Source organism: Exiguobacterium sp. s133, from assembly GCF_018618595.1.
Taxonomy (GTDB): domain Bacteria; phylum Bacillota; class Bacilli; order Exiguobacteriales; family Exiguobacteriaceae; genus Exiguobacterium_A; species Exiguobacterium_A oxidotolerans.
Genome location: NZ_JACSMK010000009.1, coordinates 1 through 57,671 on the forward strand (window position 1 = coordinate 1; position 57,671 = coordinate 57,671).

Here is a 57,671-nt window from a genome sequence, read left to right on the forward strand (position 1 = left end):
GGGTTAAAAAAAGTGACGATGCAGGCCATGCTCACTTTTGCTGCCCTGAACCTCAAAAAATTGGCCAATTGGTCATGGGATTCCAGTCGAAATCCTAATGGAGTGTCATATTTTTTACGCATACATAAGACAAACCCTCATTTCCAAGTGGAAATGAGGGTTTGTCTACAGTCTGGTAATCATTCGTCCTTAAAGTAATAAAATTTCATTATCCTACTCTTTTGATCGTTTATATGATAGTAATTGTTAGACGATCTGAAAGAACAAATTACCGAAGTATTTTTTAAAAGCTATACTGATGAGCTTCATTTAGTTTAATATCCAAGCATATATACCAAATAATAATGATAAACAGAATACAAATTGATCATTTGCAAAATAGCCGTCTTTACGAAAAAAAGAACATACGTTCTTATAAAGATGATTGAATCGTACTACGTTTTTAATATAGTGCACCTAAAAATTTGTTTAACTACAAATTAAAGACTGATCAAAAATGTCGAATCATGTCGTAAAACGACCAATTTTGATTTTTAGTTAGCCATTTTCGTACTGAAACAGCAGTTTTTAACATTTTAACTCCTTTTGGTCGTTTTAGACCGTACTGAAGTGACACACTGATTGTTTTGGTCGCTAAGTCCCGTACCGAAACAACAGTTTAATTGAAATGGTCGTTAAATCCCGTATTGAAACAACATTTATCAAAAAAAGTAGTTTTTTAATAAAAATTTTTGAGGCTCTTTTTGTATGCGTTGGTCGCCAGATCCCGTACTGAAACAGCACTTTTCACTATACTGGTCGTTAAATCCCGTACTGAAACAACACTTTTCACCAGTTGGTCGTCAAATCCCGTACTGAAATGACATTTCTGCTTCATTGCCTTTAAAAATTATAGAGCTAAAAAGTGCTTCTACGGCGCCACTATGCGATTCTTTAAACTTTGGTCGTTTTTGACCGTACTGAAATGACATGTTTTTTCGCTCTGAAAACGGCTTCACACCAACGTTTTTAACGTTTTGGTCGTTCTTTACCGTACCGTAGTTACATTTTGACAGTTGTTCTTTTGAACAGGATACTAGGTGTAATAGTTCAGAGTAGAGGAGGTGTAGGTATGTCATTCAACCATGAAAATCGTCACGTGTTAATTGCTAATAAAGTACTCATTGCGATGAGCGGTCTCACGCGATGGACAAAACGACAAGAGGGTTTTATGTATGAAAAGCATCATTATAATATCCCAGGACCGTTTTTAGCTTTGAAATGGACAAAATCGCGGATCCGTCATCTCATCACACTTTTGACTCACTGTGACGACAAAGGGATGCTCTCACTTATTGAGAGCGAAGTATTAGCGGAATATGCTCATACTTCTGTTCGTTCACTCCATGATAACCTACGCCTCTTTGAAGAAGTAGGTCTGCTGCGGTATTCTGTCCACTTCTCTGGCGTCATCTCGATCGAGCTCATTGACTACCTTGCAAACTATCGTGACCTCTTTGAGGAAGCTGGAACATACCAGTCAAAAACCGGCTATACGTCTGTCTGGTGTGAAATGGTTCGGCACCTGATGGAAATCGAACACGTCAATATTTTACGTGTTGCGCTACGTGCATTGGTTCAGGTAGAACGGGATATCCATGTCCAATCTCAGAAACAAGCCACACTTACCTATGATGAAGTGAAAGGGTTCCTGCCACGCTATTGTGGCCATCGTCTTGCCGTCAAAGGCATGCTCGATCAACTTTCACGTATCTTCCGTGTGCAACTGGTTGAAAATACGAAGGATTTCCTCAGTGCTGTGAAAGAAAATCTCTCTTTACAGAAACGCATACATACTGTTTCTCACCCTCTTATGTTTCACGTGAAACTTGAGGATAAAGTGAATAGCAAGCGTATCAAAGAGGCTGAACGTGCTGATACATTGATCGGATGGTTTGATCTTCGAGAGATTGCCCGTGACTTTGTTGATTTTGATGCACTTGAAGTACCTGTGTCTTCTCTACAGTCTCTTAGCGATACCTATGGCTTCTCGGCCTGTGGTGAAGTCTTACGAACGATTCGAAATGACTTCCATCGCTATGGAGAAGGTCTTCAAGATACAGACGTGTACCGTCTTTTCTTTGAATCTCCGATTTTATATCTCAATGAACGTCTTCAGCAGCGTTCCAAAAAATCGGCCATCGCATGATGGTCTATTTGTCGTGCTCTTTTTTGAAATATCGTGTGAAAACAAGCAGTTTATCGATACAACCTACTAGTTTGCCATGTGAAAAAGATAAAAATGTCTTTTTAAAGAGCTTAAAAGTTCAATCTTAAATGTGCTATACCTTTTTTGAAAAAAAACAAATTGTAGTTAATATAAATCAAATAAATTTTACTTATAAACAAAAAGTGCTGAATTTAATCATTTTTTTAATACTTGAAAAGCGAACATTTAAGAACTTCTCCTAATTCTTTTGTCTCTTTTCAAATACATATTTTGTTTTGAAATCGTTGGTATCAAAGGGATCTCATGCCCTTTGCTTTTCCCAATTCTTTTTAATTCTTTTTTAACTCCTTTAATCTCTCAAAATGTATTAAATACTAATAATCTGTTCAGTATCACTATTATTTTTATTCGACCTGCAAGGTCCCAACGAATCGTTGATTCTATATAAGACAGATCATGAGAAAAATAGATTTTACAATTCAAAATCTGTATACATTTCGACGTCGAAATGTATACTCTAAAAATTCAATGTATACATGATTTTTATTTAAATATTGCTAGATTACCGATAAAATAATTGTTTTTCATAATCTCTTATGTGATGATGAAAAAGGAAAGGGGAGAAATTATGAATATATTAACGTTTTACATATCAAAAGGCGGTTCAGGCAAAACCACATGCTCCTTAAATATGGGACATGCCTTAGGAGAGCGCGGTTACCGGACGTTACTAGTGGACCTTGATCCACAAGGTTCTCTCAGCAAATTGATGCTCAAGGAATCAGATACCATCCAATACATGACACTGTATGATGTCCATACTAAAGGTCTTGCTATCGAAGAGATCCTATTTGATGATGAAAAACATAATATTAGTCTTCTCCCTTCAAATGAACGGAATGCACGACTCATCAATTTGATATCGGAACAAGACAAGATCTTCTTGTTGAAAGATATGCTTGCTCCACTTGCAGAGGAGTTTGATTGGATTATCTTGGATTCAGTTCCTTCTATCAATGAACTGTCAAAAGTAGTCCTGTCGTGTGCGGATCATGTAGTCGTACCCTTTATGCCAAAGAAACTGGTATTCGATCAATTAGGTAGTACCATTCGTACCATTCGTCAGGTGAAGAAGTTTTATAATGCTGCTCTCGATTTAACAGGTATTATGCCAGTTGCCATCGATTTAGGTTTAAAAGGAGATCGGGAATATGCAGAGGCGATGAAGCAGTTAGCACATGCAGAGAGTCTTGCCGTTCTTCCGGCCGTTCGTCGAGCTGCCTTTATTGAGAAAGCAGCAGACAATGGAAAAAGTGTTCTTCAATACAAGTCAAAGGAAGGACTAGAACTGGCGCTACCTTTTCGAGAACTTGCACGTCACATGACCGGAGGCAATCAAAATGAAGGCACGGAATAAACAGATTCATAAAGTGAAGCCGCAAGAGCAGCATCCGTACCGGAGTGGTTTAACCGATATCGGATCTGTTGTGCAAAAGTTACCGGTCTCACGTGATCTTGAAAATCTTGCGGTTGAGATTAAAGAGCTAGCCAAGGTCCAAACCATCTCTGTCTTTGAAATTGGAAAGCGTCTTTCAATCGCCCGATCGGAAATGCACGATAAGCAGGAATGGAGGAACTTTTTAGATGTCGTCAGCTTCTCCAATTCGCTTGCCTCACGCTATGTTAAGGCCTATGACACATTACAACCATTTGAAGAGTCGCTTGGTACATTACCGGCTTCAAAAATCTTTGAATTGATGTATGTCGAGGATCCGGAAGATGTTGTGCTACATGGTCTTCCTGTAGAAGAGGGACGTAAGCCCATTGAGCAAGCAACTGTTCGAGAGATTCGTGCCAATCGATCTAGTACGTCTGGTGTAAAAGTCCGTGCTTTTCGCCAGAAAGAGGTGGCATCGACGGTTGTCTCAGCGCGAGTACCAACAGAAACATCTGAACGTATTCAGATGTTGGCGAGTGCGAAAGGACTCAGCATTAGTGAGTATCTCTCAAACATAATAGAAGACACGATCAGCCGTGATATTGTGGAGAATGATCAGAATACCGATCGGCTAGAAGGGGAGGAACAACAGTGAAGAAAATCGCATTATACAATCGTAAGGGGGGCGTCGGGAAATCGACGACGACGATTAACCTTGCCCATGTGTACGCACGACAAGGACTACGTGTCCTCGTCATCGATGCCGATGATCAGGCTTCAACCACAAACGGTCTTGGATTGACAGATGATTACGACGGGAAAGTACTTCTCGATTGTTTAATGGAAGAACATGATCCTTTTTATGTACCGATTGAACAAGTCATTGTCACGTGTGAATATGAGAATGGCACGATTCATTTAGTACCTACACGTCGTTCAGCATCCCCAACAGGACTGACGAGTCAACTAGGATATGAGTATCGCTTAAGCGAAGAGCTCGCTCGTTTAGAAGAGTTCTTTGATATTTGTTTGATCGATTGTCCAGGATCCACCTCTGCGTTAAATCCATATGCGCGTTGCGCACTTGTCGCACAAGATCGAATCATCATGCCGGTTCAAATGCAAAAGTTTTCGATGGATGCTGTTTATACCGCTCCTGAGGAATTAGAGGAAATGAAACGTTACAAAGCAGATATCCATATCGCCGCCTTTATTCCAACAATGGTAAGCGCCCGTTCGAAAGGGGACGTGACGACGGTAGAAGAACTGAATGAATTAGGACAAGAGGTGGGCATTCCGGTCTTAACTACGATCCCATACATTTTAAAGATTCAGTCTCTCCAACGTGAATCCCGTCCAGTCATTGATCATAAAAGTCCAGCAACCGATGCCTATTTACAGTTAGCAGAGGAGGTACGTGCCTTATGAGTCGAAGCCGTAAAAAGGGGCAGCCCACGTTCAAGAGCTTTCAAGGAACGGTAACAGAACCATCAGTTAGTGATAGTGCAACGGAATCCTTACGCGATGAACAAATAGAGGCTGTCAAAAAGTTTGCAGCACCTGCGATCTCGAATCCCTATCAGTCTCTTCCAGCAACTGGCCTATCGCGCATTTTAACGAAACGGCTTCCACATGATGTCGACGGACTGGTTCAGTATTATAATCATATTGATACCATCCAAGCGACTAGCTTTGTTGAAAAATGTCGAATCTTAGCTCATGCAAATGCTTTATTCCATAGTGAAGAAACAAGAGCTCAGTTTAAAGCAGAACAAGGAAGTTGGACAGATTTCTTAACTAAAATTGGACAAACACGTTCTCAAGTCAGTCGATACGTATCCTTTTGGAATGTTTTTGGAGAGAAGATTCTTCAGAAAGTGATCGATGTTGATTTTAGTGCTTCTAAATTAGCAGAATTGTTGACATGGCCAGAAGATCCAAAGTTGGCTTTACTAGAAGAACGGAAATATCCGACACAAAATGGAGAATTGACGGTATATGAGATGACACGTGAACAATTACGTGAAGTGAAGCGGATGTTGATTGAACGTCAAGAACAACGTACCCTTGAGGCCGAAGTGAAACCGGTAAAGCCCATGAAAGTACAGATCCGCTTTCCAGACTTAACAGATCCGTTATTTATTGGTTTGACACAAGCTGCGCGAAAAGAGCAAGTATCGGAAGATGAAATTATCCGACGTGCCCTTCAGGCCTATTTAAATACAAAGTGAACGAATCGACTCGGAAAGCTGCACTAGTATATATGACGATGATTGTTAAATCGTCCATTTCGTATGAAACCGTTTGAGCAGGAGGAACAACTATGTCTTACTCTAATCAGTACAAAGATGTTGAAGGTATCATTGATACATTATTAGTACTCGATACATTCTGTGCCTCTAAAAACATTGAAATCGAAATTGTTATTGTAGGCGCTTCAGGAATACTCCTGTTCATTGAAATGATGAAGAAGGAAACGATGTATCGTCCGACACGAGACATTGATATTCGAATAACGGAAGGTACAGTGACACAAGAACTTAAGGCTGCACTTCAAGAGTATGAAATTGAAATTGTCGAGGGTGTCATTCAATTTCCACCACGAGAAGATTTTCAGGAAAATGATTTCCGACATAAGATTGAAGGTCTATTTGAAGCGATTGAAGTCTATGTACCAGATATCGAACTCTTGGCGTGTACTAAAATATTTTCTTCTAGACAGAAAGATTTAGAAGACCTTGAAAGTACGAATTTGTTAGAGTTGTGCGATAAAAGTAAGCTGCTTGAACTTGTCGAAGAGTACAAATCAAACATGACCTGGAACGACCCATTTTGTAATGTGCATGACTTGAGTCGAATTTTTCAGGAAAAGGGTATATAATTAATAAAACTACTTGAGAGGAGGATGACACATGACCGATGAAAAAAATGCACGATTCCGAGAAGAATTGACAAACGAATTGAATCGTTTGCAAGTAGGCAGTTCGAATTATCGTCAACAGACCGCTCAAAAGGCGCTAGATTTAAGTCGGCATGTGATAGCACCTGAATCTTTACGTGATCGTGAAACTGCCCGCCACTATGTTAAAACTGCTCAGTTACAGGTGCATGAAGATCAAGTAGAAGACATGGCTAAAATGATGAGTATGGCAGCACGGCGTGCTTATAATACGCCGGAGAGCGCATTATCAGTAGACATGAAAGTAAAGCTAGAAGAAAAGCGTAATCGATTTAAAGCTTTTGGATTGCGTGTTAAGTCCTAATGTATATTCTGTTAAATCCTAAGCAATGATTAAACGAATTAAAATTACACAAAAAAGGGATCTTACATTCCATTGAGAATGTAAGATCCCTTTTTTGTGTGCTGTAAAACAGAGAAGGCAGGTAAACCGGTCCATTGATGAATTGAGAGTAGTATAAACATTAGTCATTTTCGTTTTTAGACTGTTGTTGCGTCCGCTCTCTTAAAACAGCTAATTCTACTTGTTCTTGAAGTCGCCGTTCAAAGGACTCTTGGTCACGTTGAGCAATTGCTAGATCTAACAGTAATTTACGATTTTCTCCTTCTAGTTTCTCCGCTCGGTGACTTCGTGTTTTTAACTCATCTACCAAATCGGCCAACGTTTTGTTTTGTCGATACAATTGGTCACGTTCTTCTTCTAATTTCGTAATTGTACTTTCCATATGAAAGACTTCCCGCTTCAGAGATGTTATCTCTTCTTTTTTCGTCACTTCAAGGCGTTCTCTTTGCTCCTTTGATTGTGCCAAAGCAACTTCGACTTTTTCAAGTTCATCTTGTAATTCATCGATTTCTTGCTGATGGGAAGACGTTTTTTCCATGTACTCTGTTTCCAAAGCTTCTTTTGTCTGTGCGACGTCTGCTTCTAAATGTGTTACTGCTTCTAAATGACGCGATTGGATCCGCTGATTTTCATGTTGAAACTTCTCAAGGCGTGCAGCTCGTTCTTGAAAGAGAAGAGTAATTTGCTTAATGGAAGATTCTAACACAGCATCTTCTTCACTCAGTTTTGGGTCAATTACTTTTTGCTCTGCCAATACAATAAATTCTTCGAATAATTGATTTGTTGTAATTTGACGTCCCTTTAAGAATTCCCCAATTTTTTCGGTGACTTCTTCAGATAGACGAAATGATTTATTTTTCATTTCATTGGATGACATATATATATACCCCTTTTAACTTAAATTGTATATTGTCATTATAGCATGGGCGGTTTGGAGGTACTTTGAATAAATCGTCTTAAAATCTAAGAAGAACCTTTGAATAATTCAAGTGTAAGTATAGAGTGTCATTCACTGAATGGCTTATATTCTTTACATTGTTGATTAGAAAAATATAAGTTCATATTATTAAAAAAAGATTGTATACATTTCGAAGTCGAAATGTATACAATCTTTTTTTAATATACCTAATAGAGTAATTCACGTACTTAACTTGTTTGAAATTTATATCTATAGTTTGAATCTTCTACTATCAGATACCAATTGCCAGCGCCTCGTACAGTAATCGAGAGTGGAGATCTATCGTAATATCCACCGTGATAGGTGTAGTTTCTTCGATTCAAATAGTTTCGGTAATTTATTGAGTCAACTAAAAATACATTAGATGCATTAGTCAGTTCAACATCAACCCTCAAAGTATTATTTGTATACATGTACGGAATATTAGCAATGATATATTCACCTCCTTTCGTTCTTTTTTAGTTGTTTTATACCAAAGTTAATTCTGGATTGGCGGTCATAAGGTGAGTTCTGGTTTTAGTCTCATCGACAAAACTGAAAGGTACGATTTCTCGAGACTTTAGTTGGTGTAAGTGGTGTGCTTCACGAAGAGGCGTAAACGACGTTAAATTCCAAATGTCTGATTCGTTAAAACCAATCGATCGAATATTATGCATGAGTCGATCAATCGTATAGGATCCCGCAGCCACATATCCTTTTCCTTGATACCATAGATTGTTTTCCCCGTTTTTCTTCAGTTCTTGTCCACACATGACATCTGTATCGATTCGATCAGTCATCGCGATGATATTGCTAGTACCGATCAATTCGACTACTTTGCGGACGATTTCTAAATCAACATGTTCACTGTCGAAATTCATACAAATAGTGATGTCACCTGCAGCTGCAGCTTTGATTAGTGTTCCCGGAACCTGCCCCACCTTCTCACAAATATTATCTAGCGACCAACCTTGGATTTCTGATTCGTATAACTCTTGCAATCTGAATTTTCTCTCTTCCGATGTTCTCCACGTATGCTTAAAGTTTAAAGGCATGTCATTGAACAGATGATCTGTAATGACTGGTGTAGAATCCGTAAATCTATTTGTATCTTTAGCAATTTTAATGACCTGCTTGATTAATTCAGAAGTATGGATAGGATCATTCTTTTGAAAATGCCCTAAAGCAGGTTTAATGCCATTTTCGACGAGAGTCTTAACAATCCATTCGATGGAAGGATGGTCATCAGTAATTTGCTCCTTAAGATAAGAATCTTTGGTCATTGCATCTGGAGAGAGGACTGTATAAATTAATCCTAAGCTTCCACATGAAGCAATCATTGACCATTCTTCTTTAGTTGGGGCCCAGTTTCCTTTAGCTGGAGTTCCAGCAAAGCTAGCCAGAAGCGGACCTTCTAATGAGATACCTAAAATATTTGAAAGTTTTCCGTTTGACTTCTTCAATGCGAAATTATTCATCATCAAAATAAATAAATCAAGTTGATGGTGCGGTAGAAAGATAGAGGGTACGCAGTAAATCCCTTCTTCTTCAGCGAGTATGTTAACTCTATCTAAATCTAACTCCTCAATATTACTAAAATCGTAATCGCCGATGCCGTGACAATGAAATTCTACAGGTAATGAGGGGACGAGATATGAGCCTGATTTATTATATTGTCCTTCTCCAAGAATTTCATAACGTTTCCATTTGTCGTTTTCGAACTGTATTTTAGCCAGGTGCATGGTAGCATCGACTTCAAGAAGCGATGGACTATTAAATTTTATCTTTGACATAGTGACTCCTCCTAGTAAACCTATTCTCTTTTTGTACAAATCAAATTTCTTTAATGAATACTATCGAAGAATAAAATATGAAACGCGTCCCAGGTCAACAGAAAAAAGAAAAAATTCCAAAAAATAATTATTTTTTGGAATTTAAAATCTTTTCATAGTTCATAATTCTTTTATCAAACTTTATTAGCAATTGATTAAGTTCAAAGGCCTTCAGGACTTCCATCCGGATCTTAAGAGGAGCATTTTTTTCGTTTAACCATCTAAAAACCTCTAATTCCTCAGTGCTTAACAAAGAAATTCACCTCCCTTAGGAAACCACTGGTAATGACGCCGTCTCCGTTACGCTTACCAGTGTTAGACTTACCATAATTTATGAAATGCATTTCAGGTCAATAGTTTTTTTTTAGTTGTTGTTCTGAAACGCGTTTCAGAGATTAAGATAAATTCAGATAGAAAATTAATCTAGGTGGAGGAAAAATATGAAGTTATTTGCAATTGATTTAGATGGTACGCTCTTAAAATCTGATCATACGATTTCATCAGAAAATGTTTTAGCAATCAAGAAAAGGCAAAAAGATGGTGATATTATTCTCATTGCTACAGGAAGAGCTTCTTTTGATGCACAAAATATTTTACGAAAGCATCACGTACATGGTTGTCCTATAATCGCTTCTAATGGAGCTGAGCTTCAATATAAGATAAACAAAAATTCGATTAAAAGTAGTATATCAATTGATTCACAGACAAGTGAGAAAATATTCCGCTATTTAAGTGAGGAAGAATTGTACATACAAGTTTATTTGGAAGACAAAATTCTTCTAGAGTCAGATGCAACTGATGCGTTACTTGCGAGGGCAACAAATGAGAAAGTGCTAAACGGATCTTTTAGCTATGATACATTTATACATTCGATTCAAGCACAATTAGGACAATATGGTGTGCATCCTATCGAATCAATTACCAAAAATGATTTATCAAAAGTTATAAAATTTATGATTGTATCCCCAAATCAAATTCTTTTAAAAAAAGTAGAGCGAAAACTATCTATGATTAATTCTTGTTCGATCTCTAGCTCGGGTGCATATAATTTAGAAGTTATGTCAGCAGGTATAAGTAAAGGAGAAGCACTAAAGAAAGTGACATCTGACTACGAAATTGAACTAAGAGATACGATTGCAATTGGTGACAATCAAAATGATTTATCTATGTTCCAAGTAGCGGGAAGTAGCATAGCAATGAAGAATGCTGATGAATCCATAAAAAATATAGCTACTTATGAAACACTAGATCATAATCACAATGGTGTGGCGAATGCTCTAAATGACTATCCTTCGAATTTAATTGAGCGTCTAAAGCGAGTAAATATATGAATCGAAAGAGAAAATGGATTATGTACCTGGGTGGTCTACTAACAATTTCATTCGGTGTTGTTCTAATGATTCAAGCCAAAATTGGTATAGCGCCTTGGGATGCTCTTAACGTCGCGTTAGAGAAACATTTGGGTATGAGTATTGGATTTTGGGTGTTTGCAGTAGGCAGTATCCTCATTATAATAAATGGACTCATTAAACAAGGAATGCCGAATCTTCTAGGCTTCATACCCATTATCATAATAGGTTTATTAATCGATGGGTTAAATTTCTTGTTCGCAGATGGGATGGATTTAAATAATAAGATGACAGAGTGGTTTTTATTTATCACCGGACTATTGGTGTTGAGTTGCGGGATTGCATTTTATATTCGCTCTTCTTTACCTGCCGTGCCAAATGATGAATTTATGATTGAATTGAGTAAACGAACTGGTTGGAGCCTTGCGCTGACTAAGACTTGCGGAGAAGCCCTAGCATTTTTAATTGCCTTTTTATTAAATGGACCGATTGGTGTCGGAACCTTAGTTGTTGTATGTCTTTTAGGTGTTTTGATCAATATGGCATCACGCTTCTTTGATATGATAAAAATACCAAAATACTGATACTGAAAGGAAAGCGAATGGCAAACATAACAGAAATTGCGCGACTGGCTAAAGTATCACGGTCTACGGTATCACGCGTTTTAAATGATCATCCATACGTAACTTCACAAAAAAAAGAAGCCGTTTTAGAAGCAATTCGTTCACTAGATTATGTTCCGAATCGAAATGCGATTAACCTATCAAAAGGGAAGACGAACATTATTGGTGTAATGGTCCCACAGATAAATCATCCGTTTTTTAATAACTTAATCAGCGGAATGGGGGAAGCTTGTTCTCGATTAAATTTATCGTTACTCGTCAATCCAACAAATAATGATTTTGAAAAAGAAAAAGTATCATTTGATCAATTGCGTTATAAACAAATAGACGGCCTGGTCATTGCTTCTACTGTGAGCTCGGCAGAGTTTTTGGCAGAAGTGAATAGACATGGTCCTCGTATCTTGTGAATGGTCTGAAGGTAGTCATACTCAGGTTTATATCGATCATTCAAACGGCATTGAATTAATAATGGACCATTTAATTGAAAGGAGTTATAAGAAGATAGCCCTCTGTTTAGGAAATCCAGATAGTGGTGTCGGAAAAATTCGAAAAAATGCATTTTATGAATTTGTTGATAAAAGCAAGATCATTCATCTCAAGGAATGGTACTTCGAGAAAAAGTATAGTTTTGAAGATGGTAGAGCTGTCATGAATGACTTGTATGGTCTCTCCGCTCTTCCAAGAGCTATCGTTGTAGGAAATGACTATGTCGCAGCAGGAATCATTCATCAAGCTAAACTACTAAATGTAAAAGTTCCTGAAGACCTTGCCGTTACTGGATTTGATAATCAATCGATTTCAGAAGCAATGGGTATCACAACAATTGACCAACCGATTCATCAACTGGGGATTGAAGTGATTAAAACGATAGATAGTTTGATCAATAGTCAACACAAAATTGTTGGAAATACATTACCCCTTCAGTTGATATCCCGGCAATCTACCTGAATACTTATTTTTAAAATTTGATTTTTAAGGAGATATAAATAGTGCGGAAATTGATTATATTCCATAAGAATACCTATAAACCAAAACCAATAAAAGAAAGATTTAAAACGAAAGAATTTGCTATTAGTGTCTCTTGGATAGTAGCCTTTCTTTTAAGTGTTATCTTTGTACCGCTATTGAATAAACAATTCTCATTAGCCATTCTCTGGCTCATTCCCGCATTGGTTGCTATAGGTATGTATCGCCACTTTAACTATTTAGAGAGGGAAACAGAATTCTTTGTAAATGATGATGACGGATATAAAAAATCATTAAAAGCATTTCTGCACAACATAAATATCATCAATATCGCTCAACTTGATGTACTTATTAAATCACTAGTAGAAGAAAGGGACAGTAATCGAAAGCAAATGGGTGTCGCTCTTCCATTTGTAGTTATCGGTGTGACATTGATTTCTATTATTTCGAACAAAGTTCAAATAACGAATAAAGAATTAATTCTTTATTTTGTTATCTATTTTTATGCAGTATTTGTACTTCATGCGATATTGAAAATGTGTGAACCCTTCTTTAATCTGTATGCAGACAATGTTTCAACGCTTATTAATTTTTTAAAGCAAATTCAGATAGAATGGCTAGATGATCGTCCAACAGATATCGCTATTAATGTAGTTCCAAACGAGGGGTATGAAAAAAAACCAAATGGAGAAAAATTACTAGTCAAGATTGAGAATGAAACTATGTTAAATCTTAATGAGACGAATCAATTAAGTTAACCTACCAATAAACGTATGTATGAGTAAGCGATAATCGTTGTTACCTTCATAAAAGTAGTATGTTTATCTCTAAAGATAAACATATCAGAGCGTAGACAAACCCTCATTTCAACGTTGAAATGAGGGTTTGTCTACGCTCTGATACCTGGACACTTTCAAATGAAAGTATCCAGGTCTTTTCACATTATCCATTTTTCATTTGATGCCTTTTGGAGCGTCCTACTGAATTCATGAAAAACATTAAGAATTTGCGACTTACTTGATCTATACGAGATGAGAGTCATGCTCTGAATGATGAAATCAGTTCCTCCATCGTCTTCTCGAAACTTCGGATGGGACGATAGCCGAGCTCATACATCTTCTCGTTCGAGTAGGTCGGGCGTTCGATAGACCTATTTGGAATGTGATAAGGCCTTCCGCTTGCCTCGATCAGTCGCATACGGAAAGATGTTTCGGGGACGTTCAAGTCAATCGCATTGAAGATGTCCCCATCCCGTCCCTTACTTAGTGTGAGGATGATCTGGATTGTCAACACTAAACTAGACAATCTTCTTAAGGAGTGATTGCTTGTAGCGAACAGGGCTACCATGTATGCGAAGGTGGTTGAACCAATTCACATAATCCTGGAACTCGCGTTCCAGCTCCGTCAAACTCGAGAATACTCGTTTTTTGACAAACTCTGTCTTGATGATTTTAAACGTAGCTTCCGCGACTGCGTTATCGTACGGACAATCCTTTTCGCTCAACGAGCGACGGATTCCGAACGTATGAAGGGCATCCTCAATCAGACGGTTGTTGAACTCTCGTCCTCGATCCGTGTGAAACATCCGGATACGACGCAAATCATGAGGAATGGAAGCGAAAGCACGATGGACCAGTTGCGCATCCTTTCGCTCGCCCACACTATGCCCGATGATTTCTCGGTTAAAGAGATAAACAAATACACATACATAATGCCATTTTTGACGGACCTTGATGTATGTCAGGTCACTGACGACAACGGATAGCTCTTCTCCTTGCTTGAACGCGCGATTCAATTCATTGGCTTCCATCGACTCGTTGCACGCTTCTTTTTTTAGGCTTGAATTGTACGAGCGTGTACGTAGAGACGAGCCCTTGTTCTTTCATGATGCGTCCGATTCGGCGACGAGAGACGTATTTCCTTTGTTTTTGGAGTTCGATCTTGATTTTACGCGTGCCGTAGTTCTCTCGGCTGCGTCGGAAAATTTCACGGATGGCTTCCGTCACATCGTCGACCGATGGTCGCTGTCTCGCTTCATAATAAAACGTACTTCTGGGTAATTGGAGGACGTTGCACATTGCTGATACCGAGTTTTTATGTCGATTATTCTTGATCACACTTACTTTCGTCCCATGATCAGCGTGGCTTGCTTTAAAATATCATTCTCCATCTCCAGTTGTTGGACATGCTTTTGAAGCACACGTAGCTCGCGCGCTTCATCTGACAAATTATCTTCTTCCTTAAAGGATCCGGTCGTCTTACTTTGGTTGATCCAGCGATTAAATGACGAAGGCGTCAAGTCATATTCCCGAATGATATCGGCGCGTGATTTCCCATTCAAATGGAGTTGAACCATCTGTTGTTTGAATGAATCGCTAAAAATTCTTCGTTCCCGTTTATTGATGAAGGTGATTCTCCTCTGCTGTTCATAATTTTCCTAAGTCTAATTGACCTTAAGGTTTATGTCCAACTAACTGTAGACCATCCATTTAGTCGATGCGAAGTGAAGAATAATAGATACACGATTCATTTTTAGTCTATATCCGCTTTACTTTTTTATCCTTTATATTAGCTTAGTAGTAAGATGATTGTTTCGCCAAGGCATAATAACTAAAGGAGAAATACTTTGAAACGTATAGATGTAGCTTCAGCCCTGATTCATGATGAGAATGGGAACATATTATTGGTAAAGAACGTCAAAGGCGACTCTTTTTACTGGAGTCCGCCAGGTGGAGCTGTGGAAAAAGACGAAACGCTCGAAGAGGCGGTCATTCGTGAAGTAAAAGAAGAGACGGGGTTTGAAAGTAAGGTCATCGGTATGCATTCCGTTAGAGAAGTCATTTTCTCGGAGAAAGGACATCATGCATTAATCATTACCTTCTTCGTTCAGATCATTGGTGGAAGCATCGATATCATGGATCCAGATCAAGAAATCACAGATGTAAGATGGGTGGATCACCAAACCGCGAAAGAACTTATGCCTTCATTGGTTGAAATGCTAAGACTGGATGCTGACATGAACAAGGCGCCTGCATTCTATGAATTCGAGGGAGTACGTTGAGTATTGTTAAACATTGATACGATTCTGAACAGATGACCAGTGAAGAAGTGACGTTATCATTTCGAATTACAGTCATTTTTTAAAGGATGCGTTGAAAACCAATTTGAATGCTTGATTAATTCCTTTGTTGATTTAGATAAGTTTACGCTTATTTGAATCAACGCAGTTCGTCGGACCGGTCAAGGACTATGCGAACAGTGATCTGTACAACTGGAGTGCTGTCTTACATATCGCCTATAAAAAAACACCGTCCTCTTCGCAGGAAACGCAATGGTAAAGCAAATAAAGTTTAAGAATATAGGAAGAAATAGAGATTTAATAAGTATAGAGACGTAATAATAAAGAACTCAATAGGACCAGTTTTGTCCGTAAAGCTAATCAAATTATAAATAAAGAATAAAATAGATGAAGAATATGACTTTTTTTAATTCGTATGGATCCTTTTTTGAGTCTAATATGTATACATTTCGACGTCGAAAATAAGATTATGCTAGTCTGAAAGTACAAGGATTATTTTGAATTCATCATTCAGCGTTAGAACACGCCCATTCTGTCTGTGCACAAGGCATAGGAGAAAAATGAAGTGATTTTTCTGGAGTGAAGCGAAAGCAAGAGCAAGAGGTAAACATTATGCACAAGATTTAAAAAAATCTAATTATAGGACGATCCATAAAGACGAAATCTTGTATATAGATAAAGAAATGAATTTTTATTATTTGTCTTTATAAAAAAGAAATGTAAACATTTCGATGTCGAAGTATGATCTGTTTCTCGTCAATTAGACAGGTCAAATAATTAAAACTAATTTAAGCGGCTTGTATCCTGAATTATATAGGACTCAAGCCGTTTATTCGCTTTTGTAAACGTTTATTGTAATAGAAGTGTATATAGGTTGCGATGTGTGATGTCAGCTCCTCGCAGGCATTAAACTCATGCAAGAAATACATCTCTGATTTCAAATTACCCCCTCAATAAGAAAAAAGATTGTTTGTTATATTTGTTTACCTATAGGGGGAGCACATCAGTGTATACAATCCTATTTATATTTAATATACCTTTTTTCAATCTATTAATTTATTGGATAATAAATATAAATGGATATAGAAGTGATGAAATAGTAGTACATAATTTCATTGAATCAATCGACGTTTATTTGTGTCATGACTTATTAAAGTAATTAAAAATATAAAAAAATTAAAAAGTGAGTCAATTTACCTAACATTATTGTAAGGTAACTACTTTTGATGGGTGTTTAGTTGTATAAATAAAATTCAGTATATTTTATAAAGATAATAAATTAATAAGGAGAAAAAGAACTTGAGAAAAATTTCATTTCAAAAATGGTCAAGGTCATTAATAGCAAGCTCATTACTCGTGAGCTCAATTCCTGTGCATTTGAAAAATGTACATGCAGAAGAGGATAAGCAGCAACTACCTAAGCAAGAGGCATTAGAAAGCTCTAAGAATTACAATCTCGATCTTGAAGAAAAGATTGGGGAGACAATGACGACTCCATTCATGGAAACGAAAAAAAAGGAAGAAGGAAATTACCAATTAACAGTTTACAATGACGAGAATTTCTTAGAGCGTAAAGGAACATGGGATGACGTCGATATGCATCTGATTGAAAAAGAAAAGTCGACGATTGAACCAAAGAACACGAAAATTGATGTGAAGTTCGATCGCATTATTTCTTCCAAGGACTCTTTCATGGAAATTAATGATCCGGGAAGCAAAAACGCTATTTCGTTTCAGTTCGAGGGAATTCAAACGAAAGATGGGTTGCAGAAGATAGAGAAGCGAGCGGCTGAAACGATAAATAACCGCATTATTTATAAGAATGTCTATCCTAACCTAGATGTTCGTCACATTGTTATGAATGAAGAGGTAAAGGAAGATATTATTCTAAATGAGCCAAATGAAGAAATAGAAAGATTTATTTATCAAATTGATACAGATCTTGATGCACGATTGGACGATGAAGGGAACATCATTTTTAAAGATTCAGCTGAAAATGGCATAGAGTTCACAATGCCGGCACCGGTGATGAGTGACAGCTCTTTCGATAGCCATTCTGGTCTATCCAAAGAAAGTCGAGATATCCGTTATGAGTTAACTAAAGAAAGTGATGGATATAGACTCGCTCTAATTCCTAATAAGACATGGTTAGAGGATAAGGGTCTTCAATATCCTGTGTATATCGATCCGACCATTACTAATGGGACTGCACAAGATGCTTTTGTGACGAGTGCCGATCCGAAAGGGAATTACCAAAAGTTTTGGAGCTCGGCTCAAGGTGAGTATGTCCTTCGTGTAGGAAAATATGATAGTCAAACCGGGACAAACTATGCCTTCATGAAAATGAAGGGATTGACCGACTTAAAAGGAGCAACTATTGCATCCGCGAATCTTAAGACATACGTGAAGTGGAGTTATCACCCTAGCACTAAAACAGGTCTATGGCTAGATAAAGTGAACTCCAGTTGGTCAGATTCTACGATAAACTGGGATAACAAGCCAACTTCAACCAATATTACCTCAACAACAGCTGCAAGGGAGCAGTGGGCTACATTTAACGTTAAGAAAACGATCCAGCAAATCGCAGATGGTTCTATAAATGACTACGGCTTTAAATTGCATGCGAATGGGAATGACCAAAATTACTGGAAACAGATCACAGCAAGTGAGTCTGCAAAAAAATCAAATATTGTTATTTCGTATAGTTACCCGCAGATGAAGGGACTCAAGGCAGAGCCTTATCCTACAGCAGCTGGTTCCTCCACAGGATACATCAATTTATCATGGGCAAAAGCGAACGAAGCAATAGGATATCGTTTACAGCTATTTAATGGAAAAGGATGGCGAACCATCTATAAAGGAACCTCTACCAGTTTCAGTACAAAGAACAAGAAGATTTGGCCTACAACTGTTCAGTTTAAAGAAAAGGACTCGTTGACCGGAGGAATCGCTTTCCGTGAAGGGGATGGTATGGAATTACCACTAGATCCTTCGCCAATGTACCGTACTAGTAGTGATTCTAATACGACTTCAAAAGCCTATCAGTTCCGAGTGGTAGCTGACTATGAATTAGGTTCTGGCGAAGTCTCTACTGTAGCGAAACCAGTACTCGACGGTATCATTCCTGAGAATCCTGAATCTCCTCAATTAGAAGATGTACAGTCTAACGACAATGATCCTAAAGGCTGGTTCGAACTGGAATGGGATGAGACTGAAGGGGCTACATCATACGATCTTATGATTTACAATGGAACTAAGTATGAACGTATTCCAGTAGGAAATGTGACGAATTGGTCGAGTAAGGGGAAGAGGTTATTTCCAACAGAGGAACAATTAAATTCTTCTAGCTCTGAAGGTACCTTCAGGCAAAAAGGTGATGGTCGAGATTTCCTAAGTGATCCACGCTCAATGTATAGTTCAACAGGAATTAAGCATGAAGAGACGACTAATTATTTTGTTAAATTGATTGCAAAATCTGATAAGGGTGAAAGCCTTCCTTCACCATCTCTAAAGATATGGTTCCCTACCAAGTCTCCTAGTATCAGCGGTCGTGGTTTTGCTTACAAAGACGAAATGAGCGAACGTGGATACTTGACAGCAGCTTGGAATAAGATAGAGGATGCGGCAGGCTATTTAATTTTAATTGATAATGGAGTTACAAAGCAGATTGTTCAACAAATTGCTTCGGATACTACTTATTGGAGCAGTCTTGACAGCGGACTATTTCCAAGTAGTCCGACAGAAAATAATTTCCAAGTGGAATACGATGGATTAGAATTTTTGCGTGATGCTGGAAAGCTGTACTCGCGTGTAGCAGCCAGTAGAAATGACGAATCTTCTTATCGTGTTTATGTACAGGCATATAGAAGCGAGGATTACACTCAAGAAGAACTTACACTATCAAGATACCTAGGTAAGAGTGATATCGAATCAGAAGAAAGTAGTACTTCACTTGATATGAACGATTACGAAAATGAACCAATAGAAATCGAAAGTAGCATCAAAAAGATGAACGCTCCGATTGTTGAGATCATTGATCGTGGTATTGATGAAGAACATGACTATCTCTCTAGCGACTTATCTGTATCATGGGCAGAAGTACCACGCGCTCTTAAATATCAGGTCATGCTTTATAATGGGCATGATTACACATACTTTGATGTTCCAGGTGATATAACTAGTTGGACAACGATGGGGAAAAAGATTTATCCTACGACAGAACAGATGGCTAATGGAGAATTCTCATTTAGAACAAGAGAAGATGGTGTAGAACTACCCTCATCTCCCGAGACACTCTATAATAAAGTTCAGAAACACTTCAATGAAGCATTGGTAAATAAAGACACAGGCTATCAAATCAAAATAACTGCTATATTACAAGATGGTTCTAGTGTTCCTTCAGACGAAACTAAGCTATCCATTCCTTTAGAAGAACCTCAAGTATGGATAGAGAATGACTTAATTGATGAGAATGGTAATAGAGAAATTGAGCTCGGCTGGCATAAAGCTCAAAATACGACTTCTGAACTGTTAATTTTTAACGGCCGAAGCTATGAAACATACAACATGTCAGAGGAGACGACATGGAATTCAAATCAAGCACAAATTTACTCTGAAGTAGGTGGGAAATCCAGTCTTGTAGATGTCTCTGCAGGCTCTGCACTCCCAGAAAGTCTAGATAAAATTTATCTAGCTAATGGAGTGTTGAAAACGGAAATCGATGCACTTCCAGCTTATCGCTTTATTGTGAGAACGAAAGATTCGATTGGTAGAGCTAGTGAGACAGAAGTCGAAATTAATCGACCTTGGGTTGAAGATGTGTCTGAAGCGGTAGATGATTTTGGTTCAGGTACAATTGAGGATGATTTTAGTGTAAATACAGTCGATGGTGAACTAATACTTGGGAATAAGCTCGAGCTCGAGCAATTCAGTGGACAAAGAGCTGGTGCTGCAAAAGCGCTTGTAAGAGCGATAACTACGTTGCTCAAGAAAGAAAAGAAAGTCAAATTATCTAAAAAAAGAACAGGTAAAAGAAGTTTGACAGCGAGTATCAAGTTTGATAAGAAAAATGCTGGTGGTAAGGTTGCTAAATCAGAAGCTATAAGATATATGTCAAACAAAAATCTCCAATTAGGTAAGAAATCACTTGATCAACCAGTTGTACTTACGCCAGAAAGATTTGAACATATTATTAGACGTCACCATACAGGAGTATGGGATGGTAGCTTCGGAAAATACAGTCAAACCTTCTTTCCAAACGGAACTTCGTATAGTCAGATAACGGATCTTATTTCTAAATCCGTTAAACATCCTAACGTTAAAAGTAAACTTATGAGTCAAAGAAAAAAATTAAGAGTTGGAGGACGCATAGTTGGAGATGTAGAAATCAATGGAGCATACTACAGAATTGGGTTTACAAAACATTTTGATGGAAAAATGCATATCGATCAATTTTATCCGAAGCACCAATTATGGAGGTTTTAATACGTGAGAAATAAAATAATGAAGATTGATCAAATTGAATTGAAATTCAAAGATACAAAAGGACATATAAAATCAATTGATGAGTTTTCGGAAATGTTCGCACATGGATTTTATTTTGTAGAGCATCCAAAAGAAATGGATGGAACGAGAGTTATTATGTACGTTACATCTAATTTTGAGAATCGAACATTTAGTTTTAATTTTAATAGAAAAGATATAGAATGGGGACATTATTGGATTGATAAGCTAGTTCAAAAATGGACTATCATATGGGAATGGTACAATCAAGCAGATATCGATTCATGCAAAAAATTTGATACGGTTTCTTCCACTATAGAAATAATCAAAAAAAGATTTGGTGAACAAAGTGAAGAGTATCGTGAGCAGCTAGCATTACCCTTCGAAGTGATTAAAAAAAGTTCAAATGTTGAAGAAACAAGTGAGTCGAAAATGAACTACAACAACATGGAATGGATATTGGAATATGACGAAAAAAATTCGTTTGAACGGATTAGAAGTGAAAAAATCTACTTTGATAACGATTTGAAGGTATGGATTGATTTGGAATATTCTTTATCCGCTATTCGAGAAATAATTCGTAAAGTAGACGTGTATACAAGAACTTATGTAGAAGATTAAACTGGTGTTTATTTTGAATTTGAATTAAAAAAGTAACCATATTGTATTGTTTAAACCCCTAAGAAATGATTCAGGTATCACTGAAAACCTCCGCGCTCTTCAAGCATGATCAAGAGAAAAGACGATTGATGTACGACTTAGTCGGGTCAATCGTCTTTTTGCTTGCATTTAGTCTGTTTTTTCTTAGGTAAGACTGATAACTCGTTTCGAGTTGACCTCGATGATTGCCATCACGCTCTGTAACGTCATGCCTTTCAGGTCTGGATTTGTGTTTCTAGCAGCCAGACCATACGTGTTCTTCAGTTGACGATTCGATGGCATATCGTTTACTGTAATACGCCTTGTACTCATCAGTCTGTTCATACTCTATACTCAAGTTGTTCGCTCTCTTCAATGATACGCCATACTTTTTCGATTTTACGCCGTCCTTATAACAGCCCTTACGCAATGAGCGAAGTCTCCACAGTGCGATATCGAAATAGTACGTTTCTTGCTGACTTGCACCTACGCTCTTTTTCTCTGTCCGAGACTTTATGATAGAGATGTGCCCGGCAGGAAATACATAGGGTTCGGCATTGAAGCTCTCCGACCGATTCGGGGTAGCGGAGACTCTTGCTTATGCGTTATTAAAAGCAGTGGGGAAAAAGAAAGAGGAGTGGACGATAGCGATCGCTAATTATGTCGTATCAATTCCTATTTTTGTTGATTCAGCATTTGTCATCTTAAATCCATTAGTTAAAGCCTTATCAAAACGTACAGGTAAATCGGTCGTATCACTAGGTGTTGCGTTAGCAGTAGGTCTTGTCATCACACATTCGCTTGTTCCTCCGACGCCTGGTCCATTAGGTGTAGCGGGAATCTTTGGTGTAGATATCGGATTAATGATTGCACTAGGTCTTGGATTTGCTGTTCCAATTATGATTGCAGGCGTTTTATATGCCAAATGGATCGGAAAGAAAACTTATCAAGTACCGAACGAAGAAGATGACGGATTTATTCGTCCCACGCAACAAGCGGCTTATCAAGAATTTGTAGAGCTAGCAACTACAAGAGAAAAAGAGCTTCCTTCTTTGGGTCGTTCGCTCTTACCGATCGTTTTACCGATTATTTTGATCTTTTTAAATACGACGTTAACCGCTCTTGAGTTAGATAATGGCATGTATGGTATTTTGATTTTCTTGGGTAAACCGATTATCGCGGTGAGTATCGGCTTGCTGGCCGCGATTTACGCGTTAGCAGGAAGTTTAAGTCGTGCTGAGTCCTTAGATCGTATGGAAGAGGGGATTCAAACAGCAGGTATTATCTTATTAGTAACTGGAGCGGGTGGAGCGCTTGGGAATGTACTACGCGAAAGTGGTGCTGGAAACTACATCGCAGAACAAATTGCGGATCTACCACTTCCAGCGATCTTAATTCCATTTTTTGTGGCGACAATTGTTCGTTTAGTTCAAGGCAGCGGAACAGTCGCCATGATTACGGCCGCCTCAATTTCTGCACCGATTCTTTCGCAGATGGATGTGAATATGGCTTTAGCTGCACAAGCAGCAGCTATGGGGTCAATGATTTTTTCTTACTTCAATGACAGTTTGTTCTGGGTAGTAAATCGGATGCTCGGAATCAAAGATGTCAAAGAACAAATTATGGTGTGGTCTGTCCCTACAACCATTTGTTGGGGTGTCGGCTTAGTATCCTTACTCGTGGCTAATTTATTTTTATAAAAATTGTGATTTAAAAGGTAAAGATTCAATCTTATTTCAATTGAATCTCTCCCTTTTATTTTATCGAAAAATAAAGTTGAAAAGAGAATCATAACTTATTAGAAAACAGGTCAATTTATTGTACTCGCAATTGAATTCATTCAATCCGTCAACATTTTTAAGATATAGTATATATAGCATCTGATGTTCTGAAATACAGGATTAGCCACATCTTTTAAAAAGAGATATTAAATGAGATAGTTAGTCTTTTTTACAGGTCAGGGATGCATATATTAAAAAATAGTTTGGAGTAAAGTAAACATGAAAAAAGTATTCTTTCTATGTACCTTGTTTTTAGCTACACTGTTTTATCATCAAGAAATCAAAGCTAATGAGGCTTTTAATGGAACACAAGTAAGTGGCGTTATAAATTCCGATGTAACATGGAATGAAGCAGGTTCACCTTATATTCTAGAAGAAAATGTTCAGGTTGTTGGAAATCTCGTTGTAGAACCTGGAACTGTGATTTTAGGGAATTCACATTCTCTAACTGTTTTTGGAAAGATGAGTGCGGACGGAGAACATAATAAAAAGATAAACATTATGAATTTAATAATAAATACAGGAAGTAATAGATCTCAATCTGGGATAATTAAAATTTCAAATAGTAACTTAATCAATTGCGAATTGGCTAGCTATTCAAATGGTTATCTTCAGCTCAGCGATTCATGGATCGACAACAACACGTCCAATTATTATAATCGAAAGCATTACATTGGATATTCCAGTCTGGAGAAAAATACATTTACTAATTCTCTAGCCCTTGTGATTGGAGCCGATAATGCATTTGTAAATAACTTATTCTATAACATTAATGGTATTGAAATTAACGGATATTCGCATAATCATTTTTTAAATAATAGCTTCTATATGAAATCGTTGAAGAACTCAATTTCATTAAGTTACCCTTATTCAAGTATTGAAAGTATGACAAATAATTATTGGGGAACAACTGAAGAAAATGTAATTAATGATATGTTATTTGATAAAAATGATAATTTACAATTCGATAGCGTGATTGATTATATTCCATATTTGAGTGAGGATCATGAAGATACTCCTAAAATTCCGCATTCGGTAATAGAACCAACTATAGTTACATATGATCAAAAAAACATACATATTAAAGGTAAATCAGAACCAGATGCTGTTATCAATTACGAGTATAGTCATAAATTAGATTCGGAAATAGTGGCGAGTGGTGGTGGAAGTGTTTTCTCTAATTCTGAAGGGGAATTTAATATCAACTTGAATGAAAGTGGAGATTATGAATTTAAGATTTTTGCATATAAAAACGGTGTCCGTAGCCAAATTGTTACTATTATGCCTAAAGACACTACTCCACCTAGATCTCCTATTATTGATAAGGTCGATAGCAAGTCAGAAAAGGTCACTGGTACAGCAGAAAGTGATTCTATCATTTCTATTAAATCAGGTGCACAAATTATAGGTGAAGGAAAAACAGATTTACATGGGGCTTTTTCGATAAAAATTGCTAAACAAAAAGATGGCACAAGGTTATCGACGACGTCAATGGATGCATCTCAAAATATCAGTGAAGCTGTAGAAACCGTAGTAGAAGATGCGACACCTCCAATACTATTTAAAATTGATGAAATAACAGATCATACTACAGTGGTAGGCGGATTGACAGAGCCAGATGCAACGGTAAGAATTTATTCGCGGTATATGAATTCTATGGGAAGTAAAGCAGATAAAGAAGGTCGTTTTAAAGTCAAAATAACAAAACAACGATCAGGTGAAGAAGTATCTGTATATGCGTTTGATGAAACAGGTAACATGAGTCTACCTTATAAAACAAAAGTATTAGATCGAACAGCACCAGGCACTCCAAGTTCAAATCATGTATCTGACAAATCTTTGAGCATTTACGGTAATGCAGAAGTGAATTCAAAAATTTATGTTAAATATCGTACTAAATTCATTGGATCATCGATTGCTAAAAAGGGAAATTACAGTATCAAAATTCCTAAACAAAAAGCGGGAGTAAAGCTATCACTGTATGCTGTTGATACTTCAGGAAATCAAAGCCGTATTAAGCAAATTAGTGTTTTGGATCGTACGGCACCTTTATCGCCTTCTGTAAATAAAGTATCGACTAAAAGTACGACAGTAAGCGGTCGTGCTGAAAACGACTCTAGCATTTTGATTTATGTTAAATCAAAACTTGTGGCCAAAGGAGCTGTAAGTTCAAAGGGGAATTTCAAAGTGAAAATAAAGAAACAAAAAAAGGGGACTGTGCTCACCGTTTACGTTCAAGATAATTCGTTGAATAAAAGTAAAGCGAAAACAGTAAAGGTTAGTTGAATTTAGGCAAAAGTAGATGAAACATGTAGAAGTAAAATTTAAAAAGAGGGTAAAGTTCTGTTATTTAATAGAGCTTTACCTTCTTTTTTGGCATCATTTATATAATTTTGTATATTTAATTAAAAATTGTGTATAATTTTAACTGTAATTTACTTTTAATTAAAGGAGCTTATATGATGATTAAATTAGATGCTACAAAACTAGACTCGTTTTCAACGGATGACTGGTACTTAAATGAAGATTCGCTTTTTTTAAAAGATGTAACGAGTAGTGCTTCGAATCTTGCTATTGGTGTGTTAGATATTGCAGTAAGTGCTCCAACAGAAGCGCAAGAAAAAGCGAATATTGTGGCATTAGTTAAGGTTAGAACAGTTGTAGGTAGTTTCTCATCTACCGTCTTCCGTAAACCCAAAAATGACAATTATTTATATCTTCAGCAGTTACAGCATCAATATGAAGATCCTCAAACAAAAGAAAAGAAATATAAGAACTTGTTTTCTTTAGATTCTAAAGTAGTGGCACAAATTTTGCGTTATGTTACATCACTTTGTACTATTTCGTCTAATGAATCAGCAGCAGCTACGTCGTTAACTGAAGATTACTTGGATTTAACTTAAGAATCCATTCTTTTAGTTAAGGTCTTACTGTTTTTGAAGGAGATTTGTTGAGATGAAAGCATTAAATAGTATTGGTGAAGTAAAGTCTAAAAGTAAGGATATAAAATTTTTAATTGAAGCCTACAACAAAATTGGTAAGGCTAACTCAGCTATGACTGTTAAACAGTGTAGTAATGTAATTTTGTCGAAACAATGTCAAAGTCATGCTGATCATCAGTCTGTACAAATTCAATACTGTAAAAATCGCTTTTGTCCAATTTGCACAGTGCATCGCTCGTATATGCTAGGAGCACAATTAAAAGGTGTTATTGAAGATATTGCTGAGAATTCTAAGGGCCATTGGCTATTTTTAACGCTTACTGTTAAGAATGTATTTGCTGAAGAACTGAGTGCTACGATAGGGCATATGATGAAAAGTTGGCAACGTTTATCTCAGCGGAAACAGGTTCGATCAGTTTTACAAGGCTGGTTTCGCGGACTTGAAGTAACCTTTAACGAAAAAGATCAAACATTTCATCCGCATTTCCACGTTTTAGTATATGTGAAGCAGTCCTACTTTACTGGTAAGTATTATTTGAAGCAAAAAGTATGGATGGAGTTATGGCGTGAAAGTTTACAAGTAGATTATGATCCTGTTGTCGATGTACGTCGGGTTAAATCACGTACGCAGGATGAGAAAGATTTAGTTGGTGCAGTTGTAGAAGTTACTAAATATCCGATGAAATTCGAGTCTGTTGAAGCAGTGATTCAAAATGATTACTTTGAATCGTTTGAACAAGCCATGTTTAAACGACGTACGATTGCTTTTGGTGGAATATTGAAATCTACGTTGAAGTTATTGAAAGTCGAGCAAGAAGAAGAACTTCATGTTCATGATGCTGAATGCAAAACGTGTGGCGGTGAGATGACTCAAAACTTTATTTTGTGGTCAGATATTCAGCAAATGTATCAGAGCTATTCATAACGTATCAAGGAAAGTTTAAACCTGTCTCGTTTTACGCGGCCGGTTTTTTTGTTTCATTTTTTATTTTTTTAACAGATAAAGAGCGGGGGGCTCCGCCCTCCTTTTAATGATTTATTTCAAAGAGCGCAGGGAAGTGGCGACTCCGTCGCCAGAAAGGGTAGCTCCGCTACCGATTCAAAAGGAGGATTTATTATGGATGTGCTAGAAGGGAAGTTTAAACCGGTCTCGTTTCACGCGGCCGGTTTTTTTTGTTTCATTTTTGACTTTTCAACAGATAAAGGGCGGGGGCCTCCGGCCAGTTTTTGTGAATTTTTATTGTTTGTTTAAACGTGTTTCCGTTTTAGAGGTGGCTCCGCCACAAAGTCTTTTAAATTAATACACTTTCAAGCAGTCGTTCCTTCGCCGCTGCTTTTTTTTGTGTTTAAAGAAAAAGAACAAAGGCGGGGGGCTCCGCCCTCCCTTTAATGATTTATTTCAAAAGAACGCGACCCTCTCCGAGTGTCGCCGATCCACAAGATGAGAGAAAACGTGCGACTCCGTCGCACTAGTGGGCCTTCAGCCCCCTTTCATTGAAAACCACTTTAGAAAAGCAGCCGCGACTTCGTCGCCGCTTTTTAAAAGATTTAATTCAAGAGCGCAGGGAAGGGGCGACAAAGTCGCCCGAGAGGGAGCTCCGCTCCCCATTCAAAAGGAGGAATTCATTGTGAATTTATTAAACTGTAATCATTTATCGAATCAAATTGCTTATTTTAAAGAACACTCTTCATCGTTTGTTTTCATCACGCGTCGCAACTATTCTCTTGCTCCAGAACTTTCTATTCATCATCGCACTTATCACTCATTCATTGATAAGTCTTGGCCAGGTCTTCGCAAATCTTATTCAGAGAATAGTGATATCATGCCTGACATCATTAAAACACTTAAGCCATCGTTTCTCGATATGACTGACGAGTCGTTTTACTATTTATATCGTCAAACTTTAAACGGAGACTTATCACTTTTTAACTATATTTCAGCTGATGTGTTTCAAGAAATTAGTGCTCGTTACTCTCGTATCATGCAGGGCAACGATTTCGAAGACTCATTCATTTCTGCTGAATCATTTCTTCGTTCTTCTCACTCATCATACTCATTCATCGATCAGTATGCGTATATTGTCATTTCTGATTATCACTTACTTCTCGAAAATCCAGCCGCTAATGCTAACGCTATTCATTTCATTCAAGGCTTACTTCATTACGCGTCATCTCGTCGTGTTCAAGTACTAACGCTTGTTAATCAACGTTTTGTTCCTATCCAATCATTTTAAAGGAGTGTTTATTCATGAAACTTAAATTAACTCGTCATGCTGTGATCCGCTTTAAGGAGCGGATCCTTTTTGATGCTGATTATGATTTTATTTATCGTTTTGTTTCTTCTGAGTTATCTGTTGCTACTCACCTTTACTCTTGTAACGGTAAGGACTACTTTCACTCTTCAGGTATCACATTTGTATTAGCTAAAGGATGTTTAGTGACTTTGTATTTAGCGTCTCTGTAATTTTGTACTATTGATTGTTCTGTAAACCTTTATATATCAACGTTTAATCGCTATATCTGGAATCAGAATAAGGCCTTATTTATAAATAATGGTTATAGAAAAATAGATAAAGCTACAAAAAGGTATTAAATGTATAATTAATACATTAAGGTGTGGAAAACTAATTAATTGATAACTGAACAGTTTTCAATTCTACAGAAGAAGTATAAGGAATAATGCGATATATTTCGACATCGAATGTATACAAAAGATTTTCTTCATAAAAATAGTTGGGGTGAGAGACAACATAAGTTTAAATTGAAAAAGTGAAGGTATAGTCAAAAAAAGAAATGGGTGGAATAATTATCCATACAAAGTGAGGAATACTAGTTATACTAAATGTATGTCGAAAATCAACCTAAATAAACTCATTATTACATTGGAGTGAAATAGATGGCATCTGTAACGAACCGCATTCAAGCTATTAAAAAGCTTGATTATGCTAAACAACCACGAGGCGGATACATTAATCCAAAATTACTTCGTGAAGAGAACTTTGAAGACGGAGTTGTATTGTCATCAGAGAATATTCACGCTTCTCTTATGGGAATTGTCGTGGATTATTTGACTCGGTTTTGCCAAGGATCGTCTCGGGCTTTTAGTTCTCCGATGAGTGGAGCCATCATGATGAAAGAGCTTGAGTATGGATCAGAATTATTATCAGAAGTAAAAGGTTTAGATGATAATTCAATTTTTAACGCTTGCAGATTATGTGGATATGAAAGTGTTACACGTGCCGGAAAGAAGGCATACGTACCAGTCATAACGATTAATCCAACAGATGAAACGATCTATAATATCAAAACAATGGTGACAAGAAGCCTACATTTTTTTGAAAAGTATGGTCCTGTCTTAAAGGAAGATATTATCTTTGAAGGTCGTTATACAAAAATTATTACAACGGGGGATGCGGATTTTTTAACACAAAACGCATTATGGGATATGAAAGTTTCCAAGAACAAGCCTACAGCAGATCATACTTTACAATTGCTTATCTATTATTTAATGGGAAAGCGATCAAAACTTCAAACTAGTTTTGATCAAATATCGAAGATTGGTGTGTTCAATCCTCGATTAAATACTGCTTATTCATTAGACGTAGATTCAATCGATCCTATTATTATTGAATCCGTATCTAAAAATGTAATTGGTTACTAAATAAAAAGGGGTGAGGCTTCATGTGGTCAATCAAGTTTGTACCGGGTGAATATTATAAGCGGTCTGAAGTTCATGATCAATTTGGAGGAAATCGACAGCGTGGGATTAGTGCTTCTGCGAAAGAACCTGTCATATTTATTTTTTCCGGAGCAAGTGGTGCTCAATATGGTTATTCTGACGATTGGAATGAAGAGAAAACCTTATTTATGTACACAGGTGAAGGACAAATTGGCGATCAAGTCTTTTCGATGGGGAATAAAGCACTGCGAGATCACGTGAATAATTCAAAGGATGTTCTATTGTTTCATCATTCAAAGGATGGTTTGTATAGGTTCGATGATCAGTTAACTTTGATTGGATACGAAACAAAACAATCTTTGGATCGAGAAGGAAGTATGCGTGAAGTTATACAATTTGTATTTGAATCTTCATCATACCTCACGCGCTCTGTTGAAGAAGAACTTGAGGGTGACGAGTTAACTTATGATCGATCGTTAGATGAACTTAAGGAATTAGCTCTTCAAGATACGTCCAATAGTCATGATTCCGTTCAAATGAAACGAGTGAAGGTACGAAAACGATCAGAGGCGATCAAGCTATATGCTCGAGCCCGTGCAAATGGAACGTGCGAAGCCTGTGAACAACCAGAACCTTTTGAGGCAAAATCAGGTTCGTCTTTAGAAGTGCATCATATGTATCGATTATCGGATGGTGGACCTGATCATCCAGAGCATGTTGCTGCAGTCTGTCCGAATTGTCATGCTCGAATTCATCGAGGTGTTGATGGGGTAGAGTACAATGAAGCGTTAATTGAAAAAGTTTTAGATAAAGAAGATCCGTTCCGAATGAAATATATATATTAATCATTTTAGAGACGCATCGATTTTGAATTGAACAAATAGACTAGGCGAATAAACATGAAAAATAGTAACTGCACTAAATGACAAAAGTAAGGTTTTGATGTGTTGTATTAAAACCAAAAATAGGACGGAGAAAACACATGAGTATACCGATTTGGTTAGTTCGCGCGGGACGTACGGGACATCAAGAAGAGGTAGCAATTGATAACAATCTTGTTGCTATTGGTTGGGAAGAGTTAGGCGATATCTCTTCGGTTGCTGATAAGGAAAGTTTACTAAGCTTATACAATCAAATATATCCTGGAGAGAAACCTCGTGCAGTTAGCAATAAAGCTAATCAAATATGGCGATTTGCTAAAGAAATTAAAATAGGTGACTATGTAGTATTGCCGTTAAAAACAGAGCCGGTGATTGCAATAGGACAAGTGACAGGCGAATATGAGTTCAATTCTACTATCTCTGATGAAGTAAGACATATTAGGAGAGTGAAGTGGTTAACAACAGATATGCCTCGTACTCGATTAAAACAAGATCTCTTGTATTCCCTCGGTGCATTTATGACGGTTTGTCGAATTCAACGCAATGATGCAGAAACGAGAATTCCAGCGGCACTGGATAAATATTTGAATGGTTCAAGTTCGGTCTCGAAAGACTCTCTACCAAACGCTTCCGAAGAAATAGGTGATGAAGTTCTCAACGAAGAGACTGTTGATGTAGAAGGCATCGGTCGTGACCAAATACGAATATTAATTGAACGTGAATTCGCAGGTCATCGTTTACAAGATTTAGTCGCATCAATTTTAAGAGTAGAAGGGTTCCAACCAGTTATATCTCCACCAGGTAAAGATGGCGGTGTGGATATACTAGCAGGTAAAGGGCTTTTAGGGCTTGAAGAACCGAGAGTTTGTGTTCAGGTAAAGGCAACTTCCTCACCTGTTGGGATCGATGTCTTAAATAGTTTACTAGGTGTTGTGGCAAGTTACGATGCAACGTATGGTTTAGTAGTTTCGATTGGTGGTTTTACAAAAGACGCTCGCCGAAAAGCTAAAGAGCAATTCTTCAAAGTACGCTTATGGGATTCGGATGACTTAATAGACATGCTGTTAAAAGTATACGACAAACTTGATGAAGAAATACAAGCTTCATTACCTTTAAAACGTGTGTGGATCACGGTTCCATCAGAATAAACTGTAACAGGCCATTTATTGAAGTGGCCTGTTTTTTTATTTGTGCAAAAAATTAAACGAGAAGTAGAATATGAGAAAAAATAATGGATTTGAAAATATTTAAAGCGAACCTTATTAAATTTATTTTTAGGTAAAAGAGTAAAAATATTGTATAATTTACCTAATAGAAATGATTTGTTTTATTTTATGCCATTGTTATATTAATTCTTAATATATTATTTATTAACTTTATAAATATAATTAATTGAAAAAATTAAGCTTGATCATTTGGTATACAAAGAATAATTAAGAATCAGATTGGGGTGTAAATTTGAAAAATAAATTTAAGAATACAAATATTTTCCAAACAGATATTTTTCAATTAGATCAAAAAATATTAAGAAATATAGTGGCTCCTGTATTATGGAAAACTGAGAAAGTTTCAATCCATAGACGTTCTTCCGTCTTTAACGCCTCTTATGACTTTACTCAAGAACCTGCTGTTGGATCATTAATTTATTGTCAATTAGCTACAGCAGAACATTCCGGTATTTATATAGGAAATCGTAATGTTATTGAACTCAATGGTAAGGGAAAAATAAAACAGGTTAATCTTAAACAATTTACTGGAAATATTTTTAATACTGACAAAGATATATTTATTCCAGTTCTCAAGTGTGCGATGTTCCCTATAGGAAACGAGGATGCAGCTGAAGCTGCTATTAAGAATCTATCTGGTAGAAGAAAATATCATCTTCTTGATGATAATTGTCATCAATTTGCAGCAGGTTGTATTATGGGAAACCTTGAAAATGACTGCAATTTTTTGTTTATGGTTAAAGAAGAGTTTATAAAATCAATATATTTAGAGGAATCCGATATTACCTGGGTCCGCTGGAAGTGGTACTTAGACTAATCGATTAATTTTCGCAATAAAAAACTGAATATTTTTAAAACGTATATATAAAATTTATGTTGGCCCAAAATAAAAAATAATGATAAATGTATTCAGACGAATTTTTATATTGCTAACACTAACTAAAAGTCGTGAGGTGAGCTTATGTGGATTAGACAGTTACCCGAACCTATAAAAATAGAAATAACAGGGTTTTTGGGTAAACTTTTGATTACCTCAACATTAAAAACAGAACTTGGACCTGTGCTAAGGCTCTTATTAAAAGGAGCAGCGCAAGGGGCAGAAATTATAGAAATCATGAAAGTGACGGATTTGAGCGAGAGTGTTGTTCGAGAACAAGCAGATTGGTTAATAAGAAGAGGAATGTTAGAAGAGCAGGGTGGAAAATTTATCCTTACTCTGAATGGAAATGATTTGTATGAACGATTAATTGTTTCAGAAAGGTTGGATTCTGGGGGATGGAATGTATTTTTTGATGTTGATCACGAGCGAATCATGTTTGAAAATCATTTTGAATCAGTAGCGAAAACTGCGAAAAAGGTAACTCCTTCTTTATATCAAAAAGAAAATCCATATAACACTTTAGAATTAGTTGAAGCAACGATGCCACCGGAAGAAGTAATGGATCAATTTAAAGCCGATCAACTTGCCTTAAAACTTCAATTTCAAAAAGGGATTTCTCCTCATGTCAGACCTTTTATTTTAAGAGCAATGCCTACATATTTTGAAGAGGTGGGAGACACATCCGTACTCGTAGAAACGTCTTCAAATATTTCAATTGGACCATATTTTGATTTTCCTTATTTAATTGAATGTATTCATCTAAAACAACCATCAATTCTTCAACAAATATCCGACTACGATTGGGAGCAGCTTAAATATTTTCGAGAAATGCATCCTAGTTGGCTAAGTACTGATGCCTCTCTTCTCTTACAAAAAAAAGATATGTATGAAAATTTTAAAGAAATATCGATGTATATGGATAACCTAACTGGATCTTTTTCTACAAAAGCTCCATTAAAATGCTTACAAGATGGCGAAGATTTTTTAGAAATGGATCGCTCTTTAGAGTTGTTAAGACAATTTGAAAAAGTAATTTTTGATAAAGGTTATGATATGGAAATGTTTGAAGTACAGTATAACTCCTTTTATGCCATCAAAAAAATTCCCGTATCTTGGCTCGAAGACTATGTAGAATTGGAGGTCAAGCATGAAAGCTGGTCTTAAATTTGGCGGAAGGTTTGCAGGGGTAGGAAAGGTATCTCCGAATCTCGCTCAGCAAGCCATTGAATTTGCTATTCAGGCAGTTCGCTTTGGTTTCGCATTATATGAGTACGATCAACTAAAAAAAATCACAGGTAGTTTAGAGGATATATTGTACGATGTTAAACAACAAGGTGAGAAGCAAAGTAGTCAGAATATAAAAGAATTATCAGATAAGAAAAAACTGTTTCAAGAGAGTCTTGATAGAGAACAAGCTTCACGAATCAGAGCTCTTAAAACATTGGAAACACAACTAGAGGAGCAACGAAAGAAGTCGATTCGTCTTGAACAAATAAAATTAGAGACTAAAACGCAAGAATTTAGTCAACAATTGCACGTAGCGCAGGAACAAATCGCTTTACTCGCATCTTCTATTGTTTTATTACAGGATGAAGCAGCTTGGTGGAAAAAAATTTTAGATCGTCAGCTTGGAGATGCAGCTATTCAAACGATGAAAGAAGTAAACCAATTGGATGAAGATATTAGACAACTTCAAGTGATGCATAAGAATGCAGCTGTAAATATGATTTAAATAAATAGTAGGAGGAGAACAAAATGACAAAAAGGAATGGGACAAATAGCTCTTCAAATTTACCAGCAAAAACAGTTGGAACTTCTATTGGGAATCCGATAGATAAAGTGAATGTGATTAGCCAAGGGGTGGGTGCTATTGCAGATATATCTAAAAATCTATCAAATGCCTATACAGCTAAACAAGCTTATGAATCAGTTAAAAGTCAATCTAAAGCCAAAATCGTAGAAAGCGAAGAATTAAATAGAACGGCAAGAGTAGAATCAGACAACAATTTAAAAAAACATCAAGCAGATATTGAGGAAAAAATTTCAAAAATAAAGCAAGAAGAAAAACAAAATGAGTATGAACATAAACACAAAAAAAGAGAGCTTATGAACGAAGAAATTAAGATTAACAACGATCATGAAGTGAAAATGTTAGAAATTAAAAATAAAAATCGGACGCATTCTAGTATTAAGATGTTGGAAGATGATTATCAATTATTGCGAATTCAACTAGCTTCTAATACATTGACCGAAGAACAGAGATTAGAAGTTCGAAAAGAAATGAAGGAGATCCGCGAGACGCTTCTCGCGCTTCACAAATGATTCCAATTCCAGTGATTATCGGGGCTTTATTTGTTGGATCGATTGTACTATCGGCAGCCTCTGATTTTTTAAACGGAGAGGCATCTGAACAAGAACGCGAAAAGCATAGAGATTTGACACGTGATATTAAAAAGGAACAAGAGCGTCAAGCGCGAGAAGCAGAACGTTTTCGTAAAAAAGTTGAAGCGTTGGCTAAATCATATGAAAAAGAGGGGATTTCTCAGGACGTAGCTATGCGAAAAGCTCGAGCTGAACTTAGACAACGAGTGGAATGGAGAACGTCAAGAGATATTCGCAGAGCACACTTTAAACACTTGATCTTATCAGCGCAAGAACGCAAAGAAACTTTTATAAAACAAATTGAAAAATTTCAAGAAGAAAAGTCGAATTTATATGCTATTCGTCGTGATACTCGAGGAGAAATTACTCAACTACGTTCGCACGCAATCACAAAGATGTTATATGAATTTAACGAAGCGCTGGCTAAGATGAATGCCTATGTCAATTATCTTAGTCGTTACGAACGAAAAATGGAGCAAGCTGAAGCAATGATGGCTGCTCCTTTCAATTTTGAGTTAACCCTACCTAAGGATTATCCTTATGTAGGAAAGCTCCTTTATATGAGTAGAGAAGATATCCTTGATAATACAAAGTTAAATTCAGATTTATTATCTTATACGCTCGATATAAGTGAAGATGATTATGAACGAGTATTAGATTATGAAAAAAATCAGATTGTCCCATTATGTTTAACGGGAGTAAAACAACGAGGAAAAACTTGGACTGCCTCAGTAGGTTATGGATATTTTAAAGAACATTTAGAGAATGCTCAGTTCTCAGGATTAAATGTACATGTCTTGAAGAACACGCGATATGAGTCTATTGTGTCCTATCATGGGATAGAACTGACCCTTCCAAACTACGAATTAATACAACCTTTAGGTGGTAGACCTCAACCGAAGATGGAACTGATTGTATACCCGCTCGAGGTAGACTATAACTTTTTTAAAAACAACAAAGTTACCCGTGTGACTGAACAGTTTGTTCGCAGCTTAAATCTGCTGCAGTTAGATGAGATAGCATTAGCTATTCCTGATACTGAGTCATCTGTCGCTTTTATAAAAGAACTATCAAAGCGGGATGGTACGTTTAGTTCGAGAGAATGGAAAATTGCTCCTGATACAGATACGCCGTACTATCGTATGCAGCTCTCTACCGATGTGGGCTTACTTGTTGAACTGGTAATTGACGATGATCAGATGCCACGTTATTTTCGTTTCCTTAGAGAACTATCTGAAGAAGAGATTATTCGTGCGGAAGAAGTCTTTGTTGTAAGTGAATTTACTTTCCACATTCGAGATGAATCGGAATGGGAACATTTGATTGAGACAAATCCTCTTTTAACGGAATCAACCGTTCATTTGAAGCTCTATTTAGAATCGGAGTTTCGGAAACAGAGAGTCATCCAAAAGGCAGTTGCTACCCGGTTATATTACAACAAGTGGACTGACTTAATGGAACGATTAAGCTTTTCAATCGGCCGAAAGGGTCCTTTTATTGAACAGGTCGAGTTGATTGAACAAACTTTCGATTCTTTCATTCGACGTGAAAAAGTAAATCTGCGCTTTTCTCACTCGCCTAGCCTCAGAGAATTTCTTGATAGTCCTGATGCACTATTTCGACAAAGACAGTATATGATGATGGATCATCCTAGATACGGAGAACGAGTGGTCACCATTCGTGAAGAGGACATGTTCGTATTGCTTGAACCTGGAGAAATCATGTTAGAGAGTGATCTTGATAATTTTCCGTTGTATTATGTTGGTCGTAGTTATGCTGAACAGCAACAATTTCAAGCTATTCGAGGGTTTAGACAAGGAAATGTGGCATCATCTGTTCTTCACGAACTAATGCTAGATCCTTCACAAGTTCCACCAATAGAACCCGTACGGCTTGAGAGTTCCGACTACTATAATCCATATATCGCGTCAAATCCTAGACAGCGGGAAATCGTAGAGACAGCACTTGGTGCCGAATCTTTCTATATGATTCAAGGGCCGCCGGGAAGCGGAAAGACCACAGTTATTCAAGAAATTGTCCGTCAACACTTAAAGCTGAATCCTCATGACCGGATATTAATTACCTCTCAATCGAATGTTGCCGTAGATAATGTAATGGTAGATTTTATTGATCATTACCCTTCGAGTTTAGTTCGGTGCGGGAGCGAAGAAAAGATGCAGCGAGAGCTGATCTCTTACAGTTTTGAGGAAGTTGAGCGATCTTATCGTCAACGGATTGCTGATAAAATAGTGCCTGAAACTTTAGACCCCTTACTTTTAGAATGGCGTGAAGAACTTGAAAAAGAAGATTCTGCAACGATTGCTACGCTTATTTTACAATCAAAACAGATCGTGGGCGCGACGTGTGTTGGCCTTGCTAAAAGAAGAATTGGAATCGACCGGTTACAGTTTGATTTAGTGATCGTGGATGAGGCGGGAAGGGCACTTCCTGGAGAAATGCTTCTACCTGTCATTCGAGCTCGAAAAGCGATCTTAATCGGTGATCATTTGCAGTTGCCACCGACTATGCCTGCGTTACTCACAGACAAAGATGGCCTACTGGCGATGGAAGAGCCTCACATTAAAGATGAGCTTATTGAAAAGAGCTTATTTGAACGTCTGTACTTACAAACCCCGCTCCACGCCAAACATCGTCTAGGGACGCAGTATCGGATGCCGACTTCGCTTGGGCGTTTAATCAGTACATTGTTCTACGAGAATGATTTATTGAGTGGAAAAAGTACTGTACACAAAAAGCCCATGCACTTCCCTCATGAAATGACATGGCTTGACCTAGGAGACGACCGTAGTTATTTTGAAAATGAAAAACCTTTGAGCAACGAGAGAGAAGCTACTGTGATAAAAAGTATTTTAGAGAAAATCGTCTTAACAGGGTCAGATACAATTGGCGTCATTACGCCTTATAGAGCTCAAAAAAGACTCATTACAAAAAGAGTCAGATCCAGTTCACGATTAAATGCTCTATTAAATGAAGGACGTATTAAAATTGATACCGTTGATCGCTTTCAAGGGGAAGAGGCAGAGATCATTCTGTATTGTACGACCCGTTCAAAAAAGAAAACGAAGTTCTTTTCTGATGCTGCGCGTTTAAACGTTGCCTTGTCCCGAACCAAACGTGAGTTATTGATTGTCGGTTCGCATCGTTATTTCAAGCGATATGATACAGAAAATCCAGCTCGCCGTATTGCAGAACATATTGAGCAGGAAGGTGTTATTTTATCTCTTGCAGAGCTTAATACGCATTTAGAACGTATTTGTGATGAACATGCTGAGAGTATTGCATCAATAATTAAGAAAGAAACATTAGAGTTATAAAAATGAAAATTTGATTTATTTTAATGTTGTATACTGTGTTTATTTAAATTTAAAAAGCATCTAACTTAAAAAACTGAGCCTTAAAGTTTGGACTGTTTAATAAAAGCACTTTTATCATTTTAAGCTTCTGATATTCTCCCCAAAAAGTAGACAGTTGAAATAACAAAAACTGTCTACTTTTTTTGAAGGGAGCTTTTTCTATGGCTAAATCTAGACTTTTGATGGATCAAAAACTACATATCATTAGGATATGTGATGACAGAATAGACTCTATAAAAATGATTGCTTCGCTCTTCGAGCTTTTAGTCACCACCTTAAATAAGTGGAGGGCAAAATATCGTAAGTGCGGCTCTTTGACACTTCGTAATCGAACAGAATGGGACACGTTATCCAGAAAACTAAAAATGGAGGGTGTGCGCGCAGTGCTCACTCAAGAGGAAGCGCTCACTAGCGCTACATTGAGGTTCAATATTTCGAATACGAGCGTACTTGTAAAATAGATTGAGAAGTATACTAGTCATAGTATTCAAGGGAAACCATCGAAGGAGCGATCCATTGTGACTAAAGATAGAACTACTACATTCGAAGAGCATGTCCAGGCAGTTATGGACTTATACAAAACGGAAAAGACTATCAAAGTATCATGAAGACTTATCGGGTCTCGTATCAATAAATCTATAGCTGGGTAAGAAAGTTTGAGAAGGACAGAATTGAAGTACTGATGGATTGTCGTGGGTGTCGAAAGCCTGTAGAATAATTAACGGAAACACAGCATTTTGCGTTGGAGCTGAAAAAACTCGTGAAGGAAAATGAACGTCTACGCATGGAGAACGATTTCTTAAAAAAGTTAGAGGAGATCGAGAGGAGGTCACGTTAAGTTAAATTCGTCATCAGGACAAATCTGAAGCCATTCAATCATCGCCGAGCAAGTCAGTTATCCTATATCCCTATGTCATCGGGCAGGTATCTCGCGCGCTGCCTACTACAAGTGGTTGTTTCGGATGGATATGCCGAAGATACGTGATACTGAGGCTATGAAAATCATTGAAGGGATGAATGAAATCCACCTTACGATGAAAGGAATTTATGGATATCGACGAATGAAATTGAACCTGAAACGTTGTTTCGGAAGAAACGTTAACGCAAAGCGTGTCCGTCGCCTGATGCATATCGCCGGTATTCATTGTGTCATCCGCCGAAAACGTCCTAAGTATATTCGCAACCGTCCTCAACAGACAGCGGAGAACATTCTGAATCGTGATTTCCATGTGACAGGACCCATCAAAAATGGGTAACAGATGTCACAGAACTAAAGTACGATTCCTCTCAGAAGACTTATTTAAGCGACATTCGGATCTATATGATGGATCTACCCGTGCATTTGTTTTGGGAGATTCTAATATAATAACAATCAGCTCACGTTCGAACTCGTCCTTCAGGGCGCATCTGAAAGTCGTCCCTTGCTTTATAGTGATCGATGATCTCAACATACTTCGCATGCATTTCGTCAATAAATAGTAGATCGAAGTTGGCACACCCATACATGCATGAGGCGTTTGATCATTTTTAATCTATTGACGTTGCCTTCCACGTAGCCATTATTTTCTTCGTACTGACAAGCTGCCAAACCGGAAGGTCTTTTTGAGGCGACGTACAAAACGAGCGAGCCACGGATGTGACATGACTTTCGGGTTCATAATCAAACGGAACAGTTCATCACTATCCCGCACACGTATTACTTCCCAGAATTCTTGTATGAAGCAGAATAGGATTGAAAGATCCGGATATTCGCATAACAAATCCGAAACATCTGAGATGTCTCTCTCATTCTTTTTCTGCCATTGCCAAAGTAATCGATAAGCGTCTTTACACGATAAAAAGAGTCGATTTTCTAAAAGAAGTCCCCTACGAATATTTCGAGCCCTATAACAGATAGCACCGCAAGAACCCCTATACTACCCTACACCTCTTAGTAGACAATCAATTTCCTTCAACGTCAAATGGTTCATGACGTACTCTCTTAATTGATTCAAATAGCGATCAATTGAGTGGAGACGTTCCCGTCGTAGTGACAAGAATTTATAATTAAGCTCACTATACTTCTTGACAGTTCGCCAATTCAAGTGAAGAGAACGAGCGATTGCATTCAGAGATAGTCTCTCTTTATACATGGCTTGAACAGAAGAGGCAAGCATTTTGCGATTAGAATTAATAGGTAGGAAATCTGTGGTAGAGGGTTGAAGTTCCTTTGCCGCAGACTGGCTCTTTCAGATAGGGAGACTACCAGGTAGCGCATGCCTACAAACGATAACGAGCAATTCCCACAGATTGTGAATAATGTGGAAACGATCACTCACTACTATAACGCCTTTTTTCTGAAGTGTTGCCTGGTATCCTGGGAATCTATCTGAAGAAGCTCGAACAGACTTTTCGATTAATCGATCCATCCATGCAATTAGCTCGTCGGGATTCCGTGAACGGAATAATTCGATTAGACGGTGGGTTTGTGCATTGCAGATGATTGTCCCGTAACGAGGTCCTTTTTTGAAGGGAAAGTCGTCAATCCGATGATATCCGGCTGTTCCGAAGGAACAGGGATACGTCTCAAAATCTTGAGAAACGTATCGTAATTGTTCTTCTCCATCTTTTTAACGCTTCGCTCGTTGTTTGCATACCGATCATGGATAGGTCAAAACCGCTTTCTTCAAAGATTTTTATTGGTCTCTTACCGATTAAATTCTCACGTATAGCGTGAATCTTGAATTCTCATAATCGATCTGATACCGAGGCTATGTGAGGATTCGCTTCAAGTGTCAGTTTCTCGCGTTTAAATTGAATAGGTACAGTATATCGATATCTTTAAACACAAAAAAACCCCGAACGGGGTCTTTTATCAAATGTCCACGATTTAGGGTTCAGTTCATCTTTTTTTACGTTCATTTGTAAGATTGTTTTTAATCTTGTTTAAATTCTAGGGGTGGTAAGCTATTTACTAAATCAACGGTTTGAACAGATAAATTGATTACGGATAGTAACAAGTTAAAAATATATTTTTCGTCATTAGAAAATTCATTTGGATCATCTATTATTCCAGATTTAGAATCGTTCTTAATTTGATATTGATTTATAATCCAATCAATGGCGGATCGACCGTTGATTATAAATTCGTATGCTCTTTCTGGAATTGCTTCAATACTAATATCTTTATTAAAGATGATAGTATCTTTTTTTCCTGGTTTAGGATGTTTCATTTTTACAACTTTAAAAATAGGATCATTGACTTTGGTTACTATTTTTATACCTTCATATGATGGAACAGTTTCATAATTGATATGCAAATCTATCAATTTCTTACCCACCTCAATATATAGCTCTTTATTGTCTAACGTAGGTATTTTAGGAGTCTCTTTATTCAAATTATTTTTAAATTCATTACGGTAATAAGGTGAATTTAAAACAGCATACACATAAGGAACGACCTCATCATCTGTTAGATTTAAGCGTGTTTTGAACTCTGAAGAAATGTTTGAATGTTCTCCAAATCCATCAGTTAGATATAAAGAGTAGGTCTGCGCCCCTGCGTCAAATAAATTTCCATCAGGAATATTAGCAGTAACTAGAGTTGTAAAATCACGTCTGTTTCCATTTCCGGGTGTCATTAAATAATAATTATTTTCTAAAGAAAGCTGGTTTCTAAATTGGCCAGGATAAGAAACTAAATTAAGATCATAGTATAAATATTTTTTTGTGAACGGACGATAAAGAGCTTCTACTATTTTTGAGTCGTCGTATTCAATTGTAGTATTATTCTCTAATTTCCTCTTTAGTTCTCGACTCCATTGGATTTTGAAGTCATTTGGTTGAATGTTTGACAATTGTATATCTCCGCGTCTTAGTTGGTCCATTTTTTCTGAGTATTCATTAATAGTAATGGAGACATTATGAGAAAGAGCTGAACGAGAAAAACTGTATACCCATTTATCTCTTTTAGTTGTTATCCCCATTTGACGGAAATTATAGATACCATTTTCACGATCAAAAAGAACATCAAAATTATCCGAATTAATACTTCTTTGATTGATCCAGTCATTAAAACGATCTGGTACAATACTTTCGAAATCAATATTTTTAATACTCGACCATTTATTTAGAAGTTCAATTTTCTCACTTCTAGATAATGATAATCCAATATCTTTATAGTAGATTTTATGTTCATAAGAATTATCTTTTACAAGTATTAAAATTGCGACGCCTGTCATTATATTGAATACATTGCCTCCTTCATCTTTTGCTATTTTTCCAGTCTTACCTCGAACTCCACCCCGTAAATTAATTACGTAAATATGATTAAATTCTTCGTTAAGGGATTTTCTCAACCCATCCATAGCGACTTTATCAATATACGAACTTGACGTTATATATCCGACGACACCAGTGTCACCAATTCTTAAACTAGCCCATTTTATAGCTCTAATATAAGAGTCGTATAAAGAATTTACTGCTACAGCATTAGAGTTAGCAGCATAAGTTCTAGTTATTTCTGAATCTAGCATAGGGTATTTGATGATTTCAGAAAAATTATTTTCATCGGACTCGCGGCCTGAATAAGGAGGATTACCTACAATTACAGTTATAGGAGAATCTTGCTGTTTTTTTAAGCGTTCATTATTAACTCCAAAAAATTCATCGTCTAATGTATCTTCTTCTTCAGTAGATTCAAAAGTATCGGTTAACACTATACCCTTAAACGGCTCATAATTTTGATTGTTAATTTCATGGTAAGTTTCTTCAATATTTATTGCTGCAATATAATAACTCAGTAAGACAATTTCGTTTGCATGTAATTCTTGTGTATATTTTCTAACTAAATCTTCTGAAGAAATTAATCCACTTTGTAGCAAGCGAACTATAAATGTTCCAGTCCCCGTAAATGGATCCAACACGTGAATACCTTTATCACTAAGAGATTTAGAAAAATGTTTTTTCATAACATCTTCAACAGACTTAATAATAAAATCAACAACTTCTACAGGAGTAAATACTATTCCTAGTCGCTCTGTTGTTTTTTTGAAGCCAGTTTTGAAGAACTTGTCATACAACTGAACAATAATATCTTGTTTTCCTTTAAGGTTATTTACGCCTTGTGCTCGAACCCTCACGCTTTCATAGAAAGGTTCAAGCGTTTCTTGTTCTTTTTCTAAACCGTACTCTTCTAAAACTTTTATAATGTTTTCCATTGAATGTGAGACGGGGTTATTATTTACAAAACTGTAGGAATCAAACAAAGCTTCGAAGACCGGTTTGGTGATTAAATGTTGAGCGAGCATTTCTATCGCTTGGTTTTCCGTGATAGCACTATTAATATTGTGACGCAGACCTTTTATAAAATTATTAAATTCTTTGTAAGCTCGACTCTCATTATTTTCAAGCATAATTTTAATTCGCATCATGTGTTGCTCAGCAATATCAGAAACATCCTTGGACCAATCTTCCCAATATCTTACGTTTCCTACCTTACGAACAATTTTTCCGTAGATTGCTTTTTCCAGATCTGAAAGCTCTTCGGCATCTAATTCCATTACTATTTGTTGAGATTCTTTAACAGGCTTTAGTTCACCGTCTTCAGGGGCTTCACCCACACCGATAACTTGAACCTGATCTGAGCGACTATTGTTTAAATCAAGTTTATTAATTGTAGCGTCGAATCGCTCATCTAAAGAACGAAGTGCATTTAACACTTCCCATACGACTTTATATTTTTCGTTATTGTCTAGTACATTATTTTCGTTTGTGCCAGCGGGTACACCAATAGGCAAAATTACATAACCATAGTCTTTACCAGGTGATTTCCGCATTACACGACCAACTGCTTGTGCAATATCAATTTTTGATTTTCTTGGTTTTAAGAACATAATTGCATCTAGATCAGGAACGTCTACTCCTTCGGTTAGGAAGCGAGCATTAGATAAAATGCGACAAGTCTGCTCAGGAACGTCACCTTTCAACCAAGAAATTTTTTTGTTTTTTTCTAACGCGTTCATTGATCCGTCAGCGTGTTTAATCTCTACCTTGTACTGCACACTTGATTCGTCATTGTTTTGATAAAGATATTGATCGACTACTTCGCTAAACATATTTGTAATAAGCTTAGATTCTTTTATCGTTCCTGCGAAAGCAATAGCACGTTTCATCGGAGGACCGAGAACCTCATCTGAATGGCTTCGCCGTCTTACTAAACCATTCCAACATCCTATGATTTTTGTAACATCATCGAAGTTTAGTTCGGAGTCTATCGACAACATTTGTTGGAAATTTCGAGCAACCATTTCTTCATCAACTGCTAGAACCATTACTTTATAATCAGTTAAAATCCCTTTTCGAACAGCCTCACCAAAGCCAATACGATAAAGCTCTTGACCATAAATTGCCTCGTTAGACATGTCTGCAAGAAGAGCAGAAACATCGTTTGCTTTTTCTTTTGCTGATTCTCCATATACACGAGGAGTTGCTGTTTGATATAACCGTTTAATCGCTCGCACATTATCATTATTATGTACTTTTTTAAAACTACTATCTTCTTCACCGTTTTCAGTTACTCCAGTGGTGCGGTGTGCTTCATCACATACTATTAGATCAAAATCATAGAACCCTTGCTTTTGAGCTTCAATAATCACATCAATTGATTGATAAGTAGAAAATACAGCTAAAAAATCTCCTTTAAGTTTGTCTGATTCGATTAACTCCTTATATACTAGTAGCTTTGTATAATCAGTTGTGGCTGGATATCCGATATCGGATGCCGCAATATCATCAAACTCATTCCCACCTGTCTTTTTAGTGACTTTTCTATCAGAGCATACAGCGATGGCATCCATATTGAAGTTTGTATCAGCAGTCCAGCCACGTAGTGTTTGAGACAATAATTGGATGCTTGGTACTAAATATAGCACCTTGAACACTCCGTCTTTTTCTTTTGCCATTTCTTCTGCTATGGCCATTGAAGTATAAGTTTTACCTGTTCCAGGGGCCATGATTAACTTACCGCGATCTGCAAAATTAAAGCCATTTACGACTGCTTCGATAGCTGGTTTCTGGTGGTCACGAGGAGTTTTCTTCAGTTGCTTTGTTATTATTTCGGGATTTGTATAGCTAAACGATGACCAGTCAATTTGGCTATCTTGTAATTGAGATAGTGAAATACGTGTGATTTTTTTGTCTCGGCCCTCGAGTGCATCATTTGCATTTTTACTCCATTTGTCTGTAGAAGCGACTATAATGCCCCAAGAATAATAGGTTTTTCCAACTTCGTTTAAAAACGAATCGATATTGCTTTTTTGAATTGTATTCTCTACTGCATGATATTTACACTGGATTGCAACAAGGGCACCTGTTTCACGCTCTTTTGCAACAAGGTCAACTCCAGTATCATTTTTGGGAATCCCATATTGTTCAGGTACTTCATTTAATGTCCAGACTGCTTCAAATAATCGCTCGTATAAAGGTTCGTTTTGAAAGTATGTACGAGAGAGTAGTTCGAACATCGTTCCTCGATCACGTTGTTGACGATCCGGTGCATCCATCTCGTTAATTAACTCAACGAAACTTTTTGAACTATTCGCTTCCATATTCAATCTTATCATCCTATCTTTTATGTGATTAGAAATTTAACAACCATTTAATACTACTCCTCTTTATTAATTAACTGCAACGTCGTGTGGCAATCAATAGCAAAAATAATGTTAGAAAGTAATTATTTTTAGTTTTATTAAGAAATTTTCAGCTAATAACGGCAAGTGTTAAAAAAAAACAATTAATATGATAATATACAAATATTTTAAATATATTTATGTCTCTACCTTTGTCTACTTTTGAAGGCTATTTTTTATATTTATTCAGATATCACTTATCATTTTACAGTTCATGAATCTGCAATACCTCTCTTAAAGTACGCCAAGTTTCATCTAATTCCGGTTTTTGAGGAATATAGATAATCATGCCATCTCGGCCTCTTGTTAAATTGACACGATAGGCATTCCGCTTAATTTGTAGTGGGTTTATGACAGAACGTTGAAAATGTTGACCGGTCCATTTCCCATTTTGCAAATAAAAATCGTTATCCCATTCTAAAATTGCAAAATCCAATTCAAGTCCTTGTGACTGAAATTCCGTAATCGAATAGCTTAAGGTTTTACAGTAGTAGTCAGAAGTAGGAATCATAAAATATTGTGCAACTTTAGTCTGACGTTCGTACTTTTCTGTTCTAGGCAAGACGGGTATTTTTTTTTGATGATCTGCACCACCAGCGCACACCACACCAACTGTTTTTGAATCGTCCGAATAGAGATGATGGGCTACATATTTCGCTTTTTCCAGGTCTCTTGTGATGCGAAGGTGAAAGCGCGAGGCATCAAGATCTTCCAAGAGACGGGCAGCATGTTCGATTTTCCCCTCTATGAATTGAATTACAAACTGACTATAGGTATTGGCAGCATGAGTACGTAAGGAGGTGTCTAGATGCAATGACTCTGTAGCGATTACTTGCAATGCATTCGTAAAAGTAGCCGCATCATGCTTGCAATGAACAATCACATTTTTATTTTTTAAGGCATGATTCCATAAAGCAATTCCGCCTTCTTCCCCTGAATAAATTTCTTGACCTTCGCCTACTAATCCGATGGTTACGCTCCATCTTTTTTCTTTTGTCGCAATCTCCATAATAATATCAGGTTCGCTCATATTAGGTAACGCTGTCTGAGAGCGGCTAAAGGACTTGTTTACTTTGTGCTTATCCCAAGCACGCTGAGCTTCATCAAAAATAATAATATGTTCAGATGGTAGTCGATTGTGTTTTAAGTAATCCGTTTTGTAATTGTATAAGCGCTGGACAAACGTATCACTTTGAAGTGAATATTGGAGGACATCTACTAATGGTCCATTTCCTGAGAGATAAACGGCCTGTTCATTTTCGTGAGCTAAGAGTAAGCCTAAATAAGTTTTTCCGGCACCGGGCTCACCTGTAACGAGAACAAGATGATGCTCATTGTTTTCTTGTGCTTGCTGAATAATGTGGTGAAGTGAACAGTGAATCGTCTCAAAATTACTACTATCTAGTGCGCGAACACGAGGTAATGGTTCATTTTTCATGATCGCACTGGCCGCTTCGAGCATTGAGGGTGATGGAGAATAGTGACCATGCAAAAAGTCTTCTATACTTAGAACTGGAAACTCTTGCTTTATTAGTAGACGTTTAAGAATTTTCAGTAGTCCGTTTGTTGTTGCAATGTAAATATTAAATTCTTCATTAATAGTCAATTTATCACGAACATCATTTGTTAATAATAAAATGCCTGAAACGTTTATGTTCTTTAGTTGAATGGCAGAATGATAATGTTCTAAATCGCGTACATAAAGAGATGTTTGAATGCACTCTCCATCCGAGATTTGGTCATAGCTTTTACACTCAATGACAAGTAGTTGATCATTTGCTAAAAGTAAAATATCAGGTCGTCGACCACCTCCACGCAACAACTGGTATTCAAATAAGAGATAAGCATTTAATTCAGGTGTTTCTCGAAATAAAACAACTAAGCTTTGATAAGTATCGATCCAAGCCCGTATTTGACTGTCAGAAGCATCTGGAATCGAATGCTGTAAGGCACGTAAGAAATGAGATTGTTCTGTATTCAAAAATTGTCGAACGGTGCCGCTCCAACCGACTGACATATGTCACTCCTCCTTAGAATCTATTAAGTAAAGATGTATACATAAGAAGACAACTCATAAATGCTTCACATGGTATGTGTTACTTATTAATTAAAAAACTGCTGGGCCTTTTGGTTCTGTAAACCAAGTTGCTGGACCAGTTAAATCAGAGCTCATTTGATAGATGTTCGTTAAAAAAGAAATTCGCTTTTGATCAGTAGCACCCGTTAGATTTATGATCGTTTCACGCAAAGGATGAAGGCTATTAATCAAATACTCATTTCGAGAGTGCAAGCGCTGCAAATAACTGTGATGTGGTAATTGAGCAGATTTGCCACCTTGTCCTCGATTACATGCCTGACAAGAAAGTACTAGATTCCATACTCCATCTAAATTAAAAGGTAAGTAACGGCTAAGTCTATGTGGAATAAAATGATCGACATCAGCCAGTTGGTTTGAACCCGTGATCACACTAATATCACAGTAACAATAAAAGCACTTCCCTTTTTGATAGCCATTAAGTGCAGGTCTTGAAGAAGTAATCGCTATCCGTTTATGTTGATCTGTTTGATGAATAAAGAAATCATTATTTACTGGATCATGATCAATTGTGATCAATTGAAGTGGGAGCTGTAATGACCAAGCTGTCTCCACAAGACGCCATCTTGCTTCGATTTCTTGTTCGATTGAAAAGGATTGTGTTGAATCTAACAGACGATATAGATCATCTGTTAAGTAAATTCCTTTTGTGCTCCCTGGATGTGAAGAATCAAAAAAAGAAACAGGTAAAGCATTTTGATTTACATTATGGAAAGCATCTAAGACATTAACGAAGCCATATTTTGTTGTAATCGAAATGAGCTGATCTTCAGTAATAGAGCCATCGTTATAATCTTGGCATGCCTTTAAAAAAGTACTAGATTTGGCAGTGGTTTGTTTATCGTTTAATTTCAAATGATCACAAATATGAAAAGCAAAAGGAACTGCCAACTCTTCTAAAGGGACAAAGGAACGTGACTGATCAGAGGCTACATCTAAAAGAGATTTTGCTAATGCAAATTTGTAAGAGGCTGAGTTTTTTCCAAACAAGATAACGGATCGAAAGTACGATTCTAAAGAGGGGTCTTTAAATAAAAATGGATTCAATTGAATATTCTCCTTTTATGTAAAAGATCAATATAGATTAATAAAATCGAAGTACGTAGAACTACAAAGAGTAATGGTGTATTTAATTGATATGTACAGCTTTATATTAAATGAAATTTGCTAAGAACTGAATCTGTAAAGAAATAAATTTTTAAGCACTTTTTAAACGATATAGGTAAGTAATAATTAAAAATAAAAGTTAATTTAGTAATTATATGTATAATTAAAGGGACAATATTATTATCCTCAAAAAATAGAAATAATGAATAATTTTAAATCTAGAATTTTCGAATCAAGCTTTATATTGCTTTGTAATATCTTGAATGAAGAAAATTTCGGCAATTTTCTATATTTCTAGAGGTGATATTATACAGACACATTAGAGATTTTCTTATCTTTTAGTTACAGCTAATCATGTCGTAAATATTAACTAATAACGAATTAACAAATGGAGGGTTTGTATGAAATTTGTATCGAAGGTGTCAGATGAAAGTAGACGATTAGAAGAAGAAGCTGTATCGGAATTAAATAGCGTAATTTCTAATCTGAAGTTTGCTAGCTATGCCGGAGCAACGGAACATTTTAAGAACGACCTGTTTGAACTTGCGCAGCAATATCCAGAGACTTTTCTTGTTGAATATAACAAAATGAAAAACCAAGTGATTTTTAAAGTGGCTTCAGAAGAAAGAAGTTTATTCGTGATTGATAGTAGAGAGTCACTTACTGATGAATGTGCATTTTCTGTATATGTGAGAGGAAAAAGTTCAGACTATATGATTACAAAGATGAATAATAATTCTACCTATAAATTTTCTTGTTTACAAGAAGTGGACATCTTAGGATTTGATGAAATCATTATAAATAAAGACTTCAAACTTAATCTAATAAATGCAATTTCCAAAGCAATAAATAACTAATCCGATAGAACAAGAAGTGGGGATCTAATGGAAAAAATATCAGGTGAACAAAATCAATCATCTAAGCGTGGACGAGGCTCTATCCGTAGCTCGACGATTCATAAGGTGGATATGGAAATTAATAAAGATGAATTAAAGTTAATTCTTGATTCACGAGGAATGAATTTTGTAGAGTTACATAGGCGTATAGTAGATAAATTTGGGCTTGATCTTTCATACAAAGGATTTATGAGTCTTTTATACAATCAATCCAGTTGGAAGCTTCTATATGCATATGTGATTCAAGAGGTTGTAGATGTACCGTTTACTCAATTCTTTAAACTAGTCACAGTAGATGTGGAAGATCGGAAACGTCAAAAGCAAGAATTCAAAATCAAGTATGAGCGTGGAAAATAAAAGGTGTACTATGGCAAGGTAGGTCGATTAAACTTATTATTCTTTAAGAATGACCAATCCTTCTAAACTTTAATAAAAGAAAACACGACAAACGATAATCTCATCACTCTGGCGTATTAGGAATTAAATTTGACGAGTCATGTTTGTACTAATTTACATCCAAATATGACATAGCCAAGATTTCAATAATAGCATGTGATTTTAATACCACTAGAATATAAAGCTCGTTACTTGAAAGCCCACATCTGATATAGGATGTGGGCTTCTTCAATTTAATTTCTAGTTACTACATCTATTATTAGATAATACTTATAAATATCAGTAATGTGCGTTAAGAAAGTTTAACGACAATTCTTAATTCAGGATTAAAAGAACGAAACTTATTTTAAAATTCGATTTGTACACCTAGTATATTAGTTGTATAGACGGTGCCTTGAAAACTACGATTGCAGGCTTGACAATGAACGTCCCAGTTATTTTCAACCTGTTTATTGTAATTTCCATAAGCATATTTTAACAGACGTGTATTCTTTCCTCTAAGGTTGGGCCGATGAGTTTTTCTGTAATCTGATTTACACACATTATTGACCCAAACTTCTTGGCAATCGCAGATGTATGTCCACTTGTATGGAGAATTTAAAGGATAAGGCTCTCCTAAATTCATTGCTCCACACGAAGGACAATAACCATAATTACCGTTATATTGATGGATAATCCGCTTCATGTAAGTGCTTAAATGATTCATATTTCCGGGAGCAATGTTGAAATGGGAGTAGGTATAGGGCATCCTCTCATTCTCCTCTTCAAGACGAACATTCCAGTTGTACGTATTTTCTATCGCATCATTGTGAACAAGTGTTGCACTACTTAAACGAAATCTTGTATCTGAAAAATCTTCTACATACCGCTGACCAGAGTGAATGATATCATTTATTAGATATTCTTCAAATTGCGGGTCACTATAAGGTTTATATTTAGCATCCAACGTGTGGTTGGTATGAGAATTGTCCACATGATTAACAAAAGAGATATAATAGTCCGGTTTTCTTAATGTGTTTTCCGCTAATGTAATCTCTGGTTCATAAGTGATATGGATGCGATCTTCCGTTTTTGTATGGGTAAATTTAATGGTGAGCTGGCTTAGCTGTTTATGCTTTTTATAGTGCTCGAATAACTCATCAGTGATTGATACTGGCGGGAGAAACTGAAGACGCATGCATTCTGCATATAGTTGCAGCAATGTCCATATCTCAAATAAATAGGGAGACTTCAGTATTTGTTCTATAAAATGTTTTTTCTCAAAATCCATTTTGGGTACTAAATGAATTATTTCTTCATAACTCTCAAAAACCTCATTGTAACGTGGATCGTGTATGAAAAGATGCGTTTCTTCCACTTGCTCCGATGGTACATTGAATACTTGTTCCTCTTCTCGAAATGAGCGTAGTGTTAATTTCAGTTCATTCAACGAATCAATTTTTTCAAGAGTATCGGTAAAGTGTTTTTGTACCTCTTCTTGCTTATTTTGTAGGGCAGATAATATACTTCCTTCAGTAATGGATTGAGCATTGATTGGAACTTGATCACGAGACTCAATTTCCTTCTCAAACACACTTGCATTAATGGATTCGATATCAAGAGCCTGTTGTATCATCTCATTTAAGGTGTCTAGCATGTTTCTAATCATTCTATGTTCCAAAATATGATGTGACCGGTCTAGTACAGATGCTTTAATTTTAGGTTGACCTGCATAAGCTTGGCTTTCGATTAACATTCGTGGAGTCCAACGCTTTACGGACTCTCTACTCATTAACTGTTGCCTACTTATCAAAACTTCTGCCGGTGCCTCCAAAACGTCTTCAAGACCATTCTTAAACTTTTTAAAAAGTAAACTAAATTTCTCAAGAGGAAAAGTGCTCTTCCTTATCCAACGATTTCCACCTTCTTTTTCTGGTGTCGGTACCGTATTAAAAGCAATTAACAAGTCTCTTACTTCAGCTTGCATGAGAAGATATTGTTCGAAAGTGAGTGTCCTAGGAAGTACAAGTAACGTCTCTTGTGAGATCAGTTCATCATTGATGTCAAATGCTTCAATCAAAAACTTTCCGCATACATTAAATCCAATTTCTATTTCAGTGTTCGGTTGTATGCACCAGAGGCCGGTTATATTGAGAGATTCAGAAAAAATAATATATGGATGACCTTGAATAGATACTCGAGAAGCATTCTCAATTTCGATACCAATTTGTATATGCTTACCATGTATTCGCGAGTACTCTTGGAAATAGTAAATATCGCCTCGTTTATCTACTTCTTTGATTATTGTCACTAAACAATTACTTTGCTCGATCGATGGTTGATCGTTAACAAAAATCTGATGAAACTTCACTTTTTTCACCCCTAAAGATCATTTGAAGTAACTGATATAACGTCCATTCTTTCTCATTTGCTCAAACCGATCAACACTAGACAGTAGTTGTTTCGATCGTAATTCTTCTAAGAAGTTTTCACACATTGCCATCGCCTCTTCATTGCTACTCGAAAAATGTATGCGAGGTAAAATCTTAGATTGGATCAGCTGGTTCAATGTGTCTTCAGTTAGTACAGGAACTACTTGCAAATACTTAGCGATTTGCTTTTCGCTTCGAGAATTAATTTTTGCATCGGGAATAATGTTTAGTTTATCTGAAAGTTTCACCAACCATCGTGTATCGCTCATGATTTCTTCTAAAAGAAACTGCTCCTCTGAAAACTTCGATAAATCAAATTCGATTTTCCCTGAAATTGGATTTGCTTCAAGTTCTACTCTTTTCTCAAGAGTAGGGTACTGATAAGACAGTTCTACTATGAAACTTCGATCGATGACCTTTGGACTGAGAGGCTTTACGGTATGGTCCATATTAATTGTACCAACAAAGCGTACATTTTTAGGGATATCTAACTGTGCCGGGTAGTTCATCAATTCAATGGCATTCCGATAACGTTCTTTATCGTCTCGTGAAGGACGTTCGAGCGTATTGAATTCCTCTATAATATCAATAGCTTCTTTTCTATATCTGTGTGGGTATAGATCGACACGTCCATCTTGTTCACGAGCACTTAAAAGCTCCGCGAAATAATATTCAATATGAGATAGGTTCATCTCGTCTAAACATATTAGATGTAGTCCTTCTGATTCTCTAGCAGCCAACACAGCTTCTAAGAAGGGCGTAGGGACATAACGCTTCTCAACGGTATTGAAGTAACCGAGCAAGTCTTGCTTATCTGTCCAACTCGACTGAACTGGAATAATCGATGCCTTGGATTCTTGCAGGGCATGGGCAAAAGCATTGATTAAACTTGATTTACCTGTACCAGATGGCCCGCTTAAGATGACAAGCGTATTTGTCTGCAAAGCACGTAAGAACATTTCAATGATATTTTTATCATAATAGAGCTTTTGCTCACTATTATGGTAGAGAAGTCGTTGCACGGTCTCAACGTTACTTTCCACATCCCATGGATGTAGAATTGATTCTTCGCCAGAGGTTGTATCAGTAGATTCTTGATTCACACGAATATCTGAGAGGATATTGTATAAGTGCTTTTCTCTAGTTGTCATTTTCTTTAGCGCTTGCTCATGACTTCGATTCATAGTGGCTAATTCTTTTCTATGTGAATTTCGAAGTTCTTTCTCGATCGCCTGAAGTTCTTTTGCATTCTCATCGATTTGTTTTTGTTTTTCTTGAATTTCATTTGAAGCGATCTGCAAGGATTCTTCACGTTTTTCGATAGAAAGAAGTTCCTCTTTGAATTTTTGTTCGAACGAAGAGAACAATTTAGAAAAAAAGACGATATCTAATTCGTCACCATAAAGTGTAGAAGCGACCTCAGCTAACGATGTTCCCCCGACTTGCTGTAACTGTTGATATGCGGTGAGATCGACTTTCTTCAGGGTATTTGAATTGAATGTAATCAATTGTCTTTTTCTATCTCGATGTGTTTCATAAGAGTAGGTGCATTCATATAATTCGTCAGATAGTAAAGTTAGTGATTTTTTTGAAAGTGCAGAAATGCTCCATTCTAAAGTCGGATTTAAGGGATGAATACAAGATTGAAATCCGTTTTCTGTTGGTTCAACGACTCTAGCAATAACTATGTTATTGTTTTCGATCGGTATCGTTTTGTTAATACGAATAAAGAGTTTATCCCCAAAAATGTTTGATGTATGAAGTTTATTATAGAAATTCAGGGTATCTTTATTTGTCAGTTCTTTATTTTTTAACTCATCTATGAATTCTTTATTAGCTTCTAACCATTGTTTTAGATTATTAGGCGTATCAATTAAGTGTGGGGATGTCATGAGTAAACCTCTTCCTTAGTAGAATAGTAAAAATTCATACAGATTAATTATTATATGGAAAACATTATATCAATACTTAATAAATAAAGGGATTTTAATTCGTTATTTTTTTACATTTTTGATTTAATATTGTTTTAGGTATGAAGAAAGGGTATCTATTAGTAATTAACAAAGCAATTTCTCTTGATAAGATTACAAAAAAATTATATGATACGAAAAATTATGCGAAGTAAATTGATTTTTTAAAGAGAAGAAATAATAAATAGAAAGAGGGGAATTTCAGTGAGACCCAAAGATGATAATGTAGAAAACGAAATGTTGAACAATAAAAACGTAAAGGACATGACTTCAGAAGAGCGGCGTGAACGCTTGAAACTAGTATTTAGAAGAGTTATGGAACGCAATGGTGATGCGATAACGAAACTAAGTAAAGATTAACGAAACTATCTTCAAGTCGAACGCTCTGATGAAATAACTTTCAATACTTTCATACGTTGCACTTGGTACTGGATAAAAGAATTTAAGGACAGTTCAACCACAAAAAATATGATAGTTCTTTAAGTAAGATTGTACAAAGGGATTAAACTATGTATTGTCTGTAAGTTCTAAAAGAAAAAGGTGAAATAGTAACACAGATGATACTAGAAGCTCAATGATCTTCCATAGCGACTTTTTTTATTATGTAATCTTAATAGTCTTCAATAAGAGTGGAAACTATTTTCAGTTCAAAAAAGAAGGCCATTAAGCCTTCTCCTAATAAATTTCATCTATTAACTCTTGCTTAAAATCTCCGTGTGTACCTTTTGGAATTACTTCTACGATAATAGCAACCAGGCTCTCCCCTTCTTTGACTGTGATCGCTGATGCAGGACGTGGCGGATCAAACACCGTATTGTAGTCAATCATGACCTCGAGCATTCCTTCGAGCACTTGTTCAGCATGAGTAATAGCCTCTACTAGTGTCTCCCCATCCGTAAAAATATTGCTCAAATCAGGAAAGGATACACTATATCCTCCATCCTCTTCGTCGGGTGTAATTAAGGCATAATATTTAAATACATGCATAAGATGAGCCTCCTCAAATAGTATCTGTTTCTCATACTATCAAATGTTTTTTAATTTTACTTGTAAGTCGATTTTATGATTCATAACTCTAAAATTTAATTGCTTTAAAACTAACTATTTGAGAAAAAACTCACAATCAAAATTTCTAAGGTCTATCCGATAAAACAAGACTTATACTAAGAGGTTAGAAAAAGAAATTTAGAATGATGTATTGAAAAACACACCATTAATGCAACTTTCATAAGCGTTAGGGCGAAAAGCCTTTCGTGATTCTTCTATACGAATCAAGCTTGTTCGTGACCATTTAAAACTAATAGTCTAAGTAAAAAAAGAATAAGCATATGTATATGTATAAAACCCAATCTAATATTGTATACATTTCGACGTCGAAAATCGTATAACAAATGACTTTATGCTGTAGAGGCAAATTCTATTTTTTAGGAAAACTAATTTTCATGTATACATAATATTCTTTTAGTGTTCTGATATTAGATGTTCAACTGGTGCCGTTGACAATCACGAGCTTCTATATAACAAATTTTAGATACTTAACATAAAGCAAAGATGCAATTGTACTTAAGTATTTGTCTTCATGAATGATAAATCAAAAACATGTCTCAATGAGAAAGCTGAAGATAAAATTTCATTAGGAGATAGAAGAATTTATGAAAAGGTATATTCCTTTTTTGGGTTGTATAATATTTATACAAACTTAAAATTAGATAATTAATAACCGAACTTTCAAGTTGTATATGTTGATGATTCCAGAATCAAACAGTGTTATAAAAAAACCAAGTAAAGTGAAATACGGCATGAAATTGTTCTTTTTATCTGCTAGTCCAGGATGAGAACGAATAATGCTCGCTCTGTAAGCCTTACGTGAAGTAGTGATTGATCAGGTTCTTAGAAGTTCCTTTTGAAAGAAATAAAATACATGAGATGCGAAAATTGGGGGAGGTAAAAAATGGAAAATAAAATTCTAAACAAAATTAAAGTTACTCCGTCTAACCGGAAGATATTACAAACTATAGTTGCTCCAATGTTGTGGAGACGAGAAAAAACTTCGATTCATAGATATTCATCAATTCTAAATAAATCATATAACTTTATGCAGGAACCTG

General features: G+C 36.5%; 45 protein-coding genes and 2 pseudogenes (1 of these 47 running past the window's edge). 34 read left to right on the top strand and 13 right to left on the bottom strand.

Annotation, left to right across the window (positions count from 1 at the left end; all coding sequences use genetic code 11):
- The 8 genes and pseudogenes from KNP96_RS16760 to KNP96_RS11935 form a co-directional block, all read left to right on the top strand.
- Positions 1-198 (top strand): annotated as a pseudogene (locus tag KNP96_RS16760) (hypothetical protein); the annotation flags it as partial.
- Between the two features lie 913 nt (positions 199-1,111).
- Entirely contained in the window at positions 1,112-2,188 is a 1,077-nt protein-coding gene (locus KNP96_RS11905) for a hypothetical protein (RefSeq protein WP_214770651.1), read from the top strand.
- Positions 2,189-2,837: 649 nt separating this feature from the next.
- Entirely contained in the window at positions 2,838-3,626 is a 789-nt protein-coding gene (locus KNP96_RS11910; protein WP_214770653.1) for a ParA family protein, read from the top strand.
- Complete coding sequence (locus KNP96_RS11915; RefSeq protein ID WP_214770655.1) at positions 3,610-4,302, top strand: DUF3102 domain-containing protein; 693 nt, start codon at positions 3,610-3,612, stop codon at positions 4,300-4,302. Before KNP96_RS11910 ends, KNP96_RS11915 begins: the two co-directional genes overlap by 17 nt.
- Positions 4,299-5,075 (top strand): ParA family protein, encoded by a 777-nt coding sequence (locus KNP96_RS11920; RefSeq protein ID WP_028105279.1) that lies wholly within the window; start codon positions 4,299-4,301, stop codon positions 5,073-5,075. Before KNP96_RS11915 ends, KNP96_RS11920 begins: the two co-directional genes overlap by 4 nt.
- Positions 5,072-5,878: a DUF1481 domain-containing protein gene (locus tag KNP96_RS11925; protein ID WP_214770657.1), complete on the top strand. Its 807-nt coding sequence runs from the start codon at positions 5,072-5,074 to the stop codon at positions 5,876-5,878. Before KNP96_RS11920 ends, KNP96_RS11925 begins: the two co-directional genes overlap by 4 nt.
- Positions 5,879-5,970: 92 nt before the next feature.
- The gene (locus tag KNP96_RS11930) at positions 5,971-6,528 is read left to right on the top strand and encodes a DUF6036 family nucleotidyltransferase (RefSeq protein ID WP_214770660.1); all 558 of its coding nucleotides are present in this window, start codon (positions 5,971-5,973) and stop codon (positions 6,526-6,528) included.
- A 31-nt stretch (positions 6,529-6,559) separates the two neighbouring features.
- On the top strand, positions 6,560-6,910 hold the full coding sequence (locus tag KNP96_RS11935) for a hypothetical protein (protein WP_214770662.1): 351 nt from the start codon (positions 6,560-6,562) through the stop codon (positions 6,908-6,910).
- A 160-nt stretch (positions 6,911-7,070) separates the two neighbouring features.
- On the opposite strand, the gene KNP96_RS11940 is transcribed toward KNP96_RS11935, so the two are convergent.
- From KNP96_RS11940 to KNP96_RS11950, 3 genes are all read right to left on the bottom strand, one after another.
- Positions 7,071-7,826: a coiled-coil domain-containing protein gene (locus KNP96_RS11940; RefSeq protein WP_214770665.1), complete on the bottom strand. Its 756-nt coding sequence runs from the start codon at positions 7,824-7,826 to the stop codon at positions 7,071-7,073.
- Between the two features lie 269 nt (positions 7,827-8,095).
- Positions 8,096-8,320, bottom strand: coding sequence for a DUF1883 domain-containing protein (locus KNP96_RS11945; protein ID WP_251135781.1), 225 nt, complete (start codon positions 8,318-8,320; stop codon positions 8,096-8,098).
- A gap of 54 nt (positions 8,321-8,374) precedes the next feature.
- A complete protein-coding gene (locus KNP96_RS11950) occupies positions 8,375-9,679 on the bottom strand; it encodes an amidohydrolase family protein (RefSeq protein ID WP_214770684.1) in 1,305 nt (434 codons plus the stop codon).
- A gap of 479 nt (positions 9,680-10,158) precedes the next feature.
- Between KNP96_RS11950 and KNP96_RS11955 the strand changes: the two genes are divergently transcribed.
- The 5 genes from KNP96_RS11955 to KNP96_RS11975 are packed head-to-tail and all read left to right on the top strand — an operon-like array spanning position 10,159 to position 13,414.
- Entirely contained in the window at positions 10,159-11,049 is an 891-nt protein-coding gene (locus tag KNP96_RS11955) for a Cof-type HAD-IIB family hydrolase (protein ID WP_214770687.1), read from the top strand.
- 20 nt (positions 11,050-11,069) lie between these two features.
- Positions 11,070-11,651, top strand: a complete 582-nt coding sequence (locus KNP96_RS11960) for a YczE/YyaS/YitT family protein (protein ID WP_483297868.1) — start codon at positions 11,070-11,072, stop codon at positions 11,649-11,651.
- A gap of 17 nt (positions 11,652-11,668) precedes the next feature.
- Entirely contained in the window at positions 11,669-12,097 is a 429-nt protein-coding gene (locus KNP96_RS11965) for a LacI family DNA-binding transcriptional regulator (RefSeq protein ID WP_214770693.1), read from the top strand.
- A complete protein-coding gene (locus tag KNP96_RS11970) occupies positions 12,078-12,638 on the top strand; it encodes a substrate-binding domain-containing protein (RefSeq protein WP_214770695.1) in 561 nt (186 codons plus the stop codon). Before KNP96_RS11965 ends, KNP96_RS11970 begins: the two co-directional genes overlap by 20 nt.
- Before the next feature lie 41 nt (positions 12,639-12,679).
- Positions 12,680-13,414 (top strand): hypothetical protein, encoded by a 735-nt coding sequence (locus KNP96_RS11975; RefSeq protein WP_214770696.1) that lies wholly within the window; start codon positions 12,680-12,682, stop codon positions 13,412-13,414.
- 539 nt (positions 13,415-13,953) lie between these two features.
- Here KNP96_RS11975 and KNP96_RS11980 read toward each other — a convergent pair.
- Positions 13,954-15,060, bottom strand: a pseudogene (locus KNP96_RS11980) (IS3 family transposase).
- 222 nt (positions 15,061-15,282) lie between these two features.
- On the opposite strand from KNP96_RS11980, the gene KNP96_RS11985 reads away from it, so the two are divergent.
- Positions 15,283-15,717 (top strand): NUDIX hydrolase, encoded by a 435-nt coding sequence (locus KNP96_RS11985; RefSeq protein WP_214770699.1) that lies wholly within the window; start codon positions 15,283-15,285, stop codon positions 15,715-15,717.
- Between the two features lie 827 nt (positions 15,718-16,544).
- Here the strand turns inward: KNP96_RS11985 and KNP96_RS11990 are convergent.
- Entirely contained in the window at positions 16,545-16,676 is a 132-nt protein-coding gene (locus tag KNP96_RS11990; protein ID WP_214770701.1) for an IS3 family transposase, read from the bottom strand.
- A 358-nt stretch (positions 16,677-17,034) separates the two neighbouring features.
- Here KNP96_RS11990 and KNP96_RS11995 point away from each other — a divergent pair, with 358 nt between their 5' ends.
- Complete coding sequence (locus KNP96_RS11995) at positions 17,035-21,219, top strand: DNRLRE domain-containing protein (RefSeq protein ID WP_214770703.1); 4,185 nt, start codon at positions 17,035-17,037, stop codon at positions 21,217-21,219.
- 3 nt (positions 21,220-21,222) lie between these two features.
- Positions 21,223-21,858 (top strand): hypothetical protein, encoded by a 636-nt coding sequence (locus tag KNP96_RS12000; protein WP_214770705.1) that lies wholly within the window; start codon positions 21,223-21,225, stop codon positions 21,856-21,858.
- Positions 21,859-22,041: 183 nt separating this feature from the next.
- Here the strand turns inward: KNP96_RS12000 and KNP96_RS12005 are convergent, their stop codons facing one another.
- On the bottom strand, positions 22,042-22,209 hold the full coding sequence (locus KNP96_RS12005; protein ID WP_214770706.1) for a hypothetical protein: 168 nt from the start codon (positions 22,207-22,209) through the stop codon (positions 22,042-22,044).
- Positions 22,210-22,433: 224 nt separating this feature from the next.
- Between KNP96_RS12005 and KNP96_RS12010 the strand changes: the two genes are divergently transcribed.
- The 15 genes from KNP96_RS12010 to KNP96_RS16770 all read left to right on the top strand — a co-directional run bounded on the left by KNP96_RS12010 (position 22,434) and on the right by KNP96_RS16770 (position 40,277).
- Entirely contained in the window at positions 22,434-23,576 is a 1,143-nt protein-coding gene (locus KNP96_RS12010) for a GntP family permease (protein ID WP_214770709.1), read from the top strand.
- 300 nt (positions 23,577-23,876) lie between these two features.
- On the top strand, positions 23,877-25,943 hold the full coding sequence (locus tag KNP96_RS12015; RefSeq protein ID WP_214770712.1) for an Ig-like domain-containing protein: 2,067 nt from the start codon (positions 23,877-23,879) through the stop codon (positions 25,941-25,943).
- A gap of 176 nt (positions 25,944-26,119) precedes the next feature.
- Complete coding sequence (locus tag KNP96_RS12020) at positions 26,120-26,560, top strand: hypothetical protein (protein WP_214770715.1); 441 nt, start codon at positions 26,120-26,122, stop codon at positions 26,558-26,560.
- 52 nt (positions 26,561-26,612) lie between these two features.
- Positions 26,613-27,524: a protein rep gene (locus tag KNP96_RS12025; RefSeq protein ID WP_214770718.1), complete on the top strand. Its 912-nt coding sequence runs from the start codon at positions 26,613-26,615 to the stop codon at positions 27,522-27,524.
- Between the two features lie 703 nt (positions 27,525-28,227).
- A complete protein-coding gene (locus KNP96_RS12030) occupies positions 28,228-28,833 on the top strand; it encodes a hypothetical protein (protein WP_214770721.1) in 606 nt (201 codons plus the stop codon).
- A gap of 14 nt (positions 28,834-28,847) precedes the next feature.
- Positions 28,848-29,063, top strand: coding sequence for a hypothetical protein (locus KNP96_RS12035; RefSeq protein WP_214770724.1), 216 nt, complete (start codon positions 28,848-28,850; stop codon positions 29,061-29,063).
- Between the two features lie 432 nt (positions 29,064-29,495).
- Positions 29,496-30,260 carry a hypothetical protein gene (locus tag KNP96_RS12040; RefSeq protein ID WP_214770726.1) on the top strand — a complete coding sequence of 255 codons (765 nt, stop codon included), beginning with the start codon at positions 29,496-29,498 and terminating at the stop codon, positions 30,258-30,260.
- 20 nt (positions 30,261-30,280) lie between these two features.
- Complete coding sequence (locus KNP96_RS12045) at positions 30,281-31,123, top strand: HNH endonuclease (RefSeq protein WP_214770728.1); 843 nt, start codon at positions 30,281-30,283, stop codon at positions 31,121-31,123.
- 137 nt (positions 31,124-31,260) lie between these two features.
- Positions 31,261-32,307, top strand: coding sequence for a restriction endonuclease (locus tag KNP96_RS12050; protein ID WP_214770730.1), 1,047 nt, complete (start codon positions 31,261-31,263; stop codon positions 32,305-32,307).
- A 310-nt stretch (positions 32,308-32,617) separates the two neighbouring features.
- Entirely contained in the window at positions 32,618-33,202 is a 585-nt protein-coding gene (locus KNP96_RS12055; protein ID WP_214770732.1) for a lecithin retinol acyltransferase family protein, read from the top strand.
- A gap of 144 nt (positions 33,203-33,346) precedes the next feature.
- Positions 33,347-34,429, top strand: coding sequence for a hypothetical protein (locus KNP96_RS12060; RefSeq protein ID WP_214770734.1), 1,083 nt, complete (start codon positions 33,347-33,349; stop codon positions 34,427-34,429).
- The gene (locus tag KNP96_RS12065; RefSeq protein ID WP_214770736.1) at positions 34,413-34,997 is read left to right on the top strand and encodes a hypothetical protein; all 585 of its coding nucleotides are present in this window, start codon (positions 34,413-34,415) and stop codon (positions 34,995-34,997) included. Before KNP96_RS12060 ends, KNP96_RS12065 begins: the two co-directional genes overlap by 17 nt.
- Before the next feature lie 23 nt (positions 34,998-35,020).
- Positions 35,021-35,587: a hypothetical protein gene (locus KNP96_RS12070; RefSeq protein ID WP_214770739.1), complete on the top strand. Its 567-nt coding sequence runs from the start codon at positions 35,021-35,023 to the stop codon at positions 35,585-35,587.
- Positions 35,584-38,982, top strand: a complete 3,399-nt coding sequence (locus KNP96_RS12075; protein WP_214770742.1) for a DEAD/DEAH box helicase — start codon at positions 35,584-35,586, stop codon at positions 38,980-38,982. Before KNP96_RS12070 ends, KNP96_RS12075 begins: the two co-directional genes overlap by 4 nt.
- 1,034 nt (positions 38,983-40,016) lie before the next feature.
- Positions 40,017-40,277 carry an IS3 family transposase gene (locus KNP96_RS16770; RefSeq protein WP_251135782.1) on the top strand — a complete coding sequence of 87 codons (261 nt, stop codon included), beginning with the start codon at positions 40,017-40,019 and terminating at the stop codon, positions 40,275-40,277.
- A gap of 972 nt (positions 40,278-41,249) precedes the next feature.
- Here the strand turns inward: KNP96_RS16770 and KNP96_RS16945 are convergent.
- The 4 genes from KNP96_RS16945 to KNP96_RS12100 form a co-directional block, all read right to left on the bottom strand.
- A complete protein-coding gene (locus KNP96_RS16945) occupies positions 41,250-41,546 on the bottom strand; it encodes a transposase (protein ID WP_214770906.1) in 297 nt (98 codons plus the stop codon).
- A 390-nt stretch (positions 41,547-41,936) separates the two neighbouring features.
- Positions 41,937-46,607: a DEAD/DEAH box helicase gene (locus tag KNP96_RS12090; protein ID WP_214770908.1), complete on the bottom strand. Its 4,671-nt coding sequence runs from the start codon at positions 46,605-46,607 to the stop codon at positions 41,937-41,939.
- A 286-nt stretch (positions 46,608-46,893) separates the two neighbouring features.
- Positions 46,894-48,705 (bottom strand): DNA/RNA helicase domain-containing protein, encoded by a 1,812-nt coding sequence (locus tag KNP96_RS12095; RefSeq protein ID WP_214770744.1) that lies wholly within the window; start codon positions 48,703-48,705, stop codon positions 46,894-46,896.
- Between the two features lie 90 nt (positions 48,706-48,795).
- On the bottom strand, positions 48,796-49,830 hold the full coding sequence (locus KNP96_RS12100; RefSeq protein WP_214770746.1) for an HNH endonuclease family protein: 1,035 nt from the start codon (positions 49,828-49,830) through the stop codon (positions 48,796-48,798).
- Between the two features lie 461 nt (positions 49,831-50,291).
- Between KNP96_RS12100 and KNP96_RS12105 the strand changes: the two genes are divergently transcribed.
- Both KNP96_RS12105 and KNP96_RS12110 read left to right on the top strand, forming a co-directional pair.
- Complete coding sequence (locus KNP96_RS12105) at positions 50,292-50,747, top strand: hypothetical protein (RefSeq protein WP_214770748.1); 456 nt, start codon at positions 50,292-50,294, stop codon at positions 50,745-50,747.
- A 27-nt stretch (positions 50,748-50,774) separates the two neighbouring features.
- Positions 50,775-51,143 (top strand): hypothetical protein, encoded by a 369-nt coding sequence (locus KNP96_RS12110; protein WP_214770750.1) that lies wholly within the window; start codon positions 50,775-50,777, stop codon positions 51,141-51,143.
- Between the two features lie 385 nt (positions 51,144-51,528).
- On the opposite strand, the gene KNP96_RS16950 is transcribed toward KNP96_RS12110, so the two are convergent.
- From KNP96_RS16950 to KNP96_RS12125, 3 genes are all read right to left on the bottom strand, one after another.
- Positions 51,529-53,532, bottom strand: a complete 2,004-nt coding sequence (locus tag KNP96_RS16950; RefSeq protein WP_214770752.1) for a nuclease domain-containing protein — start codon at positions 53,530-53,532, stop codon at positions 51,529-51,531.
- An 18-nt stretch (positions 53,533-53,550) separates the two neighbouring features.
- Positions 53,551-55,485 (bottom strand): McrB family protein, encoded by a 1,935-nt coding sequence (locus KNP96_RS12120; RefSeq protein WP_214770754.1) that lies wholly within the window; start codon positions 55,483-55,485, stop codon positions 53,551-53,553.
- 753 nt (positions 55,486-56,238) lie between these two features.
- A complete protein-coding gene (locus tag KNP96_RS12125; protein ID WP_214770757.1) occupies positions 56,239-56,550 on the bottom strand; it encodes a type II toxin-antitoxin system HicB family antitoxin in 312 nt (103 codons plus the stop codon).
- Between the two features lie 964 nt (positions 56,551-57,514).
- Between KNP96_RS12125 and KNP96_RS12130 the strand changes: the two genes are divergently transcribed.
- Positions 57,515-57,671 carry the 5' end (the start) of a lecithin retinol acyltransferase family protein gene (locus tag KNP96_RS12130; protein WP_214770759.1) on the top strand. It continues 416 nt past the right edge of the window, so the window shows 157 of its 573 coding nt (coding positions 1-157); it begins with the start codon at positions 57,515-57,517; its stop codon lies beyond the right edge, outside the window.

What these genes read in the sequence shown, in the direction of transcription:
- KNP96_RS11905 (WP_214770651.1), top strand. Translation starts at nt 1,112, where the DNA reads ATGTCATTCAACCATGAAAATCGTCACGTGTTAATTGCTAATAAAGTA.
- KNP96_RS11910 (WP_214770653.1), top strand. Translation starts at nt 2,838, where the DNA reads ATGAATATATTAACGTTTTACATATCAAAAGGCGGTTCAGGCAAAACC.
- KNP96_RS11915 (WP_214770655.1), top strand. Translation starts at nt 3,610, where the DNA reads ATGAAGGCACGGAATAAACAGATTCATAAAGTGAAGCCGCAAGAGCAG.
- KNP96_RS11925 (WP_214770657.1), top strand. Translation starts at nt 5,072, where the DNA reads ATGAGTCGAAGCCGTAAAAAGGGGCAGCCCACGTTCAAGAGCTTTCAA.
- KNP96_RS11930 (WP_214770660.1), top strand. Translation starts at nt 5,971, where the DNA reads ATGTCTTACTCTAATCAGTACAAAGATGTTGAAGGTATCATTGATACA.
- KNP96_RS11935 (WP_214770662.1), top strand. Translation starts at nt 6,560, where the DNA reads ATGACCGATGAAAAAAATGCACGATTCCGAGAAGAATTGACAAACGAA.
- KNP96_RS11940 (WP_214770665.1), bottom strand. Translation starts at nt 7,826, where the DNA reads ATGTCATCCAATGAAATGAAAAATAAATCATTTCGTCTATCTGAAGAA.
- KNP96_RS11945 (WP_251135781.1), bottom strand. Translation starts at nt 8,320, where the DNA reads ATGTATACAAATAATACTTTGAGGGTTGATGTTGAACTGACTAATGCA.
- KNP96_RS11950 (WP_214770684.1), bottom strand. Translation starts at nt 9,679, where the DNA reads ATGTCAAAGATAAAATTTAATAGTCCATCGCTTCTTGAAGTCGATGCT.
- KNP96_RS11955 (WP_214770687.1), top strand. Translation starts at nt 10,159, where the DNA reads ATGAAGTTATTTGCAATTGATTTAGATGGTACGCTCTTAAAATCTGAT.
- KNP96_RS11960 (WP_483297868.1), top strand. Translation starts at nt 11,070, where the DNA reads ATGTACCTGGGTGGTCTACTAACAATTTCATTCGGTGTTGTTCTAATG.
- KNP96_RS11965 (WP_214770693.1), top strand. Translation starts at nt 11,669, where the DNA reads ATGGCAAACATAACAGAAATTGCGCGACTGGCTAAAGTATCACGGTCT.
- KNP96_RS11970 (WP_214770695.1), top strand. Translation starts at nt 12,078, where the DNA reads ATGGTCCTCGTATCTTGTGAATGGTCTGAAGGTAGTCATACTCAGGTT.
- KNP96_RS12005 (WP_214770706.1), bottom strand. Translation starts at nt 22,209, where the DNA reads ATGAGTACAAGGCGTATTACAGTAAACGATATGCCATCGAATCGTCAA.
- KNP96_RS12015 (WP_214770712.1), top strand. Translation starts at nt 23,877, where the DNA reads ATGAAAAAAGTATTCTTTCTATGTACCTTGTTTTTAGCTACACTGTTT.
- KNP96_RS12020 (WP_214770715.1), top strand. Translation starts at nt 26,120, where the DNA reads ATGATTAAATTAGATGCTACAAAACTAGACTCGTTTTCAACGGATGAC.
- KNP96_RS12025 (WP_214770718.1), top strand. Translation starts at nt 26,613, where the DNA reads ATGAAAGCATTAAATAGTATTGGTGAAGTAAAGTCTAAAAGTAAGGAT.
- KNP96_RS12035 (WP_214770724.1), top strand. Translation starts at nt 28,848, where the DNA reads ATGAAACTTAAATTAACTCGTCATGCTGTGATCCGCTTTAAGGAGCGG.
- KNP96_RS12040 (WP_214770726.1), top strand. Translation starts at nt 29,496, where the DNA reads ATGGCATCTGTAACGAACCGCATTCAAGCTATTAAAAAGCTTGATTAT.
- KNP96_RS12045 (WP_214770728.1), top strand. Translation starts at nt 30,281, where the DNA reads ATGTGGTCAATCAAGTTTGTACCGGGTGAATATTATAAGCGGTCTGAA.
- KNP96_RS12050 (WP_214770730.1), top strand. Translation starts at nt 31,261, where the DNA reads ATGAGTATACCGATTTGGTTAGTTCGCGCGGGACGTACGGGACATCAA.
- KNP96_RS12060 (WP_214770734.1), top strand. Translation starts at nt 33,347, where the DNA reads ATGTGGATTAGACAGTTACCCGAACCTATAAAAATAGAAATAACAGGG.
- KNP96_RS12065 (WP_214770736.1), top strand. Translation starts at nt 34,413, where the DNA reads ATGAAAGCTGGTCTTAAATTTGGCGGAAGGTTTGCAGGGGTAGGAAAG.
- KNP96_RS12070 (WP_214770739.1), top strand. Translation starts at nt 35,021, where the DNA reads ATGACAAAAAGGAATGGGACAAATAGCTCTTCAAATTTACCAGCAAAA.
- KNP96_RS12075 (WP_214770742.1), top strand. Translation starts at nt 35,584, where the DNA reads ATGATTCCAATTCCAGTGATTATCGGGGCTTTATTTGTTGGATCGATT.
- KNP96_RS16770 (WP_251135782.1), top strand. Translation starts at nt 40,017, where the DNA reads ATGAAAATCATTGAAGGGATGAATGAAATCCACCTTACGATGAAAGGA.
- KNP96_RS12090 (WP_214770908.1), bottom strand. Translation starts at nt 46,607, where the DNA reads ATGGAAGCGAATAGTTCAAAAAGTTTCGTTGAGTTAATTAACGAGATG.
- KNP96_RS12095 (WP_214770744.1), bottom strand. Translation starts at nt 48,705, where the DNA reads ATGTCAGTCGGTTGGAGCGGCACCGTTCGACAATTTTTGAATACAGAA.
- KNP96_RS12105 (WP_214770748.1), top strand. Translation starts at nt 50,292, where the DNA reads ATGAAATTTGTATCGAAGGTGTCAGATGAAAGTAGACGATTAGAAGAA.
- KNP96_RS12110 (WP_214770750.1), top strand. Translation starts at nt 50,775, where the DNA reads ATGGAAAAAATATCAGGTGAACAAAATCAATCATCTAAGCGTGGACGA.
- KNP96_RS12120 (WP_214770754.1), bottom strand. Translation starts at nt 55,485, where the DNA reads ATGACATCCCCACACTTAATTGATACGCCTAATAATCTAAAACAATGG.
- KNP96_RS12125 (WP_214770757.1), bottom strand. Translation starts at nt 56,550, where the DNA reads ATGCATGTATTTAAATATTATGCCTTAATTACACCCGACGAAGAGGAT.